Origin of the sequence: Pseudomonas sp. 14P_5.3_Bac1, from assembly GCF_025466135.1 — a bacterium.
Lineage (GTDB): Bacteria > Pseudomonadota > Gammaproteobacteria > Pseudomonadales > Pseudomonadaceae > Aquipseudomonas.
The window spans coordinates 1-54,301 of sequence record NZ_JANLOF010000062.1 but is presented as its reverse complement, the minus strand read 5'-3'; the positions used below and the strand labels follow the sequence as shown (position 1 = coordinate 54,301).

The following is a 54,301-nucleotide window of genomic DNA, read 5'->3' as shown; positions in this document are numbered from 1 at the left end:
CGTTGCCTTCGCCGCGGTTGCGCACGTGGTCGTAGCGCAGGGACGGGGTGATGGTTACATCGCCCACGGTCACCGCATCCTGGACAAACAAGCTCTGGGTATCGACCTTGCCGTGGGGCATGAAACCCGGCTGGAAATGCCCGTAGTTGTAGCGCGCCGTGTTGTAGGTGGTGCCCGGCATCCACATCTCGGTTTCGCGGATGTGCTTGCGGATCTGCCCACCCACGGTGACCGCATGCTGCAAGGGCCCGGTGTCAAACAGGCTGACGTTGCGGATGTCGAGGTTTTTGTCGGTGTAGGACGTGTCCATCTTGCGCCCGCCGGTGGCCAGCTGGAAAAACGCCGTGGCGTCGCGCTCGTCGGTCTGGTCGGTGTTGGACTGGGAATATTTGACGGTCAGGTCCACCAGCGGGTTGTCCACGGGCTGGTATTCATACTTGCCCGACCAGGTGGTGTCGACGGTGTCACGTTGGGCTAAAAAACGCTTCAACGCCCCTTCGTAGCCGTAGCGATCGATATTGGCCTGGGTCGGCGGCGTCGGGTAGCTGGCAGCAGAAAACGGTGTCCAGCGATTGCTGTGGGAACGCGAGTAGGAAAGCCCGACGCTGTGCTCTTCGGTCAAGTGGGCGTTGACCTTGAACAACTTGCCGTCCACATCCTGGGCGCTGTTGGGCAGGCGCTGCGGGTTGACCGGGTATTCGTTGTTGTCGTTGGGCAGCTTGGCGGCCACTTTCATGTCGCCGCCGTCGCGCTGAGTCAGGTAGGCCAGCGCGTCGAAACGGCCGTCGTCGGTGCGGCCATACACGGCACCGCTGTAAACCTGTTCGTGGTCGTTGCTGGAGTAGCCGTACTTGAGCATCGCGCCGCTGTTGCGACCGTCCTGAAGCAGGTCCGGGGCATCTTTGGTGGTCATGTTGACCGTGCCGCCAAAGCCGCCGTTGCCGGTGAACGGTGAGTTGGGGCCTTTCTCCACCTCGATGCTCTTGATCAGCTCGGGCTCGATAAACACCGTGCCTTGCTGGTAGCGCTCAAAGCCGCTTTTGGTGGCACCGTCGACGGTCAACGGCACATCTTCGGCATCGCCGAAACCACGGATGTTAATGGTCTGGCCACCGGGTTTGAGCGAACCGCCCTGGCTCACGCCGGGCAAGGTCTGCAACAGGCTGGGGATGTTATTGGACTGGTAGCGGTCGATGTCGGCCTGGCTGAGGGTGGAGCGGTTGACGGTGCTTGAGTCGACTTCGGTACCGGTGCCAATCACGCTGAGGGCGTCCAGCTGGATCGCGCTGCTCTGGGTGGTCTTGCCCTCGTCGGGGCGGACCACGTAGGTGGTGCCGACCTTGATCAGGGTGAACTCGCCGTTTTTGAGCAGGCTGCGAATCGCCACGTCGGGGGTGAAGTCGCCATTGAGCGCCGGCGCCTGCACGTTCTTGAGCAGTGTTTCATCGAACAGCAGCTGGATTTTCGCCTGCTGCGCCACTTGGCTCAGGGACGTGGCCAGCGACTGGGCGGGCAGTTGCAGCTTGAAGGATTCGGCCTGGGCATTGAGGCTGAACGCCAGGCAGGTGGCAATCAGCGTCGGTCGAACAAACAGGTGCGAAGCGTGGCAAGGCGCGCGAAACATGAAATCCCCCGGGGTGGCCAAATAGCCAAAAAGGTGTGCGTATCAAACACAGTCGGGAGGAAGACGGGGCAGGCCAAAAAAACCACACATGCGAATGCAAAATATTCTCAAGTGTGGCTATACCAGTCTTACTTGATGGGTTCGATTCTCACCACGCCATCGGCCGAGGCCACGGTTTTCACCGGCAGCAGGGCAGGCAGTGCGTTGAGCAGGGCGTCCGGGTCATTCACATCCAGATTGCCCGAGACCTTCAGGTGTGCCACTGATTTGCTGACCTGCAGCGGTGCCTGCGGCCGATAGAGGCTCAGCTCGTCGATCAGGCTGGCGAGGTCGCGGTTGCGAAACGACAGGTGCCCGCTGCGCCAGTCCGCCACTTCTTCAGCGCTCAGGGTTTGTTGTTGCACTGTGCCCTTGGCGTAGCTGTAGATAGCGCGTTGTTGAGCGCCGAGCACGCTCACCGGGCTTTTGCTGTCGGGCTCGAACGCCACCTGGCCATGGGCGACGCTGACCACCAGCTGCTGCTGGCTGCGCCGCACATCGAAACCGGTGCCGACCACCCGCACATTCGCCTCGCCGGCTTGCACGTACAGCGGCCGTTCCTTGTCGGCGGCGACGTCGATGTAGAGCTGGCCCTTGTCCAGGTGAAGGATGCGTTGGTGGGCGCTGAAATCCACGCGCAGGCGTGTGTTGGCATTCACGTACAGGGTGCTGCCATCGGGCAGGTTCAGGGTGCGCATGCCTTTGGCATGCGCGGCAACCTGGCTGTGATAAAGCTCGCGCGGTGCGCCGATAGGTGTGGCCAGCACGGCGCACACCAGCGCGGCCGCCACCGCCAGGGCAGGGCGCCAGAGCGACGGCTTGCGCTTGGGCAACGGCACCGGTTTGTTCAATTGCTGCAACTGGGCGAGGTCGGCCCACAGTTGCTCGAACTCAGCATAGGCACGCGCATGGGCGGGTTCGGCCTGCCAGGCAGCAAAGGCCCTGCGGTCGGCGCGCCCCATGTGACTGCGGTTGCGGGCAAACCAGCTGGCGGCTTGGGCATCGATGGAGTCGCTCGCTTCGATGTCCAGCGCGTCAAGGTCGCTCAGGCGGTTCATTCTGGCTGCTCCGTGCCGGGTTCGTGTTGAAGGCGTCGCTTGCAATGCAGCAGCGCCAAGGCGATGTGCTTTTCCACCATGCTGGTCGAAATGCCCATGCGCTCGGCGATCTGCGCCTGGCTCAGGCCTTCGAAGCGGTGCAGCATAAGGGCTTCTCGCCTGCGGGGCGAGAGCTCGGCGAGGACTTCTTTCAACTGTTCCAGGCGTTGCAAGCGTTGCGCGGCGGCCATGGGGTCGTTTTGCTCGTCGGTGACCGGCTCGGCGTCCCTTGAGGCCGGGTCTGAGTGGACGCTCTGCCGTACCTTCTGTTTACGCCAGTGATCGCGCAGCAAATTGCGCGCCATCTGGAACAGAAACGCCCGTGGCTGCTCGACCTTGGCGCGGTCGCGGTAGTCCAGCCATTGGGTGAAGACATCCTGGGTCATGTCCGCCGCGTCGCTGGCGTTGTCCGTGCGTTTGCGCAGGAAATACAGAATGTCTGCATAAAACCCGCGAAAGGCATCGGCCGACAACGGGTCGGGCTTGGGACGAGACATGGATATCCTTCTTGACGAAGCACGACGTAGAAAAGCCGCGAATGATATCGAGAACTATTGTCATTTGTCTCTAAGTAACCGATGCACTCAGTCAAAATGTGGGAGCTGGCTTGCCTGCGATAGCGGTGGTGAAGTCACCCTCGCTATCGCAGGCAAGCCAGCTCCCACAGGGACCACGGTTCTAGCGCAACAATGTCTTCAACTGCTCGATCCCCGCTTCACTCAGCGGGAACACCGGCAAGCGTGGATCACCCGCCTCCAACCCGGTCAACCGCAGCCCAGCCTTGATCGTCGCCGGCAAACCGCCTTTGAGGATGAATTCCAGCAGCGGCAACTGGCGATAGAACAATTCCCGCGCCAGTGTCAGGTCATTGGCCAGCACCGCGTTATACAACTCCAGGTTGAGCTTCGGGATCAGGTTCGGCGCCGCCGTGCACCAACCCTTGGCGCCTGCCGCAAACGCTTCCAGGGCCAGCGGGTTGCAGCCGTTGTAAAACGGCACGTCACTGTGACGACGCAACTGGTGCATGCGCTGAATATCGCCGGTGCTTTCCTTGACCATGGTCACGTTCGCCACCTGCTTGACGATGCGCAGGATCAAGTCCACCGACATGTCCGTGCCGCTGGTGGCCGGGTTGTTGTAGAGCATGATCGGCACGCCGATGCTGTCGCCAATCGCGGCGTAGTGAGCAACGATTTCCGCTTCGCTGAGCTTCCAGTACGAGGCCGGCAGCACCATCACCACATCGGCGCCATTGGCTTCGGCGTAACGCGCGCGACGCACGGCTTTGGCGGTGGTCAGGTCGGACACGCTGACGACCGTCGGTACGCGTCTGGCGATTTTTGCCAGGCTGTAGGCGCTGACCTCATCCCACTCCGCATCGCTCAAATACGCGCCTTCGCCGGTGCTGCCCAACGGCGCGATGGCGTGCACGCCGTTGTCGATCAACCGGTCGATGGAGCGGCCGAGGGCGTCGAGGTCAATGCGCTGGCCGTCGGCGCTGAACGGGGTGATGGTGTAACCGATGATGCCGTGAAGAGTGGGGTTGGACATAAAGAGTCTCCGCTTGAAAAAGGGCAATCAGTTCAGGCAATCGGCGTGTTGTCGCAGGTTCTGCCGGGCGTAGTAGTTGAACGCGGCGCCGTGGCGCTTGGGCTTGGAGATCCAGTCATGCGCTTCGCGGCCAAGTTCCGGCAGGATCGGCTTAATCGTGCCTGCCGCCATCGCCAGCAGTTGCAACTTGGCCGCACGCTCGATCAACTGCGCGATCACGCAGGCTTCCTCGATACTCGCCCCGGTGGACAGCTGGCCGTGGTGCGAGAGCAAAATCGCACGCTTGTCGCCCAACGCAGCGGTGATGATCTCGCCTTCCTCATTGCCCACCGGCACACCCGGCCAGGCCTCCAAAAATGCGCAGTCTTCGTACAGCGGGCAGAGGTCCATGTGCGACACCTGCAGGGGCACTTCGAGCATCGACAGTGCGGCGATATGCGTGGGGTGCGTATGGATGATGCAGTTCACATCCGGCCGCCCACGGTACACCCAGGTGTGAAAACGGTTGGCCGGGTTGGGAATGCCGTGGCCTTCCAAAACCTCCAGGTCCTCATTGACCAGCAGCAAATTGCTGGCGGTTATCTCGTCAAAACCCAGGCCCAATTGCTGCGTGTAATAGGTGCCAGGCGTTGGCCCGCGGGCGGTGATCTGCCCAGCCAGACCAGAGTCGTGGCCGTGCTCGAACAGGATGCGGCACGTGAGCGCCAGCTTTTGCCGGTCGGTCCACGTATTATCCGCCAGGGTGTTTTGCATCTGCATCAGTGCTTGCTTGACCAGTTGGTCTTTGGGGAGTGCTAATGTCTTGGCCATATCGGTGTCCCTTGGGTGGTTCAATGGACGTCGGGTTTGCTGCTCTCCCGCTGCTCGCAAGGTCGTTGGGTGAACGCAAATGACACTAAAGATGCTATATGACACTTTGTGTCATTAGCAAGCGCAGCCTTGGCTTTTCTGCATGGATTAAACGCAGCACATGTCTATCCGTTTGAAATTATTGAGAAAAAAACTTGGCGTGACCCTTGAAGCCCTGGCCGAAAAATCCGGGATGACCAAGAGTTACCTGTCCAAGGTTGAGCGCGGGCTCAACACGCCGTCGATCGCCGCCGCGTTGAAGCTGGCCAAGGCGCTGAACGTAAAGGTCGAAGAGCTGTTCAGCGAAGACAGCGTCAGCCTCGACAGCTACAGCCTGGTGCGCAGCCACGAGCGGCCCGACACCGCGCCAGGTTATGCGGTGCTGGCCCATCAGGTGAGCGAGCGCAGCTTGCTGCCGTTCATCATCTACCCGCCGGCGCAGTTCACTGACAAGACCTTCAAGGAGCATGTTGGGGAGGAGTTTTTGTTCGTGCATGAAGGCCAGGTAGAAGTGGATTTCATGAGCGAACGGGTGATTCTGGCGCGCGGCGATGCGCTGCATTTCAATGCGCAAAAGCCCCACCGGATTCGCTCGGTGGGAGAGGTGCAGGCGCAGTTGTTGGTGGTGGTGCACAGTTCGGAAGAGTAAGTGCAATCGCTATTTGAAATGCGATCAATGTGGGAGCTGGCTTGCCTGCGAAAGCGGTGTATCAGTGACAAATATGCAAGCTGACCCACCGTTATCGCAGGCAAGCCAGCTCCCATATTTTGATCTTCTTTGTTCGGGGGATCAGCGCTCGACCGGCACCGAGAGCGCCGAATTACCCAACGGATGGGTGCGCGCCGCAAAAAACTTCAACTCCACACCGCTGCCCTCAAACAACTCTGAATACCGGCGCTTCTGCTGGCGGATAAACCCATCGCTGCGCCCCGACACCGAAATCGCCAGGGTCGTGATCCTGGCCTGGCAAAGCGCATCCACCAAGTGCTTATCCTGCGGCCCCAGGTCGTGGCCGAAAATGCACAGCGCGCCCGTATGGGTCAGCAACTGCTCATAACAGAACGACAAATAGTCCGAACTGCGGATGGTCTTGAGCTTCTCTTCCACCTTGCCTTCGCTGACAAACAGCGGCACGTCGTCCAGGGTCTTGATCGTGTTGTTGATCGCAAAACTGCTCAGCAACGTGCTGTCGGTGGACGGCAATTTGCGCGCCGTACCGTCGAGGTTGCGCACCAGGTGCAGGCCGCCGTGCAGGTACAGAATGCGCGTGGCGTCGGTGCGGGTGTTGCGCAGGTCGAAGCTTGAGTCGGCGCTGCGAAACAGGTCATCGATGCCCGGCGTGTGCAGGATGGCCCAGTAGTTGAGCAGGTCGTAGTTGCTGGTGAAGACGGTGGCGTAGTTGGCCAGTTCCGCGTTGATCGTCGCCAGCGTGGACGGCTGCACCAGGCGCCACGGAATATGCACGGCGTGGATGGTATTGATCAGCGCTTCCTTGATCGCGTAGTAGCGATTACGCGGCGCCGCCGAGCTGACCGCCAGCGCCTTGTTGACCCGGCTGGTGGTTTTCAGTGCGCCCAGCGCTTGCTCGAAGCTGCGGGTTTGCAGGGCGTCAAACACACTCAGCTCGGATTGGCTGAGGGGTTTTTCTTCGACGGTGCGGGCGTTTTCAAACAGCGAGTCGTAGGCAAAGTCTTCCCAAATCACCCGGCTCGCGCCGTTGCCGATCAGAATCCCACTGAAGTCGACAGCGCTGCGCAGCGCGCTCCAGTCTTCAAGGTGGGCGTCAATATCCTGGAAATCCTTCATTGCGGCGGGTCTACTCGAAATCGGCTGGGTGGTGACTTTATCACGAGCTGGCGTTGATCCTGATCAAGATGCCGCGGCCAACTCAGGTGGATCCTGTAGGCATAACGCCTCTGAGGATTTGCCATGAGCAGCACCTTCTTCATTCCCGCCGTCAACATCATGGGCACCGACTGCCTCGACGAAGCCATGACTGCCATCCGCAATTACGGCTTTCGCAAAGCGCTGATCGTCACCGACACGGGCCTGGCCAAAGCGGGCGTGGCCAGCATGATCGCCGAGAAGCTGGCGATGCAGGACATCGAATCGGTGATCTACGATGGCGCCAAGCCCAACCCCAATGTGGAAAACGTCGAGAAAGGCCTGGCGCTGTTGCAGCACGGCCACTGCGATTTCGTGGTCTCCCTGGGCGGCGGTTCGCCCCATGACTGCGCCAAGGGCATCGCCTTGTGCGCCACCAATGGCGGGCATATCGGCGACTACGAAGGCGTTGATCAATCCAGCAAGCCGCAACTGCCGCTGGTGGCCATCAACACCACCGCCGGTACTGCCAGTGAGATGACGCGTTTTTGCATCATTACCGACGAAACCCGCCACGTGAAGATGGCCATCGTCGATCGCAACGTCACGCCGCTGCTGTCGGTCAACGATCCGACGCTGATGGTCGGCATGCCCAAGGGCCTGACCGCCGCCACCGGCATGGACGCGTTGACCCACGCCATCGAGGCCTACGTGTCGACCGCCGCCACACCGATCACCGACGCCTGTGCGATCAAGGCAATCGAACTGATCAGCGCCAACCTGCGCCTGGCGGTACGCGACGGCAGCGACAAGGTCGCGCGGGAAAACATGGCCTACGCGCAATTCCTCGCCGGGATGGCGTTCAACAATGCGTCCCTGGGGTTTGTGCACGCCATGGCCCACCAACTTGGCGGCCTTTACGACCTGCCCCATGGCGTGTGCAACGCGGTGTTGCTGCCCCACGTACAAAGCTTCAACGCCAGCGTCTGCGCCAAGCGCTTGAGCGACGTGGCGCGCGCCTTGGGTGCCGACATCAAGGGCATCACGCCCGAAGAGGGCGCCCAGGCCGCCATTGCCGCCATCCGTGCGTTGGCCCAGGAGGTTGAAATCCCGGCCGGCTTGCGCGAGCTGGGGGCCAAGCTGCAAGACATTCCGCTGCTGGCCACCAATGCGTTGAAGGACGCCTGTGGGCTGACCAACCCGCGGCGCGCCGATCAGCGCCAGATCGAGGAGATTTTCCGCAGCGCGTTCTAAAGAGGGCGGTCGCACGCGGCAAGCGATAAGCTACAGGCTCAACTGCATTCAACTTGAGCACGAAGCTTGCGGCTTGCCGCTGAGGTCCCCCCATGAGAGTTCTGTTATTCGGCGCCACCGGCATGGTCGGCCAAGGCGTGCTGCGCGAGTGCCTGCTGGCCGCAGATGTGCAGGAAGTCGTCGCCGTTGGCCGCACCCCCTTGACCCAGGAACACGGCAAGCTGCATCAGGTGCTGCACAGCGACATGCTGGATTTCCAGCCGCTGGAAAACTTGCTGCAGGGGTTTGATGCGTGCTTCTTCTGCCTCGGCGTTTCGTCGGCGGGCATGAATGAAACCAGGTACACCCACCTCACCTATGACCTGACCCTGGTCGCGGCCAGTACCCTGGCGCGGCTCAACCCACAGATGACCTTTATCTACGTGTCCGGCGCCGGCACCGACAGCTCCGAAGCGGGCAAGTCGATGTGGGCGCGGGTCAAGGGCAAAACCGAAAACGCCTTGCTGCGCTTGCCGTTCAAGGCGGTGTACCTGTTTCGGCCGGGGGTGATCCAGCCGCTGCATGGCGTGCGCTCGAAAACGCCGTTGTACCAATCCTTTTATTCCGTGCTCGGGCCGCTGCTCACGTTTGTGCGTCGGCTCAAACCCGCCTGGGTAGTGAGCACCGAGACCGTCGGCCAGGCCATGTTGGCGGCCGTGCGCCATGGCGCGCCAAACGCGGTGGTGGAGCAGGCCGAGATCAATCGCCTGGCCGCCGAGCGCAGCTGATGTTGCACAAGAGCCTGGTGCGTCGCCTGGATCTGATCACCTTGCAGCTGTTCGTTGCGGTGTTTGAAGAGGGCACATTGACTCGCGCGGCAGCCCGTGAAGCCATCGCAGTGTCGGCCGCGAGCAAGCGGCTGATGGAGCTGGAACAGGTGCTGGGCGTCAGCCTGTTCGTGCGCCGGGCCAAGGGCATGGACCTGACGGCAGCGGGCGAAACCCTGTTGCACCATGCGCGGCAGATGCTGTTCAACGTCGAAAAAATGGGCCTGGAACTGGGCGAGCACAGCCATGGCGTGCGCGGATATGTGCGCATGCTGGCCAATCTGTCGGCGATCATTCAGTTTCTGCCGGAAGACTTGCGGGACTTTTGCGCGCTGCACCCCGAGGTGAAAACCGACCTGGAAGAACGCCCCAGCAATGGCGTGGTACAGGGCGTGCTGGACGGCGTGGCCGACCTTGGGATCTGTTCCAGCGACGCTGACACCAAAGGCCTGCCCAGCGTGACCTATCGCCACGACAAACTGGTGGTGCTGATGCCGGCGGCGCATCCGTTGGCCGCACGCGAAACCCTGGCGTTCGACGAAACACTCGACAGTGATTACGTTGGCCTGCATGCCGCCAGCTCGATCAATATGCGCACCCACGCGGCCGCGCGCGAGGCTGGCAAGATGCTGCGCCTGCGCATCCACGTGCCAGGGTTTGATGCGATGTGCCGGATGGTTCAGGCGAACATGGGCATCGGGATCCTGCCGCAAAAAGCTTACGAGCTGTTCGGCCGCGCGTTGGGGTTGCACGCGGTGCCGCTCACGGATGCCTGGTCGGATCGCAGTTTGATTGTGGTGATACGTGACCAGGCGCAGCTGTCGCCAGTGAGTCGCCTGTTGTTTGAATACCTGCGCGGGACGCAAGCGTAATTCAGACACGCACGGCCTCATCGCGAGCAAGCCCGGCTGCCACAGGGAAACCCGCTCATCTGTGGGAGCCGGGCTTGCCCGCGAGAGCGATCTGATGGGCGCCGACAGGGCGTAACCGTTCGCAATTCACGAACGCTGCTTGCCAACTGACGGTTGGATTTCTCCCACGGCTGTCCTCTAGCCTTGGCCTCACATTCCAAGAATAAGAGGCACACCCCATGACGGCTCCATTGAGCGGTATCAAGGTGATTGAGATCGGCACCCTGATTGCCGCGCCGTTCGCCGCCCGGCTGATGGCCGAGTTTGGCGCCGAGGTGATCAAGATCGAAGCCCTGGGTCAGGGCGATCCGCTTCGTAAATGGCGAAAGCTGCACGAAGGCACTTCGCTGTGGTGGTACCTGCAATCGCGCAACAAGAAATCCCTGGCGTTGGACCTCAAGTCACCGGAAGGCCTGGGTGTGATCAAGCAATTGCTCGGCGACGCCGACGTGCTGATCGAAAACCTGCGCCCCGGTGGCCTGGAAAAACTCGGCCTGGGCTGGGACGTGTTGCACGCCCTCAACCCCAAGCTGACCCTGGTGCGCATCTCTGGCTACGGCCAGACCGGCCCCTACCGCGACCGCCCGGGCTTCGGGGCCATCGGCGAGGCCATGGGCGGCATCCGCTACACCACCGGCAACCCGGACTCGCCACCGGCGCGGGTGGGCGTGAGCCTGGGCGATTCCCTCGCGTCACTGCACGGTGTGATCGGCGCGCTGATGTCGCTGCTGCGGGTCAAGACCGGGCAGGGCGACGGGCAGATTGTCGATGTGTCGCTGGCCGAAAGCGTGTTCAACCTGATGGAAAGCCTGGTGCCTGAATACGACATGCTCGGCCACGTGCGCGAGCGCAGCGGCGGCGCCTTGCCCGGCATCGCGCCGTCCAATACCTACCTGACCGCCGACGGTGCCTATGTGGTGATCGCCGGTAACAGTGACCCGATCTACAAGCGTTTGATGACCACCATCGGCCGCGCCGACCTGGCCGACGCGCCGGAGTTCGCCCATAACGATGGCCGCGCGGCGAAAAGTGGCTTGCTCGACGCGGCGATCACCCACTGGACCAGCAGCTTGCCCATCGACCAGGTGCTCAGCGCCCTGGAGGCTGCCGAGGTGCCGGCCGGGCGCATCTATTCGGTGGCCGATATCGTCAGCGACCCGCATTACCAGGCGCGCGACATGCTGCTCAATGCCGAACTGCCTGGTGGCGTGTCGGTAAAAATGCCCGGCATCGTGCCCAAGCTGTCCGAAACCCCCGGCGCGGTGAACTGGCAAGGCCCGACCCTGGGCCAGCACACCGACGACATCCTCGGCAGCCTCGGCCTGACCGATACCGATATCCAACGCCTGAAAACCTCGGGAGTGGTGCAATGATCACCGAGTATTGCGACCCGCTGATCGTGCAGGAAGTGTCCCCGCGCGATGGCCTGCAGATCGAGCCGACCTGGGTCGAGACCGCCGACAAAATCGCGTTGATCGACCAGCTGTCGCTGGCCGGGTTTTCGCGGATCGAAGCCGGTTCATTTGTCTCGCCCAAGGCCATTCCCGCGTTGCGTGATGGCGAGCAGGTGTTCCAAGGCATCGCGCGCAAGCCCGGGGTGATTTATGTGGCGTTGATCCCCAACCTCAAGGGCGCTCAGCGCGCCATCGAGTCCGGCGCCGATGAGTTGAACCTGGTGATGTCCGCCAGCCAGACCCACAACCTGGCAAATATGCGCATGCGTTGCGAGGCCTCGTTGGCGGCCTTTGAAGACATCGTCAGCTTTGCCGCCGACTACCCGGTACGCCTCAACGGCAGCATCGCCACCACCTTCGGTTGCCCGTTCGAAGGCAAGATTGATGAAGACCGCGTGCTGCAAATCGTCGATGCCTATCGCGCGTTGGGCATCCAGGGCATCACCCTGGCCGACACCACCGGCATGGCCAACCCGCGCCAAGTTGAGCGACTGGTCAAACGGGTATTGCAGCATGTGCCAGCCAGCGATCTGACCCTGCATTTTCACAACACCCGCGGCCTGGGCTTGTGCAATGTGCTGGCGGCCTACGAAGCGGGGGCGCGCCGATTTGATGCGGCCTTGGGCGGCCTCGGCGGTTGCCCGTTTGCGCCGGGGGCGTCGGGCAATATCTGCACCGAAGACCTGGTCAACCTGTGCGAGGAGGTTGGGATTACTACCGGGATCGACCTGCCGCACCTGTTGCACATGTCCCGCCGACTGCCGGCGCTGCTTGGCCATGAGCTGCCCGGCCAGGTGGCCAAGGCCGGGCGCAACGGCGACCTGCATCCGCCGCCCGCTTACATCGCCACGCTGTAACACCGCACCAGACAACAAAAACAATCGGGCGCCGTTGAGCAGCCCGCTGGAGAGAAAGCATGAGCACTAATACGTTAGAGGCCGGCGCGCGCCCGGCCGCCGAGATCGATGCTGAAAAAGCCCTGGTCAGCAAGGTCGCCTGGCGCCTGATGCCGCTGATCATGGTGTGCTACCTGTTCGCGTTTTTTGACCGCATCAACATCAGCTTCGCCAAGTTCCAACTGCAAACCGACCTGAGCCTGAGCGACACCGCTTACGGCCTGGGTGCCGGGCTGTTTGTGGTCGGCTATGTGATCTTCGAAGTGCCGAGCAACATGATGCTGTACAAGGTCGGCGCGCGGCGCTGGATCGCGCGGATCATGATGTCGTGGGGCCTGGCCACGGCGGCCATGGTGTTTGTCACCGCCGAGTGGCAGTTCTACGGCCTGCGTTTCATCATCGGCGCCATGGAGGCTGGCTTCGCGCCGGGCGTGCTGTATTACCTGACCTTGTGGTTCCCGCAACACTTTCGTGGGCGCATCACCTCGCTGCTGTTCCTGGCTTCGGCCTTCGCGGGGTTGGTCGGCGCGCCGTTCTCGGGGCTGGTGTTGGAACATCTGGACGGCGTGTTGCAGATGCGCGGCTGGCACTGGTTGTTTCTGCTCGGCGGCTTGCCCTGCATCGGCCTGGGCTTTCTGGTGCTGACATTGCTCAAAGACCGTATCGAAGACGCGCAGTGGCTGACGCCTGCAGAGAAGACCTTGCTGTCGAGCAAAATCGCCAGGCATGAGCCGAATCAGCACGGGGGGTCGCTGCTGTCAGCGATCCGCATTCCAGGCTTCTTGATGCTCGGCTTTATCTACTTCCTGATCCAAGTCGCGTCCTACGGGCTCAACTTCTGGGCACCGCAGTTGATCCGCAGCGCCGGCACCCAGAGCCCGGTGATGATCGGCCTGCTCACCGCGATTCCCTATGTGTGCGGCGCGATCAGTATGGTGGTGATCGGGCGGCTGTCGGACGCCACCGGCGAGCGGCGCAAGTTTGTCTGTGGCCTGGTGGTGTTGGGGGCGATAGGTTTTTTCAGCGCCGGGATTTTTGCCGACCACACCACGTTCCTGATCATCGCCCTGGGCATGCTGGGCGCGGGCATCATCGCCTCGATCCCGACCTTCTGGACCTTGCCGCCCAAACTGCTGGCGGGCGCGGGAGCCGGTGCGGCCGGCGGCATCGCGGTGATCAACACCCTCGGTCAGTTCGGCGGCATCGTCAGCCCGGTGATGGTGGGGCGGATCAAGGACCTCACCGGCAGCACCACCCCGGCGCTGTATGTGATCGGCATGTGCGCCCTGTTGGCCGCGGCATTGTTGTTGTGGGGCTTGCCACACAAGCTGCGTACGCTCGACAAGGCCTGATCAGCCTGTCGCTGCCAACGCTCGGGCGGGCGTGCTGCTGAACTGAATCAACACCACGCCGCCAATCAACAACAGCGCCCCCAACACGCGGGGCGTTGTCAGTTGGCGCTCCACCAGACCGAATAGCCCGAAGTGATCGAGCAACAGTGAGGCAAGAATCTGCCCGGCCATGGCCAAGGCAATGAACCCCGACGCGCCGAGCTTGGGCAATAGCATCAGCGCCAGGGAAATAAAGCACACGCCAAAGGCACCCCCGGCCCACATCCATAACGGCGCTTGAGTGATGAACGCGAGGCTCGGCAGCGGTAAGCGCAGCGCTAGAATGACCGGCAGCAGCACGATAATACTCACCAACAGTGACGCCAGCGTGGCCCACAACGGGTGACCGAGCCCGCGCACGAGGTTGGCGTTGATCGCACTTTGAAACGGCACCACGGCCCCGGCGATCACCGCCAGCGCCAGCAAACCCAGCCAATGCAACGTCGTCATTTCGAATCTCCCAGAGGTTTTGCTGGACTCTAGGCTATTCGTCGCGAAAATTTAAATTCCAAATTCTTATGCTGAGCATGCAGCCGATGAATGATCTGCGTCGCATCGACCTCAACCTGCTGGTGATCCTGGAGGCCTTGCTCAGCGAGCAACATGTCACCCGCGCCGCCGAGCGTCTGCACCTGAGCCAGCCGGCAGTCAGCCATGCATTGGCGCGTTTGCGGGATCTGCTGGGTGACCCCTTGCTCGTGCGCCAGGGCGGAACATTAGTGCCGACGGCGCGAGCCCTGGAGTTGGCGACGCCGTTGGCTGAAGCCCTGGCCCAGGTGCAAGCACTGCTGGCGCCGAACCGGTTTGACCCGGCGTCGGCCAAGCGCAGGTTTCGCGTGGCGATGTCGGACTACAGCGCGGCGATTTTCCTGCCGGCGCTGGTCCGCGTTCTGCGCCGTGAAGCCCCTGGCATCGACCTGCAAATCGTCCAGGCCAGCCGTGAAGGCATGGTAGACGCCGTGCTCAACGGCGACATCGACCTGGCCGCCGGGGTATTCCCCGATATGCCCGCCGAACTGCGCACCACGCCTTTGTTTGAGGAGCATTACAGCTGCCTGGTCGACCGCAACAGCCTGCCACCCAGTGGCGTGCTTGACCTGCCCACCTATTTGTCGCGCCCGCACGTGCTGTTGGAAATGCGCGGCAGCGGCACGCCGGAAATCGAGCGGGCGTTGACGGCGATTCGTGAACGGCGCCATGTGGCAATCAGCCTGCCGCATTGGGGCGTGGCGCCGCAGCTGATCCAGGGCACCGACCTGATTCTGACGGTGTCATCCAGGGGCTTGCTCAACATCGATCAACAGCATCTGCTGGCCGTGCCGCCACCGTTTCAAATCCCCTCGTTTGCCGTTGAACTGGCGTGGCATGCACGGCGGGGCGGCGATTCGGGGTTGCAGTGGCTGATTGGGCAGGTGCAAGGTGTGCTGTCCTAAGGCTATCGATCACAGGAAAAAACACTCATGCTCTCAGGCTTCAACCACCTGACCCTTGCCGTTACCGACCTGAACCGCAGCGTCAGCTTCTACCATGAGCTGCTGCAGCTTAAGCTCGACGCCACCTGGGACCAGGGCGCGTACCTCTCATTGCCCGGTTTGTGGCTGTGCCTGTCGCTCGATCCTTCACGTTCAACCACACCTGCGGCGGATTACACCCATTACGCGTTCACCGCCGCCGCCCATGAGTTCGCCGCGCTGGTGGCGCGCTTGCGAGACGCCGAGGTGCAAGAGTGGCGCGACAACCGCAGTGAAGGTGCCTCGTTCTACTTTCTCGACCCCGATGGGCACAAGCTCGAGGCGCATGTCGGCGACTTGGCTTCGCGCCTTCACGCCTGCCGCGCCAAGCCTTATGCAGGCATGCAGTTTTACCCGTAGCGCCAGAACGTGCAGAATCGCTGCACCTTCAATCGCCTGTCAGAGTCGCGTCCATGACCCCATCCTTGCTGCTCGCCGTTCTTGCTTCGGGTTTTATCTATGGGATTACGCCTGGGCCGGGCGTCCTCGCGGTATTTGGTATCGGCGCGTCTCGTGGTCGTCGCGCCGGGGCGGGTTTTCTGTGCGGGCACTTGCTGGGTGATGTGGTGTGGTGCAGTACGGCACTGGTCGCCATTGTGGGCGCGCGGGAAGTCGGCAGCAGTGCCTTTGATGTGCTGGGCGTGCTCAGCGGTGGGTACTTGTTCTGGCTTGGCTGGCGGGCGATTCGCACCCAGCGCCGCAGCAGCGATGCGCCTCAGGGCGCGGCGCGCCATCCGTTCTGGCACGGCATTCTGTTCGGCTTGACCAACCCCAAGGCCTACCCGGTGGCGGTCGCAACCTTTACGGCGCTGCTGTCCAGCCGTGCCGAGTTGCTGACATGGGCAATGCTGCCGTCGTTGATCTTGCTGAGTTTCATCGGCGGCCTGCTGGCTTACGCGATTCTGATCGGCGTGGTGGGCGCCCAGCGCGTGCGCACGGTGTACCAGCGGCATGAAATCCTGATCACCAGGCTGTGTGGCGTGATGTTTATCGGCTTCGCCATTAACGCCCTGGCGCACGCGTTACCGGGGCTGTTCGCCAGCAAACCGGCTTGAGGCGACGACGACCGTTCGTCGCGCTGGCGAGTTTTTTCTAAACCTTTGCCGCCCTGAAAATTCGAATTCAGGGCGGGGCGTATTTCCCCGCGCCTATTTTTGCCCTGGAGGAACCTATCATGAGCCGCATGGCTATCCGGTTACGCACCGCCAGTTTCGCGATGCTGCTGGGCCTCGGCGCCAGCAATGCTTTCGCCCAGTCGCCTGCTGAATTCATCGAGCAGGCTTCGGCCAAAGGGATGGCCGATATCGAAACCAGTCGCATGGCCCACGCCAGGACGTCGTCCCAGGAAATCAAGGACTACACCATCGAGGTCATCAACGAACGCACCCTGGCCAACCAGCATTTGGCGGCCATCGCCAAGAAGCTCGACTTGCCCGTGGCCCCGCGCGAGAAGATCGTCGACAAGGCCGAAACCCTGATGCCTGAACTCAAGGACGGCGACTCCTTCGACGCCGCCTACACCGCGCAGCAGGTCAAGGAAAACGAAGACGCCATCGCCCTGTTCAAGAAAGAAGGCGCGGCGTCGGATGTGCCAGAGATAAAAGCGCTGGTGGACGAGACGCTGCCCAAGCTTGAAGAGCGTCTGCAAAAAGCCCGTGCCCTGGCCTCGACTTACGGTAAAGGTCATCAAGGCGACGGTTGATTGCGTCACCTGAAATGAAAAACGGCGGTTGGATGATTTCCAACCGCCGTTTTTTTCAGGCTTGATTCAAGTCGGTTTTGTTGGGGTGCGCATCGTCGACCCTTTCACCACAACTGGAGCTCAAGCTGACCGTGCCGGTGTCACCGATGCTGCGGTATTGCTTGCGCAGTTGTTCCAGTTCTTTGCGGTCCAGGCCATCCAGGCTCAACACGGCGTTCTGGGCATCCTTGGAGACGCGCAGCAGTTCGTCGATCTTGATATGCAGGATGTCGTTGTCGCGGTTTTGTGTGTTCTGGATCAGGAAGACCATCAGGAAGGTGATGATGGTGGTCGAGGTGTTGATGATCAGCTGCCAGGTGTCGTTGTAGTGGAAATAGGGTCCGCTCAGGCTCCACAGGAAAATCAACGCGACGGCCGCATAGAACGTCCGGGCGCTGCCTGCCCAGCGGGACAAGGATTGAGAGACTGCGGAGAATTTCATGACCGTTTTTCCTTCCTTAAGGGGTGGGTGATGAAATTATGGACCGCAGCGGTTCTTTGAAATTTCTTTTTACAAAAGCGCCGGTGAACAAAGTTGTACGTTTTTGTCGCGGTTCGCCTCACAAGCCCAGTTCTGCCTGGCGTCCACCTTCCAGCGCGAGCAAGTATTGTTTGGCGCCAAGCCCTCCGGCGAACCCGGTCAGCCCACCGGAGGCGCCTATTACCCGATGGCAGGGCGCAACGATCGAGATGGGGTTACGCCCGTTGGCGGCGCCCACCGCGCGCACGGCCTTGGGGTTGCCGATTTGCTCGGCGATCTGGCTGTAGCTGCGGGTTTCACCAAACGGGATGGTCAGCAGCGCCTGCCAGACCTGCTGTTGAAAAGGCGTGCCGTTGAAGTCCAGTTCCAGCTCGAACTGGCTGCGTGCGCCGGCGAAATACTCGCGCAACTGGCGCGCGGTTTCCATAAGCACCGGGCTGTCGTTGGCCTCGCGCAACTCGCCCAGGCGTACGCGGTTGGCGCGTTCTTGTTCCCAGAGGATCGCGTTGAGCTTGCCGTCGCGGGCCACCAGGGTGAGCTGGCCGACGGGGGAGGGCATGAGCGTGTATTCGTAGGGCATGAGCGGGCTCCTCGAAGGGCGGGTGTTAAAAGCCAGGACGCTACTGTAATGCCATCCGCCTGTTTGGAAACTGCGTTTCTTGCGATCAAATTCCTCAAGGGCTGGCCGTTCCATTGGCGCCAGTCGGGCCAATTGAAATCCCCGTAACCGAGAGACGAACACGCCGTCTGACGACGGTCGATGGTCGGTGTTGAATGAGCGTCTCGGCGTGTTGTTGCATCGAGGTCTTACGGTGTTTCCAAGGCATTACCGGCTGTGTAACACCTGCGCAAGGATGGCGAGAAATGCATCAGCCAATACATTTTTCCTTTGCGCGGGCGTCAACACCAACAATTGCGCGCACGCATCCGCCTCCACCAGCGGCCGATACGTCACGCCCTTGTTCATCAGGCTTTGGGTACAGGCGGGCACCAACGCCACGCCTTGCGCGGCGGCCACCAAGGCAATGATCGAGGTGATCTGCCGCCCGGTTGGCCCCGCGTGCAAAGGCTGGGCGTGGCGGCGGTAAAGGTGCTCGATGGATTGGTTCAGACCCGACCCGTAGTCGGCCGGGAACAGAATCAGCGGATACGCACTGAGTTGCGTCAAGCTGACCTGTGCCAGCTTGGCCAGCGGACTGTCGCTGGACACCGCGGCCACCAGCCGCTCTTCGCCCAACGACAACGCGTGAACGTCTGCTGTCTGCGGCAACAGCCGACTCAATCCGATATCCAGCCGGCCGTCTGCCACCTGCGCGCCGAGGCTGCCAGAGGCGCACTCCACCAAGGTCAACTGCACATCGGGCAAGCGCTGGGCGAAGGCCTGGATCGCTTGGCTGAACAGGTCCGACAACGCGATCGAGCTGACATACCCGAGTGCCAATTGGCCTGCAGTGCCCGCTGCCAGTTTGCCGGCGATGACCTGTGCCAATTCAACCTGCTCCAACACGCCGCGCGCGTAGGGCAAGAACGAACGACCCTGGGCGGTAAGAGAAACCGTGCGGCTGGTGCGATCAAACAGCTTGAACCCCAGCTCTGTCTCCAGCGCTGATATCTGCCGGGTCAGCGGCGGCTGGGCCAGGTGCAGGCGCAGTGCCGCGCGGCCGAAGTGCAATTCTTCGGCGACCGTCAGAAAGTAACGCAGCTTGCGTAGGTCGAGCATCCTGATCTTTGGGTATTGATCGGTTCGAAATCGGTATTGGTTTAAGACCCGACGGCCATTCTATAAAGGCGTTACAAAATAAAACGAGAGGTTTCATGAAACCGCGCCTGCATTGTGCCCGTCTAGCCCTGTTCCTGTGTGGCTGCGCGGCGTTTCTGAACCTCTACGCCACCCAGAGCATCCTCGCGACCTTTGCGGCGCAGTTTCATATCAGCGCCAAGGACGCGGGCTGGAGCATCACGGTCACCACCCTGGCGGTGGCGATCACCGCGCCCTTTGTCAGCCGGCTGACCGGGCGCTTCGAACAGCGCACGGTCATCGCTGTGGCCGCGCTGCTGCTGGCCGTTCCTGCGCTGATGACCGCCTACGCCAGCAGTTTTGCCGACGTGCTGGTGTGGCGGTTTGTGCAGGGCATGTTGATCCCGCTGGTGTTTGCCACCAGCGTGGCTTACATCGGCGACCGTTGGCGTGGCGCGACGGTGACCGAGGTCACCAGCCTGTATGTGGCGGGCACTGTGTTGGGCGGGTTCGCCGGGCGTTTCGTCACCGGTGTGATGACGCAATACGTGGGCTGGCGCGAAGCGTTCGAACTGCTGGCGGTGTTGAGCTTGATGGTCGGTGGGTTTATTCAGTTCCTGTTGCCCGCCAATCGACTGCGCGGCGAACGGCCTGGAGCGGTTTCTTCAGGTGTTTTTCGCCGACCTTTGCTGGCGGCATACGGCGTAGGTTTTTGCGTGTTGTTCTCCCAGGTTGCAGCATTTACTTACGCAGGTTTGCACCTTGGCCTGCCACCGTTCAACTTGGGGCCTGCGGCGCTGGGCACGCTTTACATGGTGTTTTTGCTGGCGTTGATCGTGATTCCCATCGCCGGGCGCCTCAGCAAAGCCAGACCTCACGCCGAACTGCTGGCGGTCGCCGCCGCGCTCGGTATCGGTGGTTCGGCGCTGACCCTGGCGCCTTCGCTGTGGTGCATTGTGGTGGGCCTGGCGCTCAGTTCCACCGGCGTGTTCCTGGCCCAGGCCGCCGCCAATGCTTTCATCAGTGCCACCGCCGGTGAGAGCAAGTCTGGCGCCGTGGGGGTTTACCTGACGTGCTATTACCTGGGCGGCAGTTGCGGTGCCATCGTCCCGGCATTGATCTGGGAACGCTGGGGCTGGGCCGGCTGTGTGGCGCTGATAATCGGTTTTCAACTGCTGACCCTGCTGATCGCCCTGACGGGCTGGAAGCCCCTCAAACCTGAGCCGGTCCCGACACCATGAATGACACTGTTGCTGTGCCTGTGCGCGAAACCTCCAGCCGGCGCCGCGCGTTGATCGCCGGTTGCAGCGCTCACGCCGTACACGATGGTCTCACCGACGTTATCTACGTGTTGCTGCCGATCTGGCAGGCGCAGTTTGCCTTGTCCTACGCCCAGATCGGCCTGTTGCGTGGCGCCTACTCCGCAATGATGGCCGTGTTCCAACTGATGGCCAGCCGCGCCGCCCGACGCTGGGGCCGTTTGCCGTTGCTAGTGGGTGGCACTGCGCTTGCGGGTGTCGCTTATTTATTGGTGGGGCAAGCCACATCGCTGAGCTTGTTGCTGTTGGCGTTGCTGCTGGGCGGTTTGGGCGCCAGCACCCAACACCCCTTGGCCTCCTCGATGATCACCGACGCTTATGAGGACGGTGGTGGCGTCAAGCAGGCGCTGTCCCAGTACAACTTCAGCGGCGATATCGGCAAAACCCTGATTCCTGGGGTGGTGGGCCTGCTGCTTACCGTCGTCAGTTGGCGCGCCAGCGCCACCCTGCTGGGGCTGCTCGGTCTGGCGGCAGCGGGATTGCTGTGGTGGCTGGTGCCGACTCAAGTTCGCGAGCCCGGTGTCACCGAAAAAGCCCAGCCGCCCGGTGGCACGGGCTCGGTCGCAGGCCTGCGTGCGCTGATCCTCACCGGTACGCTCGACAGCGCCGTGCGCATGGGCTTTCTCACGTTTCTGCCGTTTCTGCTGCAAGCCAAAGGCGCTGGCACGGCGGGCATTGGGCTGGCGCTGACGATGCTGTTCATTGGCGGTGCGTTCGGCAAATTGCTTTGCGGCTACCTGGGGGCGCGCATTGGCATGATGAAAACCGTCTGGCTGACCGAAACCAGCACCGCGCTGTTGATCGTCACAGCCGTGTATCTACCGCTGAGTGGCTTGATGGTGATGTTGCCGCTGCTAGGCTTGGCGCTGAACGGCACGTCTTCTGTGCTCTACGGCGCCGTCCCGGACCTGGCGAGCGCGGGCAAACGCGAACAGACCTTTGCGGTGTTCTACACCGGCACCATTGGCGGCGGAGCGCTGGCGCCGGTGGTGTTCGGCGGGGTCGGCGATGCGCTCGGTGTGCCGATGGCGGTGATGGTCCTGGCGGTGATGTTGCTGGTGACTTTGCCGTTGGCGTGGGTGGTGCAGCGTGGGATACGTGATGGGGTTTAAAGGGGCGAGGCCAGGGTAAACGGTATACGCAACGCGCCGATCGGCCCTTCGCGGACACCGCACATTTCATCGTGCACGCTGTGCTGCACCAGCACACACGGAAACGGCGGAACCCGCTGCAACAGGTCGCGCAAGTGCGTGGTGGAGCCGATGCGCATGGGCTTGGCGTCATCGTCCACCAGCGTCATTTCGACATGATCCAACCTGACCCGCGCGATGTAGAAGCCACCCTCCAGCGACAGCAGCTCCAACTCGCGTATCTCGCCTTTCTCGGCCAATTCAGTGAGCATTTTCAGGTTCATGGTTAACCCTCACGGTGGGTCGTTTCATTGGCGACGAAAGAACAGCGTGACCTGGCCCCATTCGACGCCGAGCTTGGTCATGCTGGAGCGGTTGATCAGCGTGTCTTCGTCCATCAAGTACATCCAGTCATCAAAACTGACCTCGTAGACCGAACCGTCCACCGGCAGGTTGAGCCGGTAGCGCCAACGCAGTGCATTCCCCGCCACTTCGCCAATCGCCTCGCCGACCACGTCACCCGCTCGACCGCGCCAGCGCCCCGGGCCATCCGGGGTCAGCGTCCATACGCGCTGCTGACGCGTGCCATCGCTGTACAGAAAGCGCTCGTCCAGAATCAGCGCGTTGCCCTCGCGCCGGCTGGCGATATTGACCTCAAAGCGCTTGGCCACTTCGCCCGAACGCTTCTGGAAAATCCCCCAGGCCTTGACGGGCTTGCTGAAGAAACGCTCCAGGTCCAATGGCGGTTTCTGGTCGGCGTAGTGGGCGACCTCGACGTTGCCGCAACTGCTCAAACTTAACGCCAGCAACAATGAAATCAGCAGACGTGTCATTGCCGGGCTCCGTGATCGTAATCGTGCGCGGCGAAGCGCCAGCGCTTGGTATTTATACTTGTACAGAAATATTGATTTGTACAGGTTTGCGCGCGGCAGGTGACGAATGCACAGATCGCGCCCATAAAAAAACCGGCCACAAGGACCGGTTTTTTGTGCACCTGCGTCGTAACTGACGTAGGCGCGAAATGTGAGTGGAGCGGGTAGAGGGAATCGAACCCTCGTCGGAAGCTTGGGAAGCTACTGTTCTACCATTAAACTATACCCGCTCAGAGCGGCTGACTTTGTACCAGATGTTCATCGGGATTTGAAGTTTTTCTTCGAAAAATGTGTGGGTTGCGTCGCTCAAGCTCACTTGGAAGCTGGCTTGCCCGCGATACATCACCTGGGTGTGGCTGACACACAGGTGCCTGCGTCGCGGGCAAGCCCGGCTCCCGCCCAAGCGGGCGTTTATGCAGTGCTTTCATTTCAAATCGCAAAGGCATGCTGTGTCTGGCCCTGGTGGTAGCGCAAACGACTGACCTGTCGCTGCGGTTTCAAAAAGCCCACCACCGCGTCCCGGCTGTCCCGACACGCCGCCTTGTGCTCCATATCCAGAAAATGCCCGGTCGCCTGAATGGTGCTGAAGCTGCTCTTGGCCACATGCTGGCCAAACAGCTTGGCATCCTCGGCACTGGTGTACTCGTCCCATTCGCCATTCAAAAACAGCACTGGAATGTCGATTTGCCGCGCTGCCTTGAGGTAGCACAGGCGGTCGCTGTTGAGCACGTGGCTGATGTGAAAGTGCATCTGCCCGTATTCGTGCTCGGCCAGGCTGCTCACGTGTTTGTAGTTGAAGCGCTTGAACAGCGACGGCAGGTGTTTGCCGATAGTGCTGTTGACCAGGTGGCCGACGCGGTCGCGGTCGAGGTTGCCGAGGTAGTCCACACCGCGTTCAAGGTAATCGCGCATCGGCGCGTTGATCACCGGGGAAAACGAACTGATCACGGCCTTTTCCACGCGACGCGGGCGCGCAGCGAGGGCGACCAGGGTGGCAGCGCCGCCCCAGGAAAATGACAGCACGTGCTCGGCGGCGAAGTGGTCGATGAGTTCCAGCAGAATCTGGCCTTCGACTTCTTTGGTCAGCATCTGCTCGTGGCGGTTGTGGATTTTGGAGCGGCCAGCGTAGGGCTGGTCGTACAAAACCACGTTGAACTGCGGGTACAGGCTTTTCACGGTTTGGGCGAAGGACGCCGTGGTGGCCATGGAGCCGTTGACCAGGATGATGGTCTTTTCAGCAGCATCCGCGCGATAGAACTCCGTGTAAACCCGATACTGACCCTGTATATCCAACACAGCGATTTCTGGCCTCATGTCGTAAGACTCCTGGCAAGCGGGTAGGGCGCGCAGATCACTCTGCACGAGCTTTATGACAGGTAGGCATACGCCTGGAAGAGGAGCACCCATGTCGGTCCGATGACGGCTGGCCGACGGCTGTTGTTAGGGCGGGCTGTTTGCCTGAAGGGCCCGTAGATCATGCGCGGGCGGGGCAAGGTGTTTCTTGGAGGTTATAGGCGACTCGCCAGTCATAATTTGGCTGACGTCTTGATTCAAGCACCACAGACGCCAGGTCGCAAGCCAACAAGCTGGTTTATTGCCAGCATCGGCCGAACGGTCATCAGACCGCGAGGATTTCGTTTTCAGTCAGTGCCCGATATTCGCCCGGCGCCAGCGAGTCATCCAGCACCAATGGCCCCATCCGCTCACGGTGCAGGCCGATGACCTTGTTATCAAAGTGCCCGAACATGCGCTTGACCTGGTGATAGCGGCCTTCAATGATGCTCAGCCGCGCAGTCGTTGGCCCCAGCAGTGCCAGCTCGGCGGGCTGCGTGGTGAGGTTTTCGAATGCGAAATACACACCGGCTGCGAAGGTTGCCGCGTACGCCGGGGTGATGGCCTGTTCGGTTTCCACGCGATAAACCTTGGGCAGCTTGGTCTGCGGTTGGGTCAGGCGCCGTGACCATTGGCCGTCGTTGGTGATCAGCATCAGCCCGGTGGTGTTGAAATCCAGACGACCGGCAATGTGCAATTCATCTTTGTCCGGCTCATCGAGTAAGGCCAGCACGGTCGGGTGCTGCGGGTCCGCTGTGGCGCTGACACACCCCTTGGGCTTGTGCAGCATGAAGTAGCGCGCCGGTTTACCTGCCTGCAGCACCTCACTGTCAACGCACACGCGGCTGAAAGCCCGCACTTCGTGGTGCGGATCGCTGACGGCCAGGCCATCGACCGACACACGCCGCTCAACCAGCAACAGGCGCACTTGCTGGCGATTGAAGCGCGGCAGGTTACTGAGGAAACGATCAACCCGCATTACGTCGGCTCGACTCCGCGCAACTGCGCATCGACGTGGGCACATCGGGGGCACAGGCAGGCCTTGTTGCGCAACGCGTCGGGCAGGGCTTGCAGTACTGCCGGGTCGATGGTGACGCTGTAACACCAGCAGGCCTGGTCGACCGTACGTGGGTCAGCCAGGGCGCAGCCGTTGCGGGCGCCGCAGGCGGGGCAGAGTGATGGCGTGGTCATGGGCAGGTTCGGGCTGGATCGGACAAGTTTGCGGAGAGTCTCGGTGTGCGTTGTACGATACAGGGCCGACCCTGCCCAGGCTACTCAGAGCTGGAACTTGCTGACCAATACTTTAAACGAAGTGGCCAGGCGCGACAGGTCCTGGCTGGAGGCGTTGGTCTGATGGGCGCCGGCGGCCGTCTGGGTGGACAGGTCCTGGATGTTCAGCAGATTGCGGTCGACTTCGCGCGCCACCTGGGCCTGCTCCTCGGAGGCGGAGGCAATCACCAGGTTGCGTTCATTGATCTTCGCCACACTGGCGGTGATCCGTTGCAGCGCCTCGCCGGCATTCTGCGCCAGGGCCTGGGTGTCGGTGGCCCAGCTCAGGCTCTTGTTCATCGCTGCGACCGCATCGTCGGCACCGGTCTGCACTTCACCAATCATCTTCTCGATATCCACCGTGGACGTCTGCGTACGGTGGGCCAGCGCCCGCACTTCATCGGCGACCACTGCAAAACCACGCCCTTGCTCGCCCGCACGGGCGGCTTCAATGGCCGCGTTGAGGGCCAGCAGGTTGGTCTGGTCGGCGATACCACGGATCACATCGATGACCTTGCCGATCTCTCGCACTTGGCTGGCGAGGTCTGCAACCGATTGGGTGGAGTCGTTGATCTCGACCACCATCGAACTCATGCCGGACACTGCCTGTTCCACTTGTTGGCGGCCGTCTTCGGCCTCGGTGGTGGCCTGGCGCGAGGCTTCAGAGGTCGAGACCGCGTTGCTGGCCACCTCGTCCACGGCTGCGGTCATCTGGTTGACGGCGGTGGCCGCTTGTTGGATCTCATCATTCTGGCGGGTCAGGCCACGGCTGCTTTCATCGGTGACCGCGCTCAGTTCTTCGGCTGCCGACGCGAGCTGATCGGAGGCGTTGGCGATTTCCAACAGGGTGCTTTTCAGGCCGCCCTGCATATCCGACAGCGCCATCAGCAATTGCCCGGCTTCGTCGGTGCGTTCGGTGACGATGGCCTGGGTCAGGTCACCCTTGGCAATGCGCTGTGCGCTTTCGACCGCCTGAGCGATGGGCCGGGTGATCAGGCGGGTGATCAACATGCCAACGATGATGGCAATGAGGAAGGCCAGCACTATGCCGCTGATCATCCACGTCAACGCGCTGTTGCGCAGCTCCTCGGCAGCGATCGCGCCTTCTTTGATCTGGCGGTTATTGGACTCGATCATCACGCGGATCAGCTCGCGCGCCTGGCGGAAGAGTTCATTGTTGGTGGTGTTGAGCAGGGTGCGGGCCTGATCGCCCTGGCCACTGTCGATCAGCGCCATGATGCGTTCGGAACTGCTGATGTAGGAGGGCCACATCTGGTCGAGTTTATCTCCGGCCGCCCGTTCGTCATCTTCCAGTGGGGTTGCGCGATAGGTGGCGTAGGACGCCTGGCTGCGCTTGAGTTCCTGGGCGATGTCCTGGCGCACACGGTCACGATCCTGGGGGGAAACGTCGCCTTTGCTGGCATCCATCAAGCGGTACAGGCCGCGGTTATGGGCGACCAGGCCGTTGAGGGTGGCGGCCGTGTTGCTCACGGACACCAAGTTATTGGAGAACGTCAGCTCCAGTGCCGAAGAGAGGCGAACCACCCCTTTGATTCCCAGCAGGCCGACCCCTAGGGTGACCAGCGCACACAAGAGAAAGGAGAGCAGCAGTTTGGTTGAGATTTTCATGAGTCGAGTCCGGACGGGGTGGCGATGAGTGCATGCTAGGGCCTCCCTGGCGCCATGCGATGTCATAGTGACATTATGGTAATCAACAAAGTTGCGATCCAGATTAATTTACTGAATCGATACAGCCTGAGTAGATGTATCAAACCGTTACGAAAACGCACCAGATTCCGTTTTTGATGTCAGATGTTTCGTCATTCAGTGAAAGCTGAATGCCGCCCTCCCGCGTCGCTGGAGGTGCTCTTCCGCGGTCCAGGAGGCCGCCATGTATCGACGACTGCTGCTCAGCGCTTTACTCGGTCTGACCCTTTGCGCCTGTGTGCCTTATTACGATGGAGGTGCTACTTACTATCGCTCCGAGGTCTACACCGCGCCGGCACCGGCCTATTACTACGGTGGCCCTGCCTACTATCAATATGGGCGCAGCTACTATGCGCCGCCGCCACGTTACTATTCGGCGCCGCGCTATTACCAACCGGCCCCGCGTTATTACCCACGGCCCGCTTACCGGCCTTATCCAGGCCAGGGCTGGAACAATCGGTGGGGCAATGGCGGGCCGGGCCATGGTGGTGGACGCGGCGGCGGTGGCGGCCATCGTTGACAGGTAATGCCCCCAAGCGGCGCCCAGGCGCCGCTTTTTTATGCCTGCCGTTCGTCGGCACTGTCATTTCTAACAGCTATCGCAAGCGTTTGATCTGCATTCCACTGCTGGGGACGCCGTTGTGCGTCTCTGAGGAGGCGGTGGGTTTATGGAATGCTCTTTGATCAAACGTGTGTGCTGGTTCTTATTGTTGGTGGGCGGCATCGCGCAAGCGAATGCGGAGCAGGGCTGTCCCTACCCTTCATCGGTCAAGTACGTGAGCGGCTATTTTCAAGCGTCGGATAAACACTCTCATTGGCGAAGCCCAAAGGTCGACGCCGATGACTTCGCGGATCGGTTTATCGGTGCGCTCTTCACCCCCGGCCAGGGCAAGGATCGCGAGAACGGCTACCTGGACCGCTGCGTTTATCGGATGGGCAGCGGGCGAAGCCTGGCGTTGCGGTATGACATGCCGGGGGCCCTCAGTACGATGTCGCTGACGAAGTCCCTGCATTGGGAACTCGCCACCGATCCACTCGAACAAGATGTCTACATTTGTCAGGACAGCCAGCCGGACAATTGTGCATTTACGGTCGGGCGCCAGAATTGATTGCCTTTCAGTAGTCGGACAAGTCCGCCAGCGGGTGCCTGCCTTCCCACACCTTGGTGAAGTGCGCCTGCACCACAGCCTCCGGCACCGTGTTGATCTCGGGCCAATGCCAATGGGGTTGCTGGTCCTTGTCGATCAACCGTGCGCGTACGCCTTCGGCAAATTCCGGGTGACGGCAGCAATTGAGGCTCATGGTGTATTCCATCTGGAAGACCTCGGCCAATGACAAGTGCCGGGCGCGCTCGACCTGTTCCCACACCAGATGCGCCGTCAGCGGGCAGCCTTCGGCCAGCGTCTTGCCGGCACGGCTGAACAGCGGGTCGGCGTGGTCGCGCAACAGGTTCAAGGCGCGCCAGGCACAGCGCACATCGCCCACATCCAACCATTCATCGATCTGTGCGCGGCGGGGCAGCCACTGCGCCTGCGGTTGTTGGCTGACGGCTTCCTGGGCCAGTGCCTTGAGCAGGCTGTTGAGCTGCATCGGGGTCTGTTCCTGCCAGTTCAGTTGCAGCAAGCCTTCGATCAGTTCGTCTTGCTGGTCATCGCGCAGGAAACGGTCGGCCAGGCCCAGGTCCAGGGCATCGCGGCCGTTCATATGCGCGCCGGTGAGGCCCAGGAATAACCCCAGCTTGCCGGGCAAGCGTGACAGGAACCAGCTTGCGCCCACATCCGGATACAGGCCGATGCTGATTTCGGGCATCGCCAAACGGCTGCTGGGGGTGACGATGCGTACTGCTGCGCTTTGCAGCAGGCCCATGCCGCCGCCCAGCACATAGCCGTGGCCCCAGCAGATCAGCGGTTTCGGGTACGTGTGCAGGCGATAGTCGAGGCGATATTCCGCCGCAAAAAAATCGGCGGCCAGTGCCGGCACAACGCCGGGCCGTTCACGGCAAGCCTGGGCCAGGCTGCGTACTTCACCGCCGGCGCAGAAGGCCTTTGGCCCGTTGCCGCGCAGCAGTACGCAGACGATATTCGGGTCTTTGGCCCAGGCATCCAGACGTTCGGTCAGGGCCAGGATCATCGGCAAGGAAAGCGCGTTGAGCGACTTTTCAGCGTCCAGGCTGGCGATGCCAAGGCGGGCGCCGTCGCTGCCGGTCAGCTCTTCGAAGTGCAGGTTCATCGTGACCTCAATCGAGAAAGTGAAGGATCAGTATGATCGGTCCAACGGAAAGTGCCGGTGGTGTGTCAGATCAATTGACAAGCGGGGCCTGCTTTCCTAGGGTTCGCCCATTCTTTTTCTACGCGACGAACACACCATGACCGAAGGCGACCGTATCAAACTCGAACCCAGCTGGAAACACGCCCTGCGGGATGAGTTCGAGCAGCCCTACATGGCCCAGCTGCGCGAGTTCCTGCGCCAGGAACACGCTGCTGGCAAAGAGATTTACCCGCCAGGCCCGCTGATTTTCAATGCGCTCAATTCAACGCCTTTGGACAAGGTCAAAGTGGTAATTCTGGGCCAGGACCCGTACCACGGGCCCGGTCAGGCCCACGGGTTGTGCTTCTCGGTGCAACCGGGCGTGCCGACTCCGCCCTCGCTGGTCAATATTTATAAAGAACTCAAGCGCGACTTGAACATCGATATTCCCAACCACGGTTGCCTGCAAAGCTGGGCGGATCAGGGCGTGCTGATGCTCAACACCACCATGACCGTTGAGCGCGCCAATGCCAACGCCCATGCGGGCAAGGGCTGGCAGTTCTTCACGGATCGGATTATCGAAGTGGTCAGCGAACATCAGCCGCACCTGGTGTTCCTGCTGTGGGGCGCCCATGCGCAAAGCAAGCAGAAGCTGGTGGACGCGACCAAGCACCTGGTACTGACGTCGGTGCACCCGTCACCGTTGTCGGCGTATCGGGGTTTTCTGGGCTGCGGGCATTTCAGCCGTGCCAATAAATTTCTTGAGCAGAATGGCGAGACGCCAATCGAGTGGCGGTTGCCGCCTGTTTGAGGCCTGCCGCAATCCAATGTGGGAGCGAGCTTGCTCGCGAAGGCGGAGTGTCAGTCGCCAGATTTATTGACTGATCCACCGCATTCGCGAGCAAGCCCGCTCCCACATTTTGATTTGCGTCAGGGTTCAGGAGTTTTCTGGCTGGCGGTTCCAGTGCCGGAACAACGGCTCTGCCAGAAACAGCACGAACAACAAACGCATCACCTGCATCGCTGTTACCAATGGCACCGACAGCTGCAGGGTTTCGGCGGTGAGGCTCATTTCGGCGATGCCGCCGGGCATCATGCCCAGGGTCAGTGAGCGCAAATCCAGCTGCGTCAGCGCGCTCAAGCCCACGGCCGCCAGTGTTGCAAGCGCCATGGTCAAGGCCGTGCCGATCAAGGTGCGGCCCATGAATGACGGCGCCCGGCGAAAGAACTGACGGTTGAAATGGCAACCCAAGCCGCTGCCGATCAACCATTGGCCGATCTGGCTGCCGCCGTCGGGCAGGCCGTAGTGCAAGTCCCACACAACGCTGGCAGTTGCGCTGACCAACAAGGGCCCAAACAGCCACGGGTTCGGCTGACGTAAACGCTGCCAGCCCCAGGCGACCAGGGCTCCTATCGCAAACAGCAGCGCCAGCCAGCTCCAGCTCACCGGCGCCGGATGAAACTGCGGCGCGCCGCCTTCCAGCCAATACTTGAAGATCGCCGGCACGCACAGCACCACCACCATCACCCGCAGACTCTGGCCCGCCGCGACACGGCTGAGCACCGCGCCATTGCGTGCGCCGAGGTTGACCATCTCACCGGAACCGCCCGGCATGCTGGAGAAGAACGCGGTGGCGCGGTCTTCACCGCTGCGGCGCATCAACCACACGCCGACAATGCTCGACAGGCTGGTGATCAGCGCGCCGAAGAAGATCAGGCCGAAGTGGCTCATGACTTGCTCGATCACCACCGGAGTGAAGTGCAGCCCGATGCCGATGCCCACCACCCATTGGCCGCATTTGCGCCCGCCGGGAATCTCCGCCAGCTGCCACGGCGTGAGGCAGCGCACCAGGATAATCGCCAGCAACGAGCCGACCATATAAGGCAAAGGCCAGCCGACGAGGCTGGCCAGGTAACCGCCGGCCAGGCCGACCAGCGGTGTTGCCCACCATTGCTTAAAGGTGACCTCAGACATCGGCCAGCGCGCGACGCTGCAGGGCACGTTTGCGGTAGATGCGCACCAGCGGGAAGGCCAGCATCAGCGCGGTCAGCACCCACACACCAAAGGTGATCGGGCTGGACCAGAGGATGTCCAGCGCACCGTTGGAAATCGACAGCGCGCGGCGCAGGTTCTGCTCCATCAGGCCGCCGAGGATGAAGCCCAGCAGCACGGGCGACAACGGGAAGTCCAGCTTGCGCAGGATGTAGCCGAAGATGCCGATGCCGACCATCAGAAACAGGTCGAAGGTGGTGGCGTGAACCGCATACACACCGATTGCGGTGATGATGGCAATCACCGGCACCAGCGCCCAGTTCGGCACGGCGAGGATGCGCGTGAAGATGCGGATCATCGGGATGTTGAGGATCACCAGCATGATGTTGGCGATAAACAACGACGCGATCAGGCCCCAGACGATGTCCGGTTGCTGTTGGAACAGCAGTGGGCCGGGGGTGATGTTGTACAGCGACAACGCGCCGATCATCACAGCGGTGGTGCCCGAACCGGGTACGCCCAAGGTCAGCATCGGCACCAGCGCGCCGCAGGCGGAGGCGCCGATTGCGGTTTCCGGAGCGGCGAGGCCGCGCATGTCGCCCTGGCCGAATTTACCGCTGGCACCGGCCAGGCGTTTTTCGGTCATGTAGGCAACGGCCGAGGCGAGTGTCGCGCCGGCACCCGGCAAGACGCCCATGATGAAACCCAACAAGCCGCAACGGATGTTAACCACGAAGACTGCAGACGCTTCCTTCAGGTTGAACATCATGCGTCCGGTGGCTTTTACCGCTTCCTGGCCGCGGTGGGTTTTTTCCAGCAGCAACAGGATCTCGCTGATGGAGAACAAACCCAGGACCAATACGACAAACTGAATGCCGTCGGTGAGGTGGATGTTGTCGCCGGTAAAACGGTATACGCCGCTGTTGGCGTCGATGCCGACGGCTGAGAGGAACAGGCCGATCAGCGCCGCCACGAACGTCTTCAGCGGTTTGTCTCCGGCCATGCCGCCGAGGCAGACAATTGCGAACACCATCAGTACGAAATATTCCGCCGGGCCGAAGGCAATCGCCCATTTGGCCAGCAGCGGCGCAAACAGCACCATGCCGCAGGTGGCAATGAACGCACCGATGAACGAACTCCACGCCGACAACGACAGTGCCACACCGGCCAGGCCTTTGCGGGCCATGGGGTAGCCGTCGAGGGTGGTCATTACGGTGGACGCTTCGCCGGGAATGTTCAGCAGGATCGAGCTGATACGGCCGCCGTATTCACAACCCAGGTAGACGGCAGCGAGCAGGATCAACGCCGACTCCGGCGGCAGCCCCAGGGCGAACGCGATGGGGATCAACAGCGCCACGCCGTTGATCGGGCCCAGGCCCGGCAGCAGGCCGACCACGGTGCCGATCAAGGTGCCGCACAGGGCAGTCACCAGGTTGTAAGGGGTCAGTGCAACGCCGAAGCCCTGGCCCAAGTAGCTGAACGTATCCATATCAGTTCTCCAGAACTTCAAGCAGGCCGAGGGGCAGCGGTACATCCATGGCTTTGTCGAACAGCAGGTAAAGACCGATTGCCATCAAGGTGACGATCACCACGCTGGGTAACCAGCGGCCGCCATACAGGCGCGCCATCGGGATGCCGATCAGCATGCTGCTGAGGATGAAGCCCAGAGGCTCGAACGTGCCGGCAAACACGATCAACAGCGCCACGCAGATGCCGATCTTGATCAGCGTGTCGCGGTCCAGGGCCGGTTCTTCTTCGGTGTGCTTGGTGGGCTGTGGGCGAAACAGCATGTAGATCAGGCCCAGGCTCATCAGCCCGAGCATCAGCAGCGGGTAGGCGCGAGGCCCGACCGGCTCGTAGGAAAACGCCGCCTGATACGGCCACGCCATCAGCGCGAGGCCGGCGCAGACCAGCAGCATGACTGAGGCGAAAATGCGTTGTAAGAGCATGTGAAACTCCTGGGCCGCGCCGCCCGTCGAGGAGGGCGCGGCCGTCCAAAAGAGGGGCGATTACTGGATCAGGCCGAACTCTTTGGCCAGCACTTTGTAGTCAGCCACCTGTTTCTTCACGTAGGTGTCCAGCTCCGGGCCGGTCATGGCGAACGGGAACAGCTCGCGCTGGTCACGCAGCTTGGCGAACTCTTCGGAGGCCAGCAGTTTGTCGAACGCGTCTTTCCACCAGGCGTAGTCGGCATCGCTGACTTTTGGCCCGAGATAGAAGCCGCGTACCACCGGCCAGACGATGTCGTAGCCTTGCTCTTTGGCGGTTGGAATGTTCTTCATTTCCGGCTCGTCCAGGCGCTCTTCGGCAAACACGGCGAGCAGGCGCATGTCGCCGCTGAGGATGTGCGGCATGGAGTCAGAGATGTCGGTACTGCCCACCTGGATATGACCGCCGAGCAGTGCGGTGGCAATTTCACCGCCGCCTTCGAGTGCCACATAACGCAGGTCGCGCGGGTTGATACCGGCAGCCTTGGCGATCAGTGCGGTTTGCATCCAGTCCTGGCTGCCGACGGTGCCGCCAGAACCGATGACGACGCTGCCCGGATCTTTCTTCAGGGCTTTGACCAAATCGTCGAGGTTTTTGTAGGGCGAATCGGCTTTCACCGCGATGGCGCCGTAGCTGGTGCCGACGGCGGCGAGCCAGCGCACGGCGTTTTCATCAAAGCGACCGAACTTGCCTTGGGCCAGGTTCAGCAGCGAACCGCTGGACCACGCTACCAGCGTGCCAGCGTCCGCCGGGCGCTGAGCGACCACCGCGTTATAGGCCACCGCGCCCACGCCACCTGGCATGTAGGTGACGCGCATCGGCTTGCTCAGCAACTTTTCGTTGACCAGCGCGCTTTGCGCCAGTTTGCAGGTCAGGTCAAAGCCACCGCCGGGCGAGGCCGGGGCGATGCACTCCGGGCGCTTGGGTTCGTCGGCGGCCAACAGTTGGCCGGCGAACAGCATGCAGCCGGCGGCGAGGGCCAATTTACGCAGTGAATAGGTCATGTTTATCTCCGTCGTTGTTGTTATGAGTTGCGACTACCAAAGCGCAATGCTGTAGCTCACCAGCACGCGCACTTCGTCGGCATCACGTGCCGAATAGTTGGAGCGGTAGGTGGCGTTACGCAGGCGCAGGGCGACATCCTTGAGCGTGCCGCTTTGCACCACGTAGCGGATCTCGCTGTTGCGCTCCCACTCCTTGCCGGTCTCGCCGTTGCGAAGCCTGATGTTGTCACCCGACAGGTAACGGCTCATGAAACTCAGGCCGGGAATGCCCAGCTTGGCGAAGTCATAGTCGTAGCGCGCCTGCCAGGAGCGCTCTTGTGCGCCGGCAAAGTCGTTGATCTGCACGAAGTTGACCAGGTACGGGTCGCTGCCATCCACGTAGGGAAAGGCGCTGTCGCCGGACATGTGCTGGTAGCCGGCGCTGAGCTTATGGCCATTGAGGGCATAGCTGAACAGGCCGTTGAGCGATGTGTTGTCGATGTTGCCGCCGCGGGCGCTGCCGGTGTCATCACTGATGGCCAGGCGCAGGTCGGCGCCGAAAGTGCCGGGGCCCAGTGGGCGTGAGGCCACAAGGCCCAGGAAGTGCTGGCGGTACACGTCGTCGAGCTGGGCGAAGTGGTAGCTGCCGGTGATCTTGTCGGCAAACGTGTAGTCCACGCCGCCGAAGTTGAAGTGCTTGCCAGTGGCGCCGCTGACGAAGCGGCTGTTTTTGTTGTTGAGGGCGATGTCTTCGTAGCTGGTGTCGTCACGGTCCTTGGCCTTGTCCAGACGACCGCCGGTGAACACCAGGTTCTTCAATTCCTTGGAGGTCAGCAGGCCGCCGTTGAAGGTCTGCGGCAGGATGCGCCCGTCGTTGGGCTTGAGGATCGGCAGTTCGGGGATCAGCGCGCCGATTTTCAGTTCGGTGGCGGAGATCTTCACTTTGCCGGTCAGGCCCAGCTTGGAGTATTCGTTGGCGGCGCGGCCGTCGTCGTGGGTCGGCAACAGGCCGGTGCCGGTGCGGTCGGGGCTGGAGTCGAGCTTGACCCCAAGCATGCCCAGCGCATCCACGCCAAACCCGACAGTGCCATCGGTGTAGCCCGATTGCAGGTTGAGCATGAACCCCTGGGCCCATTCGTCACGCTTGGATTGCTGGGCACTGGTACCGTCGCGAAAGTCGCGGTTGAAGTACATATTGCGGGTTTCGAGGGTGGCGCTGCTGTCTTCGAAGAAGGCAGCCTGGCTCAGTGGCGAAAAGCCGGCAAGGGCGGTGGCACTGGCAAGGGCGGTCTGGGCAAGGCGAGAAAAACGAACAGGCGGGCAAGCCTGTGGCTGTGTCGACAGCATCGTTGTGTACTCCGTTATTGTTCTTATTTTTGCGAAAACGCTTCGAGGCGTTTTTCTGGCACTACGGATCAGGTAGCTCGGCGGGCATGACCCACCGTGGCTGGATGCTAAAGGGCGAAGCTTTCACTAACCTTTCAGTTGCCTTTCAATGTTTTCGGGCTTCACAGGGCAGGCGGCGCCTGTAAACTGCCCCGCAAAGCGTGGCGTCGACCATGCCCGAATGAGGTGAAAATCCATGCGTGTCCTCCTGGTTGAAGACCATTTGCAACTCGCCGAAAGTGTCGCCCAGGCGCTCAAGAGCACGGGTTTGACTGTCGACGTGTTGCACGATGGCGTGGCCGCGGACCTGGCCTTGAACAGTGAGGAATATGCGGTGGTGATCCTCGACGTGGGGCTGCCGCGCATGGACGGTTTTGAAGTGTTGGCGCGTCTGCGCGCGCGTGGGAAAAATCTGCCTGTGTTGATGCTGACGGCGCGCAGTGATGTAAAAGACCGCGTACACGGCCTGAACCTGGGCGCCGATGACTACCTCGCCAAGCCATTTGAGTTGACCGAGCTGGAAGCGCGGGTCAAAGCGCTGTTGCGCCGCAGCGTCTTGGGGGGTGAGCGCCAGCAAGCGTGCGGCGTGCTGGTCTACGACCTCGATACCCGGCGTTTCACCGTGGGTGGCGAACTGCTGACGTTGACTTCCCGCGAGCAAGCGGTGCTGGAAGCGCTGATCGCACGCCCCGGTCGGGTAATGAGCAAGGAGCAATTGGCGTCGCAGGTGTTCGGCCTGGATGAAGAGGCCAGCCCCGACGCCATCGAAATCTACGTGCACCGCCTGCGCAAGAAGCTCGACGGCCAGCCTATCGCCATCGTGACTTTCCGTGGCCTTGGCTACCTGCTGGAAGCCCGCGATGCATAAGCCCAGCAGCCTGCGCTGGCGCCTGCTGTGGAACCTGGCGCTGTTGCTGGTGGTATTGATGCTCGCCAGCGGCATGAGCGCCTACTGGAATGGGCGCGAAGCCGCCGACACCGCTTACGACCGCACCTTGCTGGCGTCAGCGCGCACCATCGCCGCCGGCTTGACCCAGGTGGATGGCACCCTGAGCGCGAATGTGCCTTATGTGGCGCTGGACACCTTTGCCTACGACAGCGCCGGGCGTATTTACTATCAGGTCAATGACATTGATCGCAAGCTGATCTCCGGTTACGAAAACCTCCCCGGCCCGCCGCCGGGCACGCCGCGCACGGACGACTACCCGGCGCTGGCGCGGTTTTACAACGCCACCTACCAGGGCCAGCACGTACGCGTGGTGAGTTTGCTCAAGGCTGTCTCCGAACCGAACATGAATGGCATGGCCGAAATTCGCGTTGCAGAAACCGATGAAGCGCGCGAAAGCATGGCCCGTAGCCTGCTGGCCGACACCTTGCTGCGCCTTGGGATGTTGGCCGTCGGCGCATTGCTGCTGGTGTGGTTTGCCGTCAGCGCGGCGCTGCGTCCGCTGGAGCGCTTGCGCACTGCCGTTGAGGAGCGTCAGCCCGACGACTTGCGGCCATTGCCGTTGGTCGAAGTGCAGCATGAGTTCGGTCCCCTGGTGCGCTCCCTCAATCACTTCACCGAGCGCCTGCGCGGCCAGTTCGAGCGCCAGGCGCAGTTTATCGCCGACGCCGCTCACGAATTGCGCACCCCGCTGGCGGCACTGAAGGCACGCTTGGAACTCGGTCTACGCAGCGAGGCCCCGGCGACGTGGCGCAGCACCCTGGAAACTGCCGCCCAAGGCACCGACCGCCTCACCCATTTGGCCAACCAACTGCTGTCGCTGGCACGCATTGAAAACGGCGCGCGAGCGATTGCCGAAGGCGGGGCGCAATTGCTCGACCTCAGCCAACTGGCGCGGGAATTGGGCATGGCCATGGCGCCGCTGGCGCATGCGCGCGGCGTTGCGCTGGCGTTGGAGGCGGATGAGCCGGTGTGGCTGCGGGGTGAGCCGACCTTGTTGAACGAGTTGCTGAGCAACCTGGTCGATAACGCCCTGGCCCACACACCGTCCGGAGGCAACGTGATTTTGCGGGTCACGGCGCCCGCGATTCTGGAGGTGGAAGATGATGGCCCGGGCATCCCGCTGGATGAGCGGGACCGGGTATTCGAGCGTTTCTACCGCCGCAGCCAACAGGGCATGGGCTCAGGTTTGGGGCTGGCGATTGTCGGTGAGATCTGCCGCGCACACTTGGCGCAGATCAGTCTGCATGACGGCGAGTTGGCGGGGTTGAAGGTGCGCGTGAGTTTTATCGCGGGTTGATCAGTAAAACATCGAGCGCGCTTCTTCCAGCTCGGCACTCAGGGCATTGCTGTAGGGGTCGACGCGCAGCTTCTGGATCGCCGGCAGGCTGGCAACCGATACATTCGCCAGCGGATGATCGGTGCCCCGGTGGCAATACAGCACGGCGACTTGCACCAGGTCGATGTAGTCCAGGCTCGCGGAGTCGCGTTCCAGGTCCAGGTATTGCCCTGGCAGCTTCGCGAGCATCTCCGGAAAATCCCAGTCACCCAGCAGTTTGTCGCCCAACAGCGGGTGAATGCTCTCTATCACGTGGTTGAGGCTGACCGGGTCGGAGAGCAGTTCGTAACGGTCTTCGGCATAGGCGAGGATCGGCAGCACGCCAATCTGATGCACCAGACCGCCGAGCGCTGCCTGGTCAGGTTTCAGCTGGCTGTGGCTGCGGCACAAGGCATAGCTCACACCTGCTACTTCCAGGCTGCGGCGCCACACTTCGCGCATTTTCAAATCGACGACTTCGGAGCGGGCGTGGAAGATCTGCTCCATCACCAGGCCAATGGCCAGGTTGCTGCTGTAGTTGGTGCCCAGCCGGGTGATGGCGGTATGCAGGTCGGTGACTTCCTGAGTTGCGCGCATCAGCGGGCTGTTGACCACTTTGATCAGGCGTGCCGACAGGGCGGTATCGCGAGCGATCACTTTGCTCAAGTGGCTGATGCTAATTTCCGGGTCTTCGGCGGCCTGACGTATGTTCAGGGCCACTTCCGGTAATGTCGGCAGAACCAGGTCATCGTTGTCGATGGCCGTCACTAAAGCCTGTTGGACTTTTTCCGCCAGCTTGTTCATTCATGTTCTCTAGGGTGCTGCAAAAAAGTGCGGCGATTAACGCTGGATCTCTTTATCGCGATCCAGTTGGTAAGGCAGATCGAGCAACTGCAAGCCCGGGCCTTCCAGGGTGCCTAAGTGCACATCGCCACTGTCGGCAGCTTCGGCCTGCAGCACGGCCAGAAGTTCCACGCATTCGTCAGCTTTTGCTGCAATCACCACCTCACCGATAGCACTGTTGTGGCTGGGCGCGAACAGCGGGGTGCCTGGCTCGGGCAATTCGGTTGCATCAAGGCTCAAGCGATACAGGCGACGCTTGAGTTTGCCCAGGTATTGCATGCGCGCGACGATTTCCTGGCCGGTGTAGCAGCCTTTCTTGAAGCTGACGCCGCCGACGGCCTGCAGGTTGAGCATCTGCGGGATAAACAGTTCGCGGGTCTGGGGCATGACCTGGCCGATGCCGGCGCGGATCTGGCCCAGCAGCCATTGATTCAAGTCAGCAGGTTGCAGCTGTGTGGCCAGCTGAGCGCGCACGGTTTCGGCGTGTTCGACGGGCACCCAGAGTTCGCTGCGGCCAGGGGAAACGCGAATGGCGATCAATGTGTCGCTGCGCGTTACGCTGTCGGTTTCGGCAGGCAGCTCAAGGCTAAGGGAGGCAAGGGCCTGATCGGCATTCGACAGGCCGAAACGCACCCAGGCGGCGCTTTCGTCGGTGAGTTTGGATTTGGAGAACACCGCGTATTTTTTCAAATCTGCCAGTTGCGGTTCGAGCAGTTCGCTGGCCATGGCCAGGAGCACGCCGTCGCCTTGCAGCAGGATGCGAAAGCTCGACTGCATGCGGCCTTTTTGCGTGCAGCGAGCGCCGAGGCTCGCCTGGGTGTCACTCAGGTAATTGAGGTTGCAGGTCAGTTGCCCTTGCAGGAACTTGGCAGCGTCGGCGCCGCGGACGGCAAGCACGCCTTCGTGTGACAAGGGGCAGAAAAAAGCGGAGTCAGCCATGGGTCATCGCAGGTCAAAAAGTCATGGGTGCATCATAGAGGGGCGCCCGGCAAATGGATAGTTTCCGTATGGTGCGACCAAAGCCGACTGGTCCGGTGCTGTCGGGCCTGTATACTTGCGCTCTATTTGAGGAGCGCTCCATGGTCGAAGATGTAGAAATCAATCGCCTCTACTGGCACAGCCGTCGCGGCATGCTGGAGTTGGATGTGTTGCTGGTGCCTTTCACCAAAGAGGTGTACGCGACGCTCAATCAGGTGGACCGCGACCTCTACGTCAGGCTGCTGACTTGCGAAGATCAGGACATGTTCGGCTGGTTCATGGAGCGCGCCGAATCTGAAGATCCGGAGCTGCAGCGCATGGTTCGGATGATTCTGGATCGTGTCCAGCCCAAGTAATCACTTTGAATGCCGCTGGCAGGCCTCACGGCTATTGCTGGCGGCCTATCTGCTTGCCCAGCTGTTCGCGTTGGGCGCCTTGCTGCTTGGGGATCTACCGTTCTACGGCCTCGGCATTCTGTTGTGTCTGGCCCACGCCGTGTGGGTTTTGCCGCGTCATATCCTGTTAAACCACCGTTCGTCGATTCGTGGCCTGCGCCGCGATGAAGACGGCTGGCAGCTATTTTGTGATGAGCGCGGCTGGCACCCTGTGCAACTGCGTCCCGACAGCCTGGCATTACCGTTGATCGTGGTGCTGCGCTATCGGGTGCAGGGAGAATGGCGGGTGCGTTCGATCTGCGTGCCGAGGGACGCGCAGGCTGCCGATGTACATCGGCGCCTGCGGATTCGCTTGAAGTTCAGCCGCCGTAGGTGGCTGGCACCAGAATAGTGTCACGGGCCTCGGGCAGCATCTGCGGGTAGTCGAGGGTGTAATGCAGGCCGCGGCTCTCCTTGCGCGCCATGGCAGAGCGGATCATCAGTTCCGCCACTTGCGCCAGGTTGCGCAATTCGATCAGGTCACGGCTGACTTTATAGTTGCTGTAGAACTCGTCGATCTCGTCCAACAGCAACCGCACGCGGTGTTGAGCACGCTGCAGGCGCTTGTTAGTGCGCACGATCCCCACGTAGTCCCACATGAAGCGGCGCAGCTCGTCCCAGTTGTGGGCGATGATCACGTCTTCGTCCGAATCGGTGACCTGGCTGGCGTCCCAGCGGGGCAGGGCGGCGGGTACCGGGATGCGGGGCAGTTGTTCGAGGATGTCGGCGGCGGCGGAGCGGGCGTAGACGAAGCATTCGAGCAGCGAGTTGCTGGCCATGCGGTTGGCGCCGTGCAGGCCGGTGAAGCTGGTTTCGCCGATCGCATACAGGCCAGGCACGTCGGTGCGGCCGTGTTGGTCCACCACCACACCGCCGCAGGTGTAGTGCGCGGCCGGCACTACCGGGATCGGGCCTTTGGTGATGTCGATGTTGAACGCCAGGCAGCGCTCGTAGACGGTGGGGAAATGGGTCTTGATGAAGGCTTCGGGCTTGTGGCTGATGTCCAGGTAGACGCAGTCGATGCCTAGGCGCTTCATCTCGTGGTCGATGGCGCGGGCGACAATATCCCGCGGCGCGAGCTCAGCGCGAGGGTCGAAGCGTTGCATGAAGCGCTCGCCATTTGGCAGTTTCAGGTGCGCACCTTCACCGCGCAGGGCTTCGGTGATCAGGAAGCTCTTGGCCTGCGGGTGATAAAGGCAGGTGGGGTGGAACTGGTTGAATTCCAGATTCGCGACGCGGCAGCCCGAACGCCACGCCATGGCAATGCCATCGCCGCAGGCACCGTCAGGGTTGCTGGTATAGAGATAAACCTTGGCCGCGCCGCCCGAGGCGAGAATGGTGAAGCGCGCGCCGTAGGTGTCTACTTCGCCGCTGGCGCGGTTGAGCACGTAGGCGCCGAGGCAGCGTTCGCCTGCCAGGCCCAGGCGCTTTTCGGTGATCAGGTCGACGGCTACCCGTTGTTCCAACAGCTCGATGTTGGGGCGTTGGCGGGCCTGCTCGAGAAGGGTTTTGAAAATGGCGGCACCGGTGGCGTCAGCCGCATGGATGATGCGGCGATGGCTGTGACCGCCTTCGCGGGTCAGGTGGAATTCAAATCCGCCGTCGTCGCTGCCGGCATGCTCGTCGCGGGTGAACGGCACGCCCTGGTCGATCAGCCATTGGATGGCTTCGCGGCTGTGCTCGACGGTGAAGCGTACGGCGTCCTCGTTGCACAGGCCGCCGCCGGCGTTAAGGGTGTCTTCGACGTGGGATTGCACGGTGTCAGTGTCGTCCAGAACTGCTGCGACGCCGCCCTGGGCCCAGAATGTCGAGCCGTTGGCCAGATCGCCTTTGCTCAGGACCGCAATGCGCAAGTGGCTGGGGAGCGTCAGCGCCAGGCTCAAGCCGGCCGCGCCACTACCGATCACCAGGACATCGTGTTGAAACTGTTGGCTCATTAGCAGGATTCCGCAAAAAGCGATCCAAAGGGGGGGGCGCGAACAGGACGCCTGGATCGGCGAATCAAAGGGTCACACGGGCCACTAGTATATAGAGGGGGGGAGCGGCACAATAGCCGGGCATTCGTGGCAATGTGAGATTACGGTGCGCAGCTTGGGTAAAATCGGCTGGTTATTGAGACGGGAACTTTTTGCATAAGCCCTGACTCAATAGCAGGTTGCCCGAAAGCTGGGAAAACGTTGAGTTTATTGGCCCGTCGGGAGCATTGGACGCGTCAGAAAACCGGCGACAAGATTATTCGCGCAGCCGGCAATGCCCGTGCTGCGTTTTTCGTGTGTGCCAAATCAGTGCGCGCCGGAAACTTGCTTGGAGGGGGAGAACTTTTGCGAAAAGTCCGAGTCTATGTTTGCAAGCCTGATCGTTTAGTTATGCAAGCCTCCTCCAAGTACAACGAGGAGTGTTCATGCTAACCCAGGAAGAGGATCAGCAGCTGGTCGAGCGCGTTCAACGCGGCGACAAGCGAGCATTTGATCTGCTAGTGCTGAAATACCAGCACAAAATTCTCGGGTTGATCGTGCGTTTTGTGCACGACACCCATGAAGCGCAGGACGTTGCACAGGAAGCCTTTATCAAGGCATACCGTGCACTTGGCAACTTCCGCGGTGATAGTGCGTTTTATACGTGGCTATACCGCATCGCCATTAACACGGCGAAGAACTATCTGGTGTCTCGCGGCCGCCGCCCACCAGACAGTGATGTAAGTTCAGAAGATGCAGAATTTTATGATGGTGATCACGGCCTCAAAGATCTCGAGTCGCCGGAGCGTGCATTGCTGCGCGACGAGATCGAAGGCACCGTTCATCGCACAATTCAGCAACTTCCAGAAGATTTACGTACGGCGTTAACTTTACGTGAATTCGATGGTCTGAGTTACGAAGACATTGCGAGTGTCATGCAGTGTCCGGTGGGGACTGTGAGGTCACGGATTTTCCGGGCCCGGGAAGCCATCGATAAAGCCTTGCAACCGTTGTTGCAGGAAAACTAAAGACAGCGGCGACAGCCAAGAGAGGAACCGCCATGAGTCGTGATGCCCTGCAGGAATCGCTGTCCGCAGTGATGGATAACGAAGCGGATGAACTGGAACTTCGTCGAGTGCTCAATGCATTTGATGATGCCGAAACCCGTGATACCTGGTCTCGTTACCAAGTCGCTCGGGCGGTGATGCACAAGGATCTTCTAATCCCTCGTCTGGATATTGCTGCGGCCGTTTCTGCTGCGCTGGCTGATGAAGCCGTTCCGGCAAAAGCTGCTCGTGGTCCATGGCGTAGCCTGGGTCGTTTGGCAGTAGCTGCTTCGGTAACTGTTGCCGTGCTGGCCGGTGTTCGCCTGTACAACCAGGACGAAATAGCCGGTGCCGAACTGGCCCAACAGACTCAGCAACCGGTCATGGCCGGTCCGCAAGTCAAAGGTCCAGCAGTGCTGGCCGGCTATAAGGAAAGTTCCGATACCACCGGCCCTATGGCTAACGGTGTACTTCAAGGGCAATCCGGCTGGCAGGATCAGCGTCTTCCAGGCTACCTGCGCCAACACGCACAGGAATCGGCTTTGAAAGGCACTGAAAGCGCTCTGCCATACGCTCGTGCAGCAAGTCTGGAAAACCGCTAAACCGTTAAGGAGCCCTATGCGCGCCATACCGCTCCTTACGCTTTTGCTCAGTGGTTGTTTTGCACTATCCGCCCATGCCGACGAAGCCCAAGACTGGCTGACTCGACTTGGGCGTGCAGAGCAGCAGCAAAGCTTCGAAGGTACGTTCGTCTACGAGCGTAACGGCAGTTTCTCTACCCACGATATCTGGCACCGTATTCAAGACGGGCATGTCCGTGAGCGGCTCTTGCAACTCGACGGATCAGCTCAGGAATTGGTGCGGGTAGACGGTCGAACCCAATGCGTCAGTGGCGCTCTGGTTGCCGGCCTGGGTAATTCGCCCGAAGCGCCATCGCGCGCCCTTGATCCGCAAAAACTCACTCAACTCTACGAATTGGCCGTCATTGGCAAATCTCGCGTAGCCGGTCGAAATGCGGTGATTATCTCGATCACGCCGCGCGATCAGTATCGGTATGGTTTCGAGTTGCACCTTGATCGTCAAACTGCGTTGCCGCTCAAATCCTTGTTACTTAATGAACAGGGACAATTGTTGGAGCGTTTCCAGTTCACTCGACTGAACACGTCGGTCGCGCTCTCTGACCGAGACTTGCAGCCCAGCGGTGATTGCGCACCTATCGCGCTTGCCAATAGCAAGGCGCCTGAAATCCCCGCCACCCATGCGTGGCATTTGGATTGGCTGCCTCCGGGGTTTCAGCTCACCAGCAGTACTGCACGCAAAGATACCCAGACCAAGTCCACTGTCGATAGCCTGATGTACGACGATGGGCTGGCACGTTTTTCGGTGTTTCTTGAGTCGACCGATGGCGCCAGCGTGAGCGAAACCCGTACTCAGCTGGGCCCGACCGTTGCCGTATCGCGCCGCTTGAACACGGTAGAGGGTGAAGTGATGGTGACCGTTGTGGGCGAAATCCCCATCGGCACTGCCGAACGCATCGCGCTGTCGGTGCGCGGTGAAAAAACCGCTGCCGCAAAGCCGTGAGTCGTTAATCCTATGTTCATCCTGACCTTTCAATGTGAGCCTGTGCTTGGTTGGAGGCTGGAAGCATGAAACTTCAGGATCAGTATTTTCACTTGCAAAAAATCCCCATGTTTTTTATAGGTCAGGGCTTGTCGGCCCTGGCCTTGTTTTGTTCGCGGAACAAAGATGTCGGTCGCACTTTTCGGCGTTTCTTGAACCCTGTCGCTCAACCCTGCTCGTCGTAACGGGAGCTGTATGTCGATACCACGTTTGAAGTCTTACCTATCCATAGTCGCCACGGTGCTGGTGCTGGGTCAGGCCGTGTCCGCGCAAGCGGCCGAATTGCCTGACTTCACCCAACTGGTGGAGCAGGCCTCGCCTGCCGTGGTGAACATCAGTACCACGCAAAAACTGCCGGATCGCAAAGTCTCGAACCAGCAGATGCCCGATCTGGAAGGCCTGCCGCCAATGCTGCGCGAGTTCTTCGAGCGTGGCATGCCGCAACAGCGTTCCCCGCGTGGCGGCGGCGGTGGCCAGCGTGAGGCACAGTCCTTGGGCTCGGGCTTCATCATCTCGCCTGACGGCTACATCCTCACCAACAACCACGTGATTGCCGACGCCGACGAGATTCTTGTGCGCCTGGCTGATCGCAGTGAGTTGAAAGCCAAGCTGATCGGCACCGACCCACGTTCCGACGTGGCCTTGCTGAAAATCGACGGCAAAGATTTGCCGGTACTGAAACTGGGTAAATCCCAGGACCTGAAAGCCGGCCAGTGGGTAGTAGCGATCGGTTCACCGTTCGGCTTTGACCATACCGTCACCCAGGGCATCGTCAGTGCCATTGGCCGCAGCTTGCCAAATGAAAACTACGTGCCATTCATCCAGACCGACGTGCCGATCAACCCGGGTAACTCCGGCGGTCCGCTGTTCAACCTGGCGGGCGAAGTGGTCGGGATCAACTCGCAGATTTATACCCGCTCCGGTGGCTTCATGGGGGTGTCCTTTGCTATTCCGATTGACGTGGCCATGGACGTTTCCAACCAGCTCAAGAGCGGTGGCAAGGTCAGCCGTGGCTGGTTGGGCGTAGTGATCCAGGAAGTGAACAAGGACCTGGCTGAGTCGTTCGGTCTCGATAAGCCGGCCGGTGCCCTGGTCGCCCAGATCCAGGACGACGGCCCGGCTGCCAAAGGTGGCCTGCAAGTCGGTGACGTGATCCTGAGCATGAATGGCCAACCGATCATCATGTCGGCAGACCTGCCGCACTTGGTCGGTGCACTCAAGGCTGGCAGCAAAGCCAAGCTGGAAGTGATTCGTGATGGCAAGCGCCAGACCGTTGAGCTGACCGTTGGTGCGATCCCGGAAGAGGGCGCCACCCTGGACGCTCTGGGCAACGCCAAACCGGGTGCCGAGCGCAGCAGCAATCGCCTGGGCATTGCCGTGGCTGAGCTGACTGATGAGCAGAAGAAAAGCTTCGACCTTAAAAGTGGCGTAGTGATCAAGGAAGTGCAGGACGGCCCTGCCTCTCTGATTGGCCTGCAGCCAGGTGACGTGATCACTCACCTGAACAATCAGGCCATCGACTCCACCAAGCAGTTCACCGACATCGCCAAGGCGCTGCCGAAGAACCGTTCGGTGTCGATGCGTGTCTTGCGTCAAGGGCGTGCGAGCTTCATTACCTTCAAGCTGGCCGAGTAACTTCCAGGCCAATAAAAAGCCCCGCGAAAGCGGGGCTTTTTTGTGGGCGATGTATTTAGCTCATCATCCCTTTTACCAAGCGTTCCTGCTCGATCAGCTCACGCTGGCGCGCGTCGATACGAGAGGACAGCGGGAAGTTGTTGCCGGCTCGGCGCTTGGCAAAATCCAGTTGCTGAATGGCCTGCTGGAAGTCGCCTACCAATGCAAAGTACTCGGCGCGGGCTTGATGCAAGCCAATAATGTTGCCGGACAGTCCGCGTGTCTCGGCGACCTGGTACCAGACGTCGGGGTCATCGGGACGGGATTTGAGCAAGGCATCCAACGCTTTCTCCGCATCGGCGGTACGGTTCTGCTTAAGCAGCAAGTCCACGCGCACCTGGTTGAGCGGGTAGTTGCCGGGGTACTGGGTGAGCATCCGGTCAGTGCGTTGCTGGGCATCCGGCAAGCGGTTGTTGGTGATGTCCAGCTCGATTTGCGCCAGGTTGTACGTGATGTCATTGGGCGCCTTGGCCAGCAGCGGTGCCAGGGTTTCCCGCGCTTCCTTGAGTTGAGTGCCCTTGATCTGGGCGATGGCCAGGCCATAGCGCGCCACATCGTTTTTAGGGTTCTCGTCCAACTGCGCCTGGAAGCGTTTGGCCGCAAGGCCGGGCGTGTCCTCGTATTGCAACTGCACGCGCGCGCGAATCAGTTGATAGCGCAGGCTGTCTTCCTTGCCGCCGGGTTTGGCTTGCTCGGCGCGGTTACGAGTGTCGGCGATCCGTGATTCGGTAACCGGGTGAGTCAGCAGGAACTCCGGTGGCTTGGCGTCGAAGCGATATTGACGCATCAGCCGTTCGAACATGGTCGGCATGGAGCGCGGGTCGTAACCGGCTTTTTCCAGGTTAAGAATGCCGATACGATCAGCCTCCTGTTCGTTCTGACGGGAGAACCGACGTTGCTCCTGGATGGCTGCCGCCTGGCTGCCGGCAATCGCGGCAATGCCGGCATCACCCGCGCCCGCTGCTGCAGCGATGATGCCGCCGAGCAAAGCGGCCATCATCGGGATCTGCATGCGCGACTGCGCTTCCACACCGCGGGCGAAGTGGCGCTGGGACAAGTGAGCCAATTCGTGGGCGAGTACCGAAGCATATTCGCCTTCGGTTTGCGCGTTGAGGAACAAACCGCCGTTGACCCCGACAATCCCACCGGGGGCGGCAAAGGCGTTGAGTTGTGGGCTGTTGATCAGGATGAACTCCAGGCGCCGGTCATTGACCTGACTGGTCTCCACCAGCTTGTACACGCTGGTTTCCACGTAATCCTTGAGTTGTGGGTCATTGAGTTGCGAGACCTGGCCGCGCAGGTAGGCAAGCCAAGCACGGCCCAACTGGTATTCCTGTTGTGGCGAGACAATGGCAGAACTGGCGTCGCCAAGTGACGGCAGGTCGTCAGCGAAGCCCGGAGAGGCCAGCAGGCAGGCCAGCGTCAGCAGGGTAGGGCGCAAAAAAGTCATGCACAGAGCCTTTCGACAAAGAGCTTACTGTAGCCGGACACTGAGCTTCGGACCAGATATTCTAAGCACCCCAAACGCGTGCCCGGAGTAAAACCATGACCGACGCTGTAGCCTTTGATGCCGAACTCGATGCCAGCGGCCTCAATTGCCCGTTGCCGTTGCTTAAGGCCAAGCTGGAACTCAATCGATTGGCCAGCGGCGCAGTGCTCAAGGTGATCGCCACGGACGCAGGCTCCCAGCGTGATTTCCGCACGTTTGCCAAGTTGGCTGGCCACACCCTGTTGCATGAAGAAGACGCCGCCGGTGTATACCGCTATTGGTTGCGCAAGGCCTGAACCGTTTGCCCCTACCGCCCGAGGTTGATTGATGTTCAAAGTGTTACGAGACTGGATTCAGCGCTACTTCTCCGATGAAGAAGCCGTGGTGCTGGCGGTCCTGCTGTTCCTGGCCTTTACCGCCGTACTCACCTTGGGCGGCATGTTGGCACCGGTGCTGGCCGGGATGGTGTTGGCGTACCTGATGCAAGGCCTGGTCACCACGCTGGAGCGTATGCGTTTGCCGGGCGGGGTCGCGGTAGGGTTGGTGTTTGCGTTGTTCATGGGGCTGTTGGTGGTGTTCATCGTGGTGGTGCTGCCCTTGCTGTGGCATCAGATGATCACGTTATTCAACGAGTTGCCGGGCATGCTCGCCAAGTGGCAATCGCTGTTGCTACTGTTGCCGGAACGCTATCCGCACCTGGTGTCGGACGAGCAGGTGCTGCAGGCCATCGAAGTGGCGCGCGGCGAGATCGGAAAGTTCGGGCAATGGGCGCTGACCTTTTCCCTGTCCAGTCTGCCGTTGCTGGTCAACATCATGATCTACCTGGTGCTCGTGCCGATCCTGGTGTTCTTCTTTCTCAAGGACCGCGCGATGATCGGCCGCTGGGTAAGCGGTTACCTGCCGCGTGAGCGAGCGCTGATTACCCGGGTGGCGGAGGAAATGAACCGGCAGATTGCCAATTACATCCGCGGCAAGGTCATTGAGATCGTCATCTGCGGGGGCGTCACCTACATCGCTTTCGTCGCACTCGGCCTGAACTACGCGGCATTGCTGGCGTTGCTGGTGGGTGTGTCGGTGGTGGTGCCCTACGTCGGCGCGGTGGTGGTAACGGTGCCGGTGATGTTGATTGCGCTGTTCCAGTGGGGCTGGAGTGATCAGTTCATCTACTTGATGGCGGTGTACGGCATTATCCAGACCCTGGACGGAAACGTACTGGTGCCGCTGCTGTTCTCGGAGGCTGTCAACCTGCATCCGGTGGCGATCATCTGTGCGGTGTTGTTGTTTGGCGGGCTGTGGGGGTTTTGGGGTGTGTTCTTTGCGATTCCCCTGGCGACACTGTTCAAGGCCGTACTGGATGCGTGGCCGCGGCAAGAACCGGCGGTGGCGCCTTTGTTGTAACGATGGGGGCGAACACCCGGTGTTCGCCCCAACGATTCAAGCCTTGCTCAGCGCCTGCGCCGCCGCCAAAACGGCGTCCACATGCCCTGGCACTTTCACGCCACGCCATTCCTGACGCAGTACGCCGTCCTTGTCGATCAAGAAGGTGCTGCGATCAACGCCCAGGTATTCCTTGCCGTAAAGCTTCTTCAGTTTGATCACATCAAACAACTGGCAAACCGCCTCGTCCTTGTCGCTGATCAGCTCGAAGGGAAATTCCTGCTTGGCCTTGAAGTTTTCGTGGGACTTCACGCTGTCGCGCGACACGCCAAACACCTCGGTGTTGGCGGCCTTGAACGCTGCGTACTGGTCCCGAAAGCCCTGGCCTTCGGTGGTGCAGCCCGGCGTGCTGTCTTTCGGATAGAAGTAGATCACCACTTGCTTGCCCTTGAGGGCTGCGAGGCTGAAAGTCTGGCCGCTGGTGGCCTGGGCTTCGAAATCGGCCACGGGTTTATCGATGACTACCGGCATGGATAGATACTTCCTTACATTGGGTTCTGTGGGCGCCATGGCTCGATCAAGGCGTCGAGGTTCAGGGCATCGGCGAAATCCAGGAACTGGTCACGCAACCAACTGATCTGCACGCCCGCCGGCAAGGTCACGGTAAACGTGGCGTTGAGCATGGTGCCGCCGGTCTGTGGCGCCTGATAGGTGTCGCAGGTCAGGTTCTCGAGCTCGACGTTGTGGTCGATAAAGAACTGGCACAGCTCATTGACGATGTCCGAACGGTAAGCCGAGCTGACGTATGCCACATAAGGCAGAGCCTGCGGGCGGTTTTCCAGTGCGGCGCTGCGCACTACGTTGACGGTGAAGTCATGCTTCTTGGCCAGGCCCGGCAGGCCGGTTTCCAGACGCGCCAGGGCGTCCCAGGTGCCGGAAATCTGCAGCACCAGCGCGCTGCACTCGCCATGGCGCGTGAGGCGGGAGGTTACGACGGCGCAGCGGTTTTCATGGCTGGCGCGGCACAGGACGTTGGTCAGCTCCATGGGGTTGGCGCCGAGGGCACTGATAACAAGGAATTGTTCGCGAACTGTGGGGGTGGACATGCAGCCTTCCTAAAACGATGAGCGGTCGATACGGTCAGGGCTGTATCGATCAAAGGATGAAGGGTAGCGAAAACCGCCGCCAAGGGATAGGAGGTGGCGTTTTCATTGCGTGATCGGTCTGATTTCAGCGTGCTTCAAGGCACGCTTTGAGCCAATGATGGCATTGCCCATCGTTTAGTTGCCCCAGAACGCATCCTCAGGCGGTACTTCGCTTGTACAAGCATCTTGGCGCCAGTACCATTACGGCTCTCTTTTTCCGGCAGGAGCGGTTGCATGATTGCGGGCAGTATGGTGGCACTGGTCACACCCATGGATGCACAAGGTCATCTCGACTGGGATAGCCTGGGCAAACTGGTGGACTTCCACCTGCAAGAGGGCACCAACGCCATTGTGGCGGTCGGCACCACAGGTGAGTCGGCCACACTGGATGTGGAAGAACACATCCAGGTGATCGAATTCGTGGTCAAGCGCGTCGCGGGCCGTATCGCCGTGATCGCCGGTACGGGCGCCAACTCGACGCGTGAAGCGATCGAGCTGACCAAAAACGCCAAAAAAGCCGGCGCCGATGCCTGCCTGCTGGTGACCCCGTACTACAACAAGCCGACCCAGGAAGGCCTGTACCAGCACTTTCGCACCATTGCCGAAGCCGTTGATATCCCGCAGATCCTCTACAACGTACCCGGCCGCACAGCCTGCGACATGAAGGCCGAGACCGTGATCCGCCTGTCCACCGTGCCGAACATCATTGGCATCAAAGAAGCCACTGGTGACCTGCAGCGCGCCAAGGACATCCTGGCCGGCGTGAGCAGCGACTTCCTGGTGTATTCCGGTGACGACGCTACGGCTGTCGAGCTGATCCTGCTGGGGGGCAAAGGCAACATCTCGGTGACCGCCAACGTCGCCCCGCGCGCCATGAGCGAGCTGTGCGCCGCCGCCATCGCCGGTGATGCCGTGACCGCCCGCGCGATCCACGAGAAGCTGATGCCGCTCAACAAGACACTGTTTATTGAATCCAACCCTATTCCCGTGAAATGGGCGCTGTTTGAGATGGGCTTGATGCCGGACGGTATCCGTCTGCCGCTCACCCGGCTCAGCGAAGCCTGTCACGAACCGCTGCGACAGGCCCTGCGCCAGTCCGGCGTCCTGGTTTAATTGAGGAAGCACTACGCATGAAGCGATTGGCCGGACTTTCCGCACTTGCCTTGATTATCTCCAGCACCAGTGGCTGCGGTTGGATTTGGGGCCCGGATGGTTACTTCCGTGACCGCGGCAGCGATTACCTGGAAGCACAAGCAACCAAACCGATGCAACTGCCGCCGGACGTCAATGTCGCCAAGCGCCTTGACCCGTTGCTGCCTATCCCGCGCAACGTTGCCGACGACACCACCAAGGGTGAATACGTGGTGCCACGTCCACAGCCGATCTCGGCCGTGGCTGATGCCAGCGACTACAGCCTGCAGAAGAGCGGCGACAACCGCTGGATTATCGCCCAGCGCCCACCTGCCGAAGTTTGGCCAGTGGCGGTGCAGTTCTTCCAGGACAACGGTTTTCGCATTGACCAGCAACGCCCGCAGACCGGTGAATTCACCACTGCCTGGCAGCGCAGCAGCGAACTGTCCGCCAACATGGCCCAGCGCCTGCAGGCCGGCGGTGTAGCCGCCGACAGCGAAGCCCGTGTGCGTGTGCGCATCGAGCCGGGCGTGCAGCGCAACACCAGTGAAGTCTACGTGGTCAGCGCCGAGCGTCCTGCCGGCAGCACCGCCGCTGTCGATTTCACCCCACGTTCGGTCAACATGGGCGTGGACGCCGCGCTGGTCGACGAGATGCTGGCCAGCATGAGCCGTATCTCCGAGAAGGGCGGTTCGGTGTCGCTTCTCGCTGCGCGTGATTACGACACGCCTAACCGCGTCAGCCTCACCGAGGACGGCAGCGGCAACGTGGTGCTGAACCTGGGTGAAGACCTCGACCGCGCTTGGGCCAGTGTTGGCCGCGCGTTGGAGAAAGGCCCATGGCGCGTTGAAGACATCAACCGCAGCCTGGGTCTGTACTACATCAACGTGGCTGAAAAAGCCGAGAAGAAAGACGACGAGCCAGGTTTCTTCGGCAAACTGTTCGGCAGCAAGCCGACCAAGGAAGAAGTTGAAACCCGTGCCGAGCGCTACCAGATTCGTTTGAGCAAAGTGGGCGAAAGCGTGCAAGTCACCGTCGAGAAAAACATCAACACCGTTGCGCCGGCTGAAACAGCGCGCAAAGTGTTGGGCGTGATTCAGGACAACCTGGGCTGATCCAATGCGTTTTGCCGTTCTCGGCAGCGGTAGCCAAGGGAACGGCACGCTGGTCGCCCACGACGACACGTACGTGCTGGTGGATTGTGGTTTCTCGTTAAAAGAAACCGAGCGGCGCCTGCTGCGCCTGGGGGTTCACCCCGCGCAGCTGAGCGCGATTCTAGTGACCCACGAACATGCCGACCACGTGCATGGCGTGGGTTTGCTGTCTCGGCGCTACAATCTTCCGGTGTACCTGAGTCGCGGCACACAGCGCGGGATGCGCAAACCCATAGAACCCGCAGGTTTCCTGGCCGGTGGCGAACAGCTGCAGATTGGTGCGTTGAGCATCGATGTGATTGCCGTTGCGCATGACGCCCAAGAGCCTACGCAGTACGTATTCAGCGACGGGGAGCGACGTTTTGGCGTGCTCACCGACCTGGGTTCCTACTGTTCCAAGGTGCTGGACGGATACCGCAACCTCGATGCATTGATGATCGAGTCCAACCACTGTCGAGACTTGCTGGCGCGCGGTCATTATCCGTACTTCCTCAAGCAGCGAGTGGGCGGCGAGCTGGGACATTTGAATAACCACCAGGCGGCGTACCTGGTGTATGAGTTGGGCTGGCAAGACCTGCAGCACCTGGTCCTGGCCCACCTGAGCAGCAAGAACAACCTGCCGCAGCTGGCCCGGCAATGTTTTGTCGACACCCTCGGGTGCGACCCGGACTGGCTGCAACTGGCCGATCAAGATTCAGGGCTCGACTGGCGACACATCGCCTAGCCCACCATTTAGCAAGCGGAGCCCATCATGGAAAAACGTGAAGAACTCTACCGCGGCAAAGCCAAGTCGGTGTACAAGACCGACGACGCCAACCGCCTGATCCTGCTGTTTCGCAACGACACCTCGGCGTTCGACGGCAAGCGCATCGAGCAGCTCGACCGCAAAGGCATGGTGAACAACAAGTTCAACGCCTTCATCATGCAGAAACTTGAAGCGGCCGGCATTCCGACCCAATTCGACAAGCTGCTGGGCGACAACGAATGCCTGGTCAAGAAGCTCGACATGATTCCGGTTGAATGCGTCGTGCGTAACTACGCCGCCGGCAGCCTGGTCAAGCGTCTGGGCGTGGAAGAGGGCCTCAAGCTCAACCCTTACACGTTTGAGCTGTTCCTGAAGGACGACGCCAAGGGCGACCCGTTCATCAACGAATCCCACGTCGTGGCATTCGGTTGGGGCACCGCTGAGCAACTGGCACGCATGAAAGAACTGTCGCTGAAGGTCAACGAGGTGTTGAGCAAACTGTTCGACGACGCTGGCCTGCTGCTGGTCGATTTCAAGCTGGAATTCGGCGTATTCCATGACGGCTCCATCGTCCTGGGCGACGAATTCAGCCCGGACGGCTGCCGCCTGTGGGACAAAGACACCAAGAAGAAGATGGATAAAGACCGCTTCCGCCAGGGCCTCGGTGACGTCATCGAAGCTTACGAAGAAGTCGCCAATCGTCTCGGCGTACCGCTTTAATCGACGCAAGCATCTGATAGCACGGAAAAAAATCGCTTTTGGGGTTTGCTTCCGCGAAACACACTGTTATGATGCGCGCCGTTGGAGAGATGCCAGAGTGGCCGAATGGGACGGATTCGAAATCCGTTGTACCTTCACCGGTACCTAGGGTTCGAATCCCTATCTCTCCGCCATTACATAGAAAAAGCCCCGTAGCTGAATAAGCTGCGGGGCTTTTTTGCGTTGGCTGACAAATCTGCCGCAGGCTCAATCGCTCAGTTGCTTTCCGGTAAACCTGATCACGATCTGGTTTATCAACGGCCGCTCCAGCGACGGTGATTTTCTGATCAGC

At 61.0% G+C, this 54,301-nt stretch carries 58 protein-coding genes and 2 tRNA genes (1 of these 60 cut by a window edge); 31 read left to right on the top strand and 29 right to left on the bottom strand.

Translation table 11 applies throughout. The features are described from left to right. The 5 genes from NTD89_RS16995 to NTD89_RS16975 form a co-directional block, all read right to left on the bottom strand. Positions 1-1,624, bottom strand: the 5' portion of a protein-coding gene (locus NTD89_RS16995) for a TonB-dependent receptor (protein ID WP_262208728.1). Its footprint begins 935 nt before the window's first position; only the first 1,624 of its 2,559 coding nucleotides appear in the window; the start codon lies at positions 1,622-1,624; the stop codon falls past the left edge of the window. A gap of 128 nt (positions 1,625-1,752) precedes the next feature. Continuing rightward, positions 1,753-2,721: a FecR family protein gene (locus NTD89_RS16990; protein ID WP_262208726.1), complete on the bottom strand. Its 969-nt coding sequence runs from the start codon at positions 2,719-2,721 to the stop codon at positions 1,753-1,755. Then, a complete protein-coding gene (locus NTD89_RS16985; protein WP_262208724.1) occupies positions 2,718-3,257 on the bottom strand; it encodes an RNA polymerase sigma factor in 540 nt (179 codons plus the stop codon). The genes NTD89_RS16990 and NTD89_RS16985 overlap by 4 nt, the downstream gene beginning before the upstream one ends. A 181-nt stretch (positions 3,258-3,438) precedes the next feature. Then, positions 3,439-4,311 carry a dihydrodipicolinate synthase family protein gene (locus tag NTD89_RS16980; protein WP_262208723.1) on the bottom strand — a complete coding sequence of 291 codons (873 nt, stop codon included), beginning with the start codon at positions 4,309-4,311 and terminating at the stop codon, positions 3,439-3,441. A gap of 27 nt (positions 4,312-4,338) precedes the next feature. Then, positions 4,339-5,121 carry an aldolase gene (locus tag NTD89_RS16975; protein WP_145162823.1) on the bottom strand — a complete coding sequence of 261 codons (783 nt, stop codon included), beginning with the start codon at positions 5,119-5,121 and terminating at the stop codon, positions 4,339-4,341. Between the two features lie 160 nt (positions 5,122-5,281). On the opposite strand from NTD89_RS16975, the gene NTD89_RS16970 reads away from it, so the two are divergent. Further along, positions 5,282-5,809 (top strand): helix-turn-helix domain-containing protein, encoded by a 528-nt coding sequence (locus NTD89_RS16970; RefSeq protein WP_242194137.1) that lies wholly within the window; start codon positions 5,282-5,284, stop codon positions 5,807-5,809. Positions 5,810-5,950: 141 nt separating this feature from the next. Here NTD89_RS16970 and NTD89_RS16965 read toward each other — a convergent pair whose 3' ends face one another. Beyond that, the gene (locus NTD89_RS16965) at positions 5,951-6,967 is read right to left on the bottom strand and encodes a DUF4917 family protein (RefSeq protein WP_262208718.1); all 1,017 of its coding nucleotides are present in this window, start codon (positions 6,965-6,967) and stop codon (positions 5,951-5,953) included. A 123-nt stretch (positions 6,968-7,090) separates the two neighbouring features. Here NTD89_RS16965 and yiaY point away from each other — a divergent pair, with 123 nt between their 5' ends. From yiaY to NTD89_RS16935, 6 genes are all read left to right on the top strand, one after another. Beyond that, entirely contained in the window at positions 7,091-8,239 is a 1,149-nt protein-coding gene (gene yiaY / locus NTD89_RS16960) for an L-threonine dehydrogenase (RefSeq protein WP_262208717.1), read from the top strand. A 92-nt stretch (positions 8,240-8,331) separates the two neighbouring features. Beyond that, positions 8,332-9,006: an NAD(P)H-binding protein gene (locus tag NTD89_RS16955; RefSeq protein WP_145162831.1), complete on the top strand. Its 675-nt coding sequence runs from the start codon at positions 8,332-8,334 to the stop codon at positions 9,004-9,006. Continuing rightward, positions 9,006-9,917 (top strand): LysR family transcriptional regulator, encoded by a 912-nt coding sequence (locus tag NTD89_RS16950; RefSeq protein WP_262208714.1) that lies wholly within the window; start codon positions 9,006-9,008, stop codon positions 9,915-9,917. Before NTD89_RS16955 ends, NTD89_RS16950 begins: the two co-directional genes overlap by 1 nt. 218 nt (positions 9,918-10,135) lie before the next feature. Then, positions 10,136-11,329, top strand: coding sequence for a CaiB/BaiF CoA transferase family protein (locus tag NTD89_RS16945; protein WP_262208713.1), 1,194 nt, complete (start codon positions 10,136-10,138; stop codon positions 11,327-11,329). Beyond that, positions 11,326-12,267 carry a hydroxymethylglutaryl-CoA lyase gene (locus tag NTD89_RS16940; protein WP_262208712.1) on the top strand — a complete coding sequence of 314 codons (942 nt, stop codon included), beginning with the start codon at positions 11,326-11,328 and terminating at the stop codon, positions 12,265-12,267. The genes NTD89_RS16945 and NTD89_RS16940 overlap by 4 nt, the downstream gene beginning before the upstream one ends. Before the next feature lie 59 nt (positions 12,268-12,326). Next, positions 12,327-13,658 (top strand): MFS transporter, encoded by a 1,332-nt coding sequence (locus tag NTD89_RS16935; protein ID WP_145162839.1) that lies wholly within the window; start codon positions 12,327-12,329, stop codon positions 13,656-13,658. On the opposite strand, the gene NTD89_RS16930 is transcribed toward NTD89_RS16935, so the two are convergent. Further along, positions 13,659-14,147 carry a DMT family transporter gene (locus NTD89_RS16930; protein ID WP_262208711.1) on the bottom strand — a complete coding sequence of 163 codons (489 nt, stop codon included), beginning with the start codon at positions 14,145-14,147 and terminating at the stop codon, positions 13,659-13,661. It lies immediately after the preceding gene. 77 nt (positions 14,148-14,224) lie between these two features. Between NTD89_RS16930 and NTD89_RS16925 the strand changes: the two genes are divergently transcribed. The 4 genes from NTD89_RS16925 to NTD89_RS16910 all read left to right on the top strand — a co-directional run bounded on the left by NTD89_RS16925 (position 14,225) and on the right by NTD89_RS16910 (position 16,910). Continuing rightward, the gene (locus NTD89_RS16925) at positions 14,225-15,130 is read left to right on the top strand and encodes a LysR family transcriptional regulator (protein WP_410017220.1); all 906 of its coding nucleotides are present in this window, start codon (positions 14,225-14,227) and stop codon (positions 15,128-15,130) included. Positions 15,131-15,157: 27 nt separating this feature from the next. Next, the gene (gene fos, locus NTD89_RS16920; protein ID WP_262208708.1) at positions 15,158-15,568 is read left to right on the top strand and encodes a fosfomycin resistance glutathione transferase; all 411 of its coding nucleotides are present in this window, start codon (positions 15,158-15,160) and stop codon (positions 15,566-15,568) included. A 53-nt stretch (positions 15,569-15,621) separates the two neighbouring features. Continuing rightward, positions 15,622-16,263 (top strand): LysE family translocator, encoded by a 642-nt coding sequence (locus tag NTD89_RS16915; RefSeq protein ID WP_145162847.1) that lies wholly within the window; start codon positions 15,622-15,624, stop codon positions 16,261-16,263. A gap of 119 nt (positions 16,264-16,382) precedes the next feature. After that, positions 16,383-16,910: a DUF4142 domain-containing protein gene (locus NTD89_RS16910; RefSeq protein WP_106577041.1), complete on the top strand. Its 528-nt coding sequence runs from the start codon at positions 16,383-16,385 to the stop codon at positions 16,908-16,910. Between the two features lie 55 nt (positions 16,911-16,965). Here the strand turns inward: NTD89_RS16910 and NTD89_RS16905 are convergent, their stop codons facing one another. From NTD89_RS16905 to NTD89_RS16895, 3 genes are all read right to left on the bottom strand, one after another. Further along, positions 16,966-17,391: a low affinity iron permease family protein gene (locus NTD89_RS16905; protein WP_145162849.1), complete on the bottom strand. Its 426-nt coding sequence runs from the start codon at positions 17,389-17,391 to the stop codon at positions 16,966-16,968. A 118-nt stretch (positions 17,392-17,509) separates the two neighbouring features. Next, positions 17,510-18,010, bottom strand: a complete 501-nt coding sequence (locus NTD89_RS16900; RefSeq protein ID WP_145162851.1) for a methylated-DNA--[protein]-cysteine S-methyltransferase — start codon at positions 18,008-18,010, stop codon at positions 17,510-17,512. Positions 18,011-18,256: 246 nt separating this feature from the next. Next, positions 18,257-19,150 (bottom strand): LysR family transcriptional regulator, encoded by an 894-nt coding sequence (locus NTD89_RS16895; RefSeq protein ID WP_262208706.1) that lies wholly within the window; start codon positions 19,148-19,150, stop codon positions 18,257-18,259. A gap of 95 nt (positions 19,151-19,245) precedes the next feature. Between NTD89_RS16895 and NTD89_RS16890 the strand changes: the two genes are divergently transcribed. Both NTD89_RS16890 and NTD89_RS16885 read left to right on the top strand, forming a co-directional pair. Next, a complete protein-coding gene (locus NTD89_RS16890; RefSeq protein ID WP_262208704.1) occupies positions 19,246-20,409 on the top strand; it encodes an MFS transporter in 1,164 nt (387 codons plus the stop codon). Then, positions 20,406-21,599 carry an MFS transporter gene (locus tag NTD89_RS16885; protein ID WP_262208703.1) on the top strand — a complete coding sequence of 398 codons (1,194 nt, stop codon included), beginning with the start codon at positions 20,406-20,408 and terminating at the stop codon, positions 21,597-21,599. Before NTD89_RS16890 ends, NTD89_RS16885 begins: the two co-directional genes overlap by 4 nt. On the opposite strand, the gene NTD89_RS16880 is transcribed toward NTD89_RS16885, so the two are convergent. The 7 genes from NTD89_RS16880 to NTD89_RS16850 form a co-directional block, all read right to left on the bottom strand. Further along, the gene (locus NTD89_RS16880; RefSeq protein ID WP_200623599.1) at positions 21,596-21,901 is read right to left on the bottom strand and encodes a DUF6482 family protein; all 306 of its coding nucleotides are present in this window, start codon (positions 21,899-21,901) and stop codon (positions 21,596-21,598) included. The two genes, NTD89_RS16885 and NTD89_RS16880, sit on opposite strands and share 4 nt — an antisense overlap. 24 nt (positions 21,902-21,925) lie before the next feature. Continuing rightward, a complete protein-coding gene (locus NTD89_RS16875; RefSeq protein WP_242194118.1) occupies positions 21,926-22,450 on the bottom strand; it encodes a DUF3833 domain-containing protein in 525 nt (174 codons plus the stop codon). Positions 22,451-22,645: 195 nt separating this feature from the next. Continuing rightward, positions 22,646-22,719, bottom strand: a tRNA-Gly gene (locus NTD89_RS16870). A gap of 199 nt (positions 22,720-22,918) precedes the next feature. Then, positions 22,919-23,803, bottom strand: coding sequence for an alpha/beta fold hydrolase (locus NTD89_RS16865; RefSeq protein ID WP_262208700.1), 885 nt, complete (start codon positions 23,801-23,803; stop codon positions 22,919-22,921). Positions 23,804-24,107: 304 nt separating this feature from the next. After that, on the bottom strand, positions 24,108-24,800 hold the full coding sequence (locus tag NTD89_RS16860; protein ID WP_262208699.1) for a pseudouridine synthase: 693 nt from the start codon (positions 24,798-24,800) through the stop codon (positions 24,108-24,110). Continuing rightward, on the bottom strand, positions 24,800-25,012 hold the full coding sequence (locus NTD89_RS16855; RefSeq protein ID WP_145162866.1) for a cysteine-rich CWC family protein: 213 nt from the start codon (positions 25,010-25,012) through the stop codon (positions 24,800-24,802). Before NTD89_RS16855 ends, NTD89_RS16860 begins: the two co-directional genes overlap by 1 nt. A gap of 84 nt (positions 25,013-25,096) precedes the next feature. After that, positions 25,097-26,719, bottom strand: a complete 1,623-nt coding sequence (locus NTD89_RS16850) for a methyl-accepting chemotaxis protein (protein ID WP_262208697.1) — start codon at positions 26,717-26,719, stop codon at positions 25,097-25,099. Between the two features lie 262 nt (positions 26,720-26,981). On the opposite strand from NTD89_RS16850, the gene NTD89_RS16845 reads away from it, so the two are divergent. Then, a complete protein-coding gene (locus tag NTD89_RS16845) occupies positions 26,982-27,317 on the top strand; it encodes a hypothetical protein (protein ID WP_242194112.1) in 336 nt (111 codons plus the stop codon). 148 nt (positions 27,318-27,465) lie between these two features. Further along, positions 27,466-27,906, top strand: a complete 441-nt coding sequence (locus tag NTD89_RS16840) for a DUF3757 domain-containing protein (RefSeq protein WP_262208695.1) — start codon at positions 27,466-27,468, stop codon at positions 27,904-27,906. Between the two features lie 7 nt (positions 27,907-27,913). On the opposite strand, the gene NTD89_RS16835 is transcribed toward NTD89_RS16840, so the two are convergent. Then, positions 27,914-29,026: an enoyl-CoA hydratase/isomerase family protein gene (locus NTD89_RS16835; protein ID WP_262208693.1), complete on the bottom strand. Its 1,113-nt coding sequence runs from the start codon at positions 29,024-29,026 to the stop codon at positions 27,914-27,916. A 136-nt stretch (positions 29,027-29,162) separates the two neighbouring features. On the opposite strand from NTD89_RS16835, the gene ung reads away from it, so the two are divergent. After that, the gene (ung, locus tag NTD89_RS16830) at positions 29,163-29,855 is read left to right on the top strand and encodes a uracil-DNA glycosylase (RefSeq protein ID WP_262208691.1); all 693 of its coding nucleotides are present in this window, start codon (positions 29,163-29,165) and stop codon (positions 29,853-29,855) included. Positions 29,856-29,981: 126 nt separating this feature from the next. Here the strand turns inward: ung and NTD89_RS16820 are convergent, their stop codons facing one another. Genes NTD89_RS16820 through NTD89_RS16800 form a run of 5 tightly spaced genes read right to left on the bottom strand, consistent with a single transcriptional unit; the run spans position 29,982 to position 35,356 of the window. After that, positions 29,982-31,019: an AbrB family transcriptional regulator gene (locus tag NTD89_RS16820; RefSeq protein ID WP_262208690.1), complete on the bottom strand. Its 1,038-nt coding sequence runs from the start codon at positions 31,017-31,019 to the stop codon at positions 29,982-29,984. Then, on the bottom strand, positions 31,012-32,526 hold the full coding sequence (locus tag NTD89_RS16815) for a tripartite tricarboxylate transporter permease (protein WP_106577026.1): 1,515 nt from the start codon (positions 32,524-32,526) through the stop codon (positions 31,012-31,014). The genes NTD89_RS16820 and NTD89_RS16815 overlap by 8 nt, the downstream gene beginning before the upstream one ends. Before the next feature lies 1 nt (position 32,527). Continuing rightward, positions 32,528-32,986 carry a tripartite tricarboxylate transporter TctB family protein gene (locus NTD89_RS16810; RefSeq protein ID WP_242194097.1) on the bottom strand — a complete coding sequence of 153 codons (459 nt, stop codon included), beginning with the start codon at positions 32,984-32,986 and terminating at the stop codon, positions 32,528-32,530. Positions 32,987-33,046: 60 nt separating this feature from the next. Beyond that, positions 33,047-34,030 carry a Bug family tripartite tricarboxylate transporter substrate binding protein gene (locus tag NTD89_RS16805; protein ID WP_370004338.1) on the bottom strand — a complete coding sequence of 328 codons (984 nt, stop codon included), beginning with the start codon at positions 34,028-34,030 and terminating at the stop codon, positions 33,047-33,049. 33 nt (positions 34,031-34,063) lie between these two features. Further along, the gene (locus NTD89_RS16800) at positions 34,064-35,356 is read right to left on the bottom strand and encodes an OprD family porin (protein ID WP_262208688.1); all 1,293 of its coding nucleotides are present in this window, start codon (positions 35,354-35,356) and stop codon (positions 34,064-34,066) included. 235 nt (positions 35,357-35,591) lie between these two features. On the opposite strand from NTD89_RS16800, the gene NTD89_RS16795 reads away from it, so the two are divergent. Together NTD89_RS16795 and NTD89_RS16790 are read left to right on the top strand one after the other, a co-directional pair. Further along, positions 35,592-36,263, top strand: coding sequence for a response regulator (locus tag NTD89_RS16795; RefSeq protein ID WP_083359659.1), 672 nt, complete (start codon positions 35,592-35,594; stop codon positions 36,261-36,263). Further along, complete coding sequence (locus NTD89_RS16790; protein WP_262208687.1) at positions 36,256-37,641, top strand: sensor histidine kinase; 1,386 nt, start codon at positions 36,256-36,258, stop codon at positions 37,639-37,641. Before NTD89_RS16795 ends, NTD89_RS16790 begins: the two co-directional genes overlap by 8 nt. Here the strand turns inward: NTD89_RS16790 and NTD89_RS16785 are convergent, their stop codons facing one another. Next, positions 37,642-38,463: an HDOD domain-containing protein gene (locus NTD89_RS16785; RefSeq protein ID WP_262208686.1), complete on the bottom strand. Its 822-nt coding sequence runs from the start codon at positions 38,461-38,463 to the stop codon at positions 37,642-37,644. A 36-nt stretch (positions 38,464-38,499) separates the two neighbouring features. Then, complete coding sequence (locus tag NTD89_RS16780) at positions 38,500-39,441, bottom strand: YgfZ/GcvT domain-containing protein (RefSeq protein WP_262208685.1); 942 nt, start codon at positions 39,439-39,441, stop codon at positions 38,500-38,502. Between the two features lie 140 nt (positions 39,442-39,581). Here NTD89_RS16780 and NTD89_RS16775 point away from each other — a divergent pair, with 140 nt between their 5' ends. Continuing rightward, on the top strand, positions 39,582-39,836 hold the full coding sequence (locus tag NTD89_RS16775; RefSeq protein ID WP_014717362.1) for a succinate dehydrogenase assembly factor 2: 255 nt from the start codon (positions 39,582-39,584) through the stop codon (positions 39,834-39,836). Beyond that, complete coding sequence (locus NTD89_RS16770; protein WP_262208684.1) at positions 39,820-40,266, top strand: protein YgfX; 447 nt, start codon at positions 39,820-39,822, stop codon at positions 40,264-40,266. The genes NTD89_RS16775 and NTD89_RS16770 overlap by 17 nt, the downstream gene beginning before the upstream one ends. Here NTD89_RS16770 and nadB read toward each other — a convergent pair. Further along, positions 40,235-41,851: an L-aspartate oxidase gene (gene nadB, locus NTD89_RS16765; protein WP_262208682.1), complete on the bottom strand. Its 1,617-nt coding sequence runs from the start codon at positions 41,849-41,851 to the stop codon at positions 40,235-40,237. The genes NTD89_RS16770 and nadB overlap by 32 nt on opposite strands. Before the next feature lie 464 nt (positions 41,852-42,315). Between nadB and rpoE the strand changes: the two genes are divergently transcribed. From rpoE to NTD89_RS16745, 4 genes are all read left to right on the top strand, one after another. Further along, the gene (gene rpoE, locus NTD89_RS16760; RefSeq protein WP_003172477.1) at positions 42,316-42,897 is read left to right on the top strand and encodes an RNA polymerase sigma factor RpoE; all 582 of its coding nucleotides are present in this window, start codon (positions 42,316-42,318) and stop codon (positions 42,895-42,897) included. A 32-nt stretch (positions 42,898-42,929) separates the two neighbouring features. After that, on the top strand, positions 42,930-43,517 hold the full coding sequence (locus NTD89_RS16755) for a sigma-E factor negative regulatory protein (RefSeq protein WP_003172479.1): 588 nt from the start codon (positions 42,930-42,932) through the stop codon (positions 43,515-43,517). A gap of 16 nt (positions 43,518-43,533) precedes the next feature. Continuing rightward, on the top strand, positions 43,534-44,496 hold the full coding sequence (locus NTD89_RS16750) for a MucB/RseB C-terminal domain-containing protein (RefSeq protein WP_145162893.1): 963 nt from the start codon (positions 43,534-43,536) through the stop codon (positions 44,494-44,496). A 234-nt stretch (positions 44,497-44,730) separates the two neighbouring features. Next, the gene (locus tag NTD89_RS16745; protein ID WP_145162895.1) at positions 44,731-46,170 is read left to right on the top strand and encodes a DegQ family serine endoprotease; all 1,440 of its coding nucleotides are present in this window, start codon (positions 44,731-44,733) and stop codon (positions 46,168-46,170) included. Between the two features lie 55 nt (positions 46,171-46,225). Here the strand turns inward: NTD89_RS16745 and NTD89_RS16740 are convergent, their stop codons facing one another. Continuing rightward, positions 46,226-47,659 (bottom strand): M48 family metalloprotease, encoded by a 1,434-nt coding sequence (locus tag NTD89_RS16740; RefSeq protein ID WP_200623290.1) that lies wholly within the window; start codon positions 47,657-47,659, stop codon positions 46,226-46,228. A gap of 95 nt (positions 47,660-47,754) precedes the next feature. On the opposite strand from NTD89_RS16740, the gene NTD89_RS16735 reads away from it, so the two are divergent. Both NTD89_RS16735 and NTD89_RS16730 read left to right on the top strand, forming a co-directional pair. Further along, complete coding sequence (locus NTD89_RS16735) at positions 47,755-47,994, top strand: sulfurtransferase TusA family protein (protein ID WP_010212198.1); 240 nt, start codon at positions 47,755-47,757, stop codon at positions 47,992-47,994. A gap of 31 nt (positions 47,995-48,025) precedes the next feature. Beyond that, complete coding sequence (locus NTD89_RS16730; protein ID WP_145162899.1) at positions 48,026-49,096, top strand: AI-2E family transporter; 1,071 nt, start codon at positions 48,026-48,028, stop codon at positions 49,094-49,096. A gap of 36 nt (positions 49,097-49,132) precedes the next feature. On the opposite strand, the gene NTD89_RS16725 is transcribed toward NTD89_RS16730, so the two are convergent. Beyond that, positions 49,133-49,606 carry a peroxiredoxin gene (locus tag NTD89_RS16725; RefSeq protein ID WP_145162901.1) on the bottom strand — a complete coding sequence of 158 codons (474 nt, stop codon included), beginning with the start codon at positions 49,604-49,606 and terminating at the stop codon, positions 49,133-49,135. A gap of 14 nt (positions 49,607-49,620) precedes the next feature. Beyond that, complete coding sequence (locus tag NTD89_RS16720; RefSeq protein ID WP_003172487.1) at positions 49,621-50,181, bottom strand: glycine cleavage system protein R; 561 nt, start codon at positions 50,179-50,181, stop codon at positions 49,621-49,623. Positions 50,182-50,454: 273 nt separating this feature from the next. On the opposite strand from NTD89_RS16720, the gene dapA reads away from it, so the two are divergent. The 5 genes from dapA (at position 50,455) to NTD89_RS16695 (ending at position 54,143) form a co-directional block, all read left to right on the top strand. Beyond that, positions 50,455-51,333 (top strand): 4-hydroxy-tetrahydrodipicolinate synthase, encoded by an 879-nt coding sequence (gene dapA / locus NTD89_RS16715; RefSeq protein ID WP_106577012.1) that lies wholly within the window; start codon positions 50,455-50,457, stop codon positions 51,331-51,333. Positions 51,334-51,350: 17 nt separating this feature from the next. Beyond that, a complete protein-coding gene (bamC, locus tag NTD89_RS16710) occupies positions 51,351-52,466 on the top strand; it encodes an outer membrane protein assembly factor BamC (protein WP_106577011.1) in 1,116 nt (371 codons plus the stop codon). A 4-nt stretch (positions 52,467-52,470) separates the two neighbouring features. Next, the gene (locus NTD89_RS16705) at positions 52,471-53,229 is read left to right on the top strand and encodes an MBL fold metallo-hydrolase (RefSeq protein WP_119738968.1); all 759 of its coding nucleotides are present in this window, start codon (positions 52,471-52,473) and stop codon (positions 53,227-53,229) included. Positions 53,230-53,256: 27 nt separating this feature from the next. Then, positions 53,257-53,970, top strand: coding sequence for a phosphoribosylaminoimidazolesuccinocarboxamide synthase (gene purC, locus NTD89_RS16700; RefSeq protein ID WP_016971341.1), 714 nt, complete (start codon positions 53,257-53,259; stop codon positions 53,968-53,970). 83 nt (positions 53,971-54,053) lie between these two features. Beyond that, positions 54,054-54,143, top strand: a tRNA-Ser gene (locus tag NTD89_RS16695). Positions 54,144-54,301: the final 158 nt, after the last annotated feature.

Bases quoted from the DNA above. Each gene is read 5' to 3' on its own strand.
- NTD89_RS16990 (WP_262208726.1), bottom strand. From the start codon at position 2,721: ATGAACCGCCTGAGCGACCTTGACGCGCTGGACATCGAAGCGAGCGAC.
- NTD89_RS16985 (WP_262208724.1), bottom strand. From the start codon at position 3,257: ATGTCTCGTCCCAAGCCCGACCCGTTGTCGGCCGATGCCTTTCGCGGG.
- NTD89_RS16980 (WP_262208723.1), bottom strand. From the start codon at position 4,311: ATGTCCAACCCCACTCTTCACGGCATCATCGGTTACACCATCACCCCG.
- NTD89_RS16975 (WP_145162823.1), bottom strand. From the start codon at position 5,121: ATGGCCAAGACATTAGCACTCCCCAAAGACCAACTGGTCAAGCAAGCA.
- NTD89_RS16970 (WP_242194137.1), top strand. From the start codon at position 5,282: ATGTCTATCCGTTTGAAATTATTGAGAAAAAAACTTGGCGTGACCCTT.
- NTD89_RS16965 (WP_262208718.1), bottom strand. From the start codon at position 6,967: ATGAAGGATTTCCAGGATATTGACGCCCACCTTGAAGACTGGAGCGCG.
- yiaY (WP_262208717.1), top strand. From the start codon at position 7,091: ATGAGCAGCACCTTCTTCATTCCCGCCGTCAACATCATGGGCACCGAC.
- NTD89_RS16955 (WP_145162831.1), top strand. From the start codon at position 8,332: ATGAGAGTTCTGTTATTCGGCGCCACCGGCATGGTCGGCCAAGGCGTG.
- NTD89_RS16950 (WP_262208714.1), top strand. From the start codon at position 9,006: ATGTTGCACAAGAGCCTGGTGCGTCGCCTGGATCTGATCACCTTGCAG.
- NTD89_RS16945 (WP_262208713.1), top strand. From the start codon at position 10,136: ATGACGGCTCCATTGAGCGGTATCAAGGTGATTGAGATCGGCACCCTG.
- NTD89_RS16940 (WP_262208712.1), top strand. From the start codon at position 11,326: ATGATCACCGAGTATTGCGACCCGCTGATCGTGCAGGAAGTGTCCCCG.
- NTD89_RS16935 (WP_145162839.1), top strand. From the start codon at position 12,327: ATGAGCACTAATACGTTAGAGGCCGGCGCGCGCCCGGCCGCCGAGATC.
- NTD89_RS16930 (WP_262208711.1), bottom strand. From the start codon at position 14,147: ATGACGACGTTGCATTGGCTGGGTTTGCTGGCGCTGGCGGTGATCGCC.
- NTD89_RS16925 (WP_410017220.1), top strand. From the start codon at position 14,225: ATGCAGCCGATGAATGATCTGCGTCGCATCGACCTCAACCTGCTGGTG.
- fos (WP_262208708.1), top strand. From the start codon at position 15,158: ATGCTCTCAGGCTTCAACCACCTGACCCTTGCCGTTACCGACCTGAAC.
- NTD89_RS16915 (WP_145162847.1), top strand. From the start codon at position 15,622: ATGACCCCATCCTTGCTGCTCGCCGTTCTTGCTTCGGGTTTTATCTAT.
- NTD89_RS16910 (WP_106577041.1), top strand. From the start codon at position 16,383: ATGAGCCGCATGGCTATCCGGTTACGCACCGCCAGTTTCGCGATGCTG.
- NTD89_RS16905 (WP_145162849.1), bottom strand. From the start codon at position 17,391: ATGAAATTCTCCGCAGTCTCTCAATCCTTGTCCCGCTGGGCAGGCAGC.
- NTD89_RS16900 (WP_145162851.1), bottom strand. From the start codon at position 18,010: ATGCCCTACGAATACACGCTCATGCCCTCCCCCGTCGGCCAGCTCACC.
- NTD89_RS16895 (WP_262208706.1), bottom strand. From the start codon at position 19,150: ATGCTCGACCTACGCAAGCTGCGTTACTTTCTGACGGTCGCCGAAGAA.
- NTD89_RS16890 (WP_262208704.1), top strand. From the start codon at position 19,246: ATGAAACCGCGCCTGCATTGTGCCCGTCTAGCCCTGTTCCTGTGTGGC.
- NTD89_RS16885 (WP_262208703.1), top strand. From the start codon at position 20,406: ATGAATGACACTGTTGCTGTGCCTGTGCGCGAAACCTCCAGCCGGCGC.
- NTD89_RS16880 (WP_200623599.1), bottom strand. From the start codon at position 21,901: ATGAACCTGAAAATGCTCACTGAATTGGCCGAGAAAGGCGAGATACGC.
- NTD89_RS16875 (WP_242194118.1), bottom strand. From the start codon at position 22,450: ATGACACGTCTGCTGATTTCATTGTTGCTGGCGTTAAGTTTGAGCAGT.
- NTD89_RS16865 (WP_262208700.1), bottom strand. From the start codon at position 23,803: ATGAGGCCAGAAATCGCTGTGTTGGATATACAGGGTCAGTATCGGGTT.
- NTD89_RS16860 (WP_262208699.1), bottom strand. From the start codon at position 24,800: ATGCGGGTTGATCGTTTCCTCAGTAACCTGCCGCGCTTCAATCGCCAG.
- NTD89_RS16855 (WP_145162866.1), bottom strand. From the start codon at position 25,012: ATGACCACGCCATCACTCTGCCCCGCCTGCGGCGCCCGCAACGGCTGC.
- NTD89_RS16850 (WP_262208697.1), bottom strand. From the start codon at position 26,719: ATGAAAATCTCAACCAAACTGCTGCTCTCCTTTCTCTTGTGTGCGCTG.
- NTD89_RS16845 (WP_242194112.1), top strand. From the start codon at position 26,982: ATGTATCGACGACTGCTGCTCAGCGCTTTACTCGGTCTGACCCTTTGC.
- NTD89_RS16840 (WP_262208695.1), top strand. From the start codon at position 27,466: ATGGAATGCTCTTTGATCAAACGTGTGTGCTGGTTCTTATTGTTGGTG.
- NTD89_RS16835 (WP_262208693.1), bottom strand. From the start codon at position 29,026: ATGAACCTGCACTTCGAAGAGCTGACCGGCAGCGACGGCGCCCGCCTT.
- ung (WP_262208691.1), top strand. From the start codon at position 29,163: ATGACCGAAGGCGACCGTATCAAACTCGAACCCAGCTGGAAACACGCC.
- NTD89_RS16820 (WP_262208690.1), bottom strand. From the start codon at position 31,019: ATGTCTGAGGTCACCTTTAAGCAATGGTGGGCAACACCGCTGGTCGGC.
- NTD89_RS16815 (WP_106577026.1), bottom strand. From the start codon at position 32,526: ATGGATACGTTCAGCTACTTGGGCCAGGGCTTCGGCGTTGCACTGACC.
- NTD89_RS16810 (WP_242194097.1), bottom strand. From the start codon at position 32,986: ATGCTCTTACAACGCATTTTCGCCTCAGTCATGCTGCTGGTCTGCGCC.
- NTD89_RS16805 (WP_370004338.1), bottom strand. From the start codon at position 34,030: ATGACCTATTCACTGCGTAAATTGGCCCTCGCCGCCGGCTGCATGCTG.
- NTD89_RS16800 (WP_262208688.1), bottom strand. From the start codon at position 35,356: ATGCTGTCGACACAGCCACAGGCTTGCCCGCCTGTTCGTTTTTCTCGC.
- NTD89_RS16795 (WP_083359659.1), top strand. From the start codon at position 35,592: ATGCGTGTCCTCCTGGTTGAAGACCATTTGCAACTCGCCGAAAGTGTC.
- NTD89_RS16790 (WP_262208687.1), top strand. From the start codon at position 36,256: ATGCATAAGCCCAGCAGCCTGCGCTGGCGCCTGCTGTGGAACCTGGCG.
- NTD89_RS16785 (WP_262208686.1), bottom strand. From the start codon at position 38,463: ATGAACAAGCTGGCGGAAAAAGTCCAACAGGCTTTAGTGACGGCCATC.
- NTD89_RS16780 (WP_262208685.1), bottom strand. From the start codon at position 39,441: ATGGCTGACTCCGCTTTTTTCTGCCCCTTGTCACACGAAGGCGTGCTT.
- NTD89_RS16775 (WP_014717362.1), top strand. From the start codon at position 39,582: ATGGTCGAAGATGTAGAAATCAATCGCCTCTACTGGCACAGCCGTCGC.
- nadB (WP_262208682.1), bottom strand. From the start codon at position 41,851: ATGAGCCAACAGTTTCAACACGATGTCCTGGTGATCGGTAGTGGCGCG.
- rpoE (WP_003172477.1), top strand. From the start codon at position 42,316: ATGCTAACCCAGGAAGAGGATCAGCAGCTGGTCGAGCGCGTTCAACGC.
- NTD89_RS16755 (WP_003172479.1), top strand. From the start codon at position 42,930: ATGAGTCGTGATGCCCTGCAGGAATCGCTGTCCGCAGTGATGGATAAC.
- NTD89_RS16750 (WP_145162893.1), top strand. From the start codon at position 43,534: ATGCGCGCCATACCGCTCCTTACGCTTTTGCTCAGTGGTTGTTTTGCA.
- NTD89_RS16745 (WP_145162895.1), top strand. From the start codon at position 44,731: ATGTCGATACCACGTTTGAAGTCTTACCTATCCATAGTCGCCACGGTG.
- NTD89_RS16740 (WP_200623290.1), bottom strand. From the start codon at position 47,659: ATGACTTTTTTGCGCCCTACCCTGCTGACGCTGGCCTGCCTGCTGGCC.
- NTD89_RS16735 (WP_010212198.1), top strand. From the start codon at position 47,755: ATGACCGACGCTGTAGCCTTTGATGCCGAACTCGATGCCAGCGGCCTC.
- NTD89_RS16730 (WP_145162899.1), top strand. From the start codon at position 48,026: ATGTTCAAAGTGTTACGAGACTGGATTCAGCGCTACTTCTCCGATGAA.
- NTD89_RS16725 (WP_145162901.1), bottom strand. From the start codon at position 49,606: ATGCCGGTAGTCATCGATAAACCCGTGGCCGATTTCGAAGCCCAGGCC.
- NTD89_RS16720 (WP_003172487.1), bottom strand. From the start codon at position 50,181: ATGTCCACCCCCACAGTTCGCGAACAATTCCTTGTTATCAGTGCCCTC.
- dapA (WP_106577012.1), top strand. From the start codon at position 50,455: ATGATTGCGGGCAGTATGGTGGCACTGGTCACACCCATGGATGCACAA.
- bamC (WP_106577011.1), top strand. From the start codon at position 51,351: ATGAAGCGATTGGCCGGACTTTCCGCACTTGCCTTGATTATCTCCAGC.
- NTD89_RS16705 (WP_119738968.1), top strand. From the start codon at position 52,471: ATGCGTTTTGCCGTTCTCGGCAGCGGTAGCCAAGGGAACGGCACGCTG.
- purC (WP_016971341.1), top strand. From the start codon at position 53,257: ATGGAAAAACGTGAAGAACTCTACCGCGGCAAAGCCAAGTCGGTGTAC.